Origin of the sequence: Bacillus cereus group sp. MYBK79-1 (assembly GCF_051915365.1) — a bacterium.
Lineage (GTDB): Bacteria > Bacillota > Bacilli > Bacillales > Bacillaceae_G > Bacillus_A.
Genome location: NZ_JBQAEO010000010.1, coordinates 115344 through 170699, shown reverse-complemented (window position 1 = coordinate 170699; position 55356 = coordinate 115344). Strand labels below are relative to the sequence as shown.

The following is a 55356-nucleotide window of genomic DNA, read 5'->3' as shown; positions in this document are numbered from 1 at the left end:
GTTACTTTTATTACCATTCCTTTTGTAGCCGGAAACTTTTGTGGTACTGTACTAACAACTTCAATATCAAACGATTCCACTTTATCTTTATCAATAACTGTTAATATTTTTGCCGGTCCCTCTTTCACTTGATGAGATAGTGCAATAGGCATTGCTTTATCCATTACGCCATTTGTCATATCCGCATTCAATTTCCCGAATATACCAAATGGACTATTTATTGTAATATTACCAATCACTTCACGATCTGGTGAGAACCTTGCTAATTTCTCTCCTGGATTCCCATGACTACCTCTTTCAATTGATGTAACTGTCGAACGCATAATTTGTCCATCTTCGACTTGAATCGGCTTTTTCGTATCGTTATCAGAAATGACATGACCAAGTGCCCCATATTTCATAGAATCAGGATGAACAAATGTCATTGTTCCAATTCCAGCTGCGGAATCACGAATATATAAACCAATGCGATAAGACGATTCTCCACTGTCTTTTTGTGGTGTTAACTTAGTACGGATATGTTTTCCATCTCTTAACAAAACAAGATTAAGCGGTTCACCTGTTTCACCACTATTATGAATAAATGGTGCTACATCACTCATTCTTTCAATTGTTTTCCCATTAATTTCAGTAATCATATCTCCAATTTGCACACCAGCTGTTTCACCAGGAGACACTTTCCCTTTTTCAGTTTGAATTAAATGATGGCCTACAACAAGTACCCCTTTTGTGTTTAACTTCACACCAATTGATTGTCCACCTGGAATAACTTTGAAATCTTTTAATACTTTCACATTTACTTTTTTCACTGGAAAACCAGCAAGTTGAAACACCATATCTGCTTCACCATTTTGATGAGAATTTACCATAAGTCCTTGTTTTTGTTCATTTGAACTTACTGTAAACACATCACGATCTGTAGATGAAGCTTGAAATACTGATAATGAAGCTATTTCTGATTGTTGTCCTTCAAAAACAACAAGTTGCTTCGGGGATGAAATAAACGTCCGAAGCGGTTTAAAACACCCTATAAAAACTAAAGAAACAAGGAGAAAAATACCTATTATTTTGCGAAATCTTTCTAATTTCAATTTGTTCACTCTCCTCGCTCCTACCCCACATTCAGCCTCTTGGCTTCACTTTTTAATCTCTCCTTGCAGTGCTTTATTTATAACCGGAAGAATTAAGAAATCATCTTTTGAGAAAAAAAGCTATCCATTACTGGATAGCCTCTGCTGTCTGTTTAAAATGATGTGCTTGCGTAAGTAATTCTTTCGCATGTTCTGTCGTTAAATCTGTAATTTCTACACCAGAAATCATTCGAGCTATTTCTGTTACTTTATCCTCCATAGTTAAAACGGTAACTGATGTAATTGTGCGATCATTCGCTACTTGTTTTCGAATAAATAAATGCGAATCCGCCATTGAAGCGACTTGAGGTAAGTGCGTAATACAAAGCACTTGTGAGTTTACTGATACTCGATAAATTTTTTCCGCAATAGCCTGTGCGACCCGGCCACTTACACCAGTATCCACCTCATCAAAAATAACTGATGCAACACCTTGATGCTTAGAAAAAATGCTTTTTAAAGCTAAAATAATACGAGATAACTCTCCGCCAGAAGCGACCTTTGAAAGTGGTTTTAGTGGCTCACCTGGATTTGTTGAAATATAAAATTCCACATGATCGTAGCCATCCGCCGTAAGTCTTACCGGCGCTCCTTCTACAAGAGGCTCTTCAGCATTTCCTACTCGCTTCATGATTCTCACTTCAAATTTTGTTTTTTCCATATATAATTCTTTTAATTCCTGATGAATGGCATTTGTAAGATGCTCTGCAAGTTCATGACGCATATTACTTAACAACGTTGCTTCTTTCAGAATAACACTTTCTAATTCCTTTAACTGCTTCTTCGTCGTTTCAATATGAACGTCTTTATTTTCAATCGTAAAAATTTCTTGTTCAATTTTATCAGCATACGCTAAAATCTCTTCTACAGTATTTCCATATTTTCTCTTTAGCATACGAATTTCATTTAAACGCGTTTCAATTTCGTCTAAACGATTCGGATCATATTCCATCATATCGAGCTTTTCTCTCAGTTGATACGCAACTTCTTCTAATAAGTAATAGCTATTTGCAATTGAGTCATGATTTTCTTGATACACTTCATCTAAATGTGTAATACTCTCCATTTGTCCCATTGCGCTTCTTACATTATCTAATCCTTGTCCGTCCGCGCTTAATGAGCGATATGCATCGCCTAATGCTTTGTAAATTTTTTCAAAATTAGAAATTTGCAATCGTTCTTCAGTTAATTCATTTTCTTCATCCATCTTTAAATCCGCCTTACGGATTTCTTCATGCTGGAATTGAATTAAATCTAAGCGATGCGCCATTTGTTGTTCATTTTCACTTAACGATTTTAACTGTTTTTTTAACTTCTCATAATCAGCGTATACGTTTTGATATATATCCAATTGTTTAACAATACGCTCTCCATCAAAATGATCGAGCATAAATAAATGTCGCTCTTCATTCATTAAGTCTTGCGTTTCGTGCTGCCCATGAATATCAACAAGTGTTTTCCCAATTTCTTTTAATATACTAAGGGTAACTAGTTTCCCATTTACACGACATACACTTTTTCCATTTGCAGCGATATCACGCTTCAAAATAATCATGCCGTCTTCGATTTCTATGTCCAACTCTTCTGCCTTTTCAATACATGGATGCTTATCATCTTCTACATAAAATAGCCCCTCTATCTCAGCTTTTTCTGTTCCGTATCGAACAAATTCCGCTGAACCACGGCCACCTACAAGTAAACTAATCGCATCAATAATAATCGATTTTCCGGCCCCTGTTTCACCACTTAAAACCGTTAATCCTTTTTGAAAAGAAATATTTAATGCCTCAATAATAGCAAAGTTTCTAATCGATAATTCCGATAACAATGCCCCATTCACCTCGTTATAAACTAATCCCCTATTAAGGGCTTTTCTCAGTTCTTTATTCAAATAGTCATACTATATATTTGTATGTATAAATTACTTTTCTAACCGCTCCATTGTACCAAACATTCGTTTTACGGGTCAATCCACCTATTTTCTAATTTTATTCAAAGAAAATATTATATTACAATTAAGAATTCACATTTTTAACCAATAAAAATATCCTGTTCACTTTCCACTTTACAGAGGAAAGCAAACAAGATTTTTTTATTACAACATATTTAAGAAACGATCAGAGACAACACCTGTATCTTCAGGTGTACGGCAAATAATTAAGCAAGTATCATCACCACAGATGGTTCCGATGATCTCATCCCACTCTAAATGATCAATAAGTGCTCCAAGTGAATGAGCGTTACCAGGCAATGTTTTTAGCACAAGCATATGTCCTGCCGTGTCTAATTTTACAAATGAATCCACTAGATTGCGTTTTAATTTTTGTAACGGGTTAAATCGTTGATCTGCTGGCAAGCTATATTTATAGCGACCATCATGTAATGGCACTTTCACTAAGTGCAGTTCTTTAATATCGCGCGATACTGTTGCTTGCGTTACATTAAATCCCTCATTACGTAAAATATCAACTAATTCATCTTGTGTTTCAATTTCTTTGTTTGCAATAATTTCCCTGATTTTAATATGGCGCTGACCTTTATTCATACATTTGCACCTCACACTATCTCTTACCATAGTTTAAACATTGGTATACTTCACTTATTTATGTTAACTTATAATTCGTTGCTTGTACACAATTGTTTTTACAATCATTATACAATTACAACAAAAAGAGGAACAACATATGTTATTCCCCTTTTCCTTTTTGTTTTAGGACATCATGCGCCTCTGTAACTACTTGCTCAACAGAAACTGGAGATTGATTTTCACCATTCTCACGTTCACCATGCCATTTCAAATGAATTAAAAATTCAATATTACCATCCCCGCCCGTAATTGGTGAGAATGTTAAACCTTCTACATCGTATCCTTCTTTTATAGCAAAGTCGACAATCATTTCCACGACAGCCTCGTGTACTTTTCGATCACGAACGATACCTTTTTTCCCAACTTGCTCTCTTCCAGCTTCAAACTGTGGTTTAATTAACGCTGCTACATCCCCATTAGGCATAAGCATTGTTTTTAAAACCGGCAGTATAAGCTTTAATGATATAAATGAAACATCGATACTAGCAAATTGCGGTAAACCACGTTCTAAGTCTGCTGGTGTCACGTAACGGAAGTTTGTCCGTTCCATTACGACAACACGCTCATCTTGACGCAATTTCCACGCAAGCTGATTGTATCCTACATCTAATGCATAAGATAATTTCGCTCCGTTTTGAAGCGCACAATCTGTAAAGCCACCAGTTGATGAACCAATATCTATCATAACTTTATCTTGTAAATTCAGATGAAATGTCTCTAATGCCTTTTCAAGTTTATAACCACCACGGCTTACATACGGCATAACTTGTCCCTTCACCGTAATCTCTGTATCTTGTGGGATTTTCTCTCCTGGCTTATCAAGTCTCATCTCATTCGCATATACGAGTCCCGCCATAACGGCGCGTTTTGCTTTCTCACGTGTTTCTATAAGCCCTCGTTCTACTAATAGTACATCTACTCTTTCTTTTTTTGTACTCATTTGTTACGCCCTTTTTTGTTTTGATGGAATCATTGTATGAATACGGTCTACAACAGCATCTGTCGTTAAACCAATTTCTTCTAATAATTTTGTTACACTACCGTGCTCTATGAAACGGTCTGGAATACCCATTCGTTCAATTAACGCACTATGGTACCCGTTCTCAGATGCAAATTCAACTACTCCCGTTCCAAAACCACCAATTAAGCAAGCTTCTTCAATCGTTAAAATCGGTATATTGTTCCCTAAGAGATCATGTAAATATGCTTCATCCATCGGTTTAATAAAGCGAGCGTTCACTACTTTCACTGAAACTCCAGCCTTTTCAAGACGCTCAGCTGCTTCCATTGCCATTGGTATTGTCGTACCAAATGTTAAAATAGCCGCTTGTGTACCTTCTTTTAACGTTTCCCAAGTACCGATTGGAATCGCCTTTAATTCTTCATCCATATGAACACCAAGTCCATTACCGCGCGCATAACGTAATGCGATTGGTCCATCTTCATATTGCATCGCCGTATATACTAAATGTTGCCCTTCATTTTCATCTTTCGGCATCATAAGTACCATATTCGGCAAATGACGTAAGAATGAGATGTCAAATACACCTTGATGCGTTTCACCATCTGCTCCTACTAAACCAGAGCGATCGATTCCGATGAAAACATTTAGATTTTGGCGGCATATATCATGAACAACTTGATCATATGCTCTTTGTAAAAATGTTGAATAAATCGCTAAGAATGGCTTCATTCCTTGTGTTGCCATACCCGCTGCCATTGTTGTAGCATGCTGTTCTGCAATACCTACATCAATCATACGATCCGGGAATTCTTTTTGGAATTTCTCAAGTTTCGATCCAACAGGCATTGCAGGTGTAATTGCAACGATACGCTCATCCGTTCTCGCTAGCTTAAGTACTGTATCACTAACAACAGCACTCCATGCTGGTGCAACTTCTTTCGGTTTAACGAAGTCACCTGATTCAATTTTATAAGGTCCTGTTCCATGCCAAGTTCCAATAACATCACTCTCAGCTGGTTTATAACCTTTTCCTTTTTTCGTAATCACATGAACAAGCACTGGGCCTTTTGTTTTCTTTGCATATTGCAACGTTTCGAATAACTTTTCATAATCGTGCCCATCAACTGGACCTAAATATGTAAAGCCTAATTCCTCGAAAAAGACACCAGATACTAGTAAATACTTAAGACTATCTTTTATTTTCTCTGCTGTCGCAGCAACTTTCCCACCGACTGCTGGGATTTTCTTTAAGATATACTCTAGTTCATCTTTTACCCAATGGTATTTCCCTGCGGTACGTAGACGTCCAAGCACATTATGAAGCGCACCAACGTTTGGTGCAATTGACATTTCATTATCATTCAAAATAACAGTCATGTCTGTTTTTTCATGTCCAATATGGTTCAATGCCTCTAAAGCCATTCCGCCTGTTAGAGCACCATCTCCAATGATTGGTATAACATATTCTTTCGTTTTCTTTAAATCACGTGCTAGAGCCATTCCCATTGCAGCAGATAATGATGTCGAGCTATGGCCAGTTTCCCATGCATCGTGCTCACTCTCACAACGTTTTGGGAAACCACATAGCCCTTGATATTGCCTTAATGTACCGAATTCCTTTGCACGTCCTGTTAAAATTTTATGTACATAGGATTGATGTCCTACGTCCCATAAAAATTTATCTTTCGGACTATCAAATAATTTATGCAGAGCAATTGTGAGTTCTACTACACCTAAATTAGGTGCAATATGTCCACCTGTTTGAGAGAGCTCTTCAATTAAAAACTTACGAATATCCTCACTCAATCCCTCTAGTTCACCGATAGACATATCTTTCAAAAAACTAGGGTTTTGAATTTGCGTTAGATCCACATGGATCACTCACTTTCATTTCATAATCTGTCAACATGTCAAATATTATAAAAAACATTTACACAAAACAAGAAATTATCTTTTTTTATTTTTCACCTTGTCCTGCAATTAACCAGTCTATTGTGCCCTAATCCTATTATAAACCATATTTCTTTAGGCGATGAAAAAAATAGCCGCTAACACGAAGTGATAACGGCAATGTAATCTACATATATTTTTGCCAATAACAAGAAAAGAAAAACCTTTTCCTACATTTATATCATAAAATGATGAATGACTCAACAAATGGAAACGCTGTTATATTAGTTATTACGTTTTGCAATCAAATCGCAAATAGATAGTAAATATTCATCTTGTAATTGCAAGGAACCAATAGCACCTTTTGCTTTTGCAATTGTATCTTCTAAAATATCTTTTGCTCTATCTACAGTAAATAACGTCGTATATGTGCTCTTTTCGTTGGAAACATCACTACCAATCGGTTTTCCAATCTCTTCTTCGGTTCCTTCCACATCTAAAATATCATCTCGAATTTGGAAAGCTAAGCCAATATATTTTGCAAACGCAAGTAACTTTTCTTCTTGTTCTTCTGTGGCATCAGAAAGTATCGATCCTGCAAGTACAGCGAATTCAAGTAGTTTCCCAGTCTTATGCTTATGAATATACTCCAACTCATCAATCGTAAGCTGTTTCCCTTCAGCTTCCATATCTGCCACTTGTCCGCCAACCATTCCTTCTGGTCCTGCCGCTTTTGCAAGCTCAAGTACAAGTCTTACTTTTTTTTCAGCAGAGATTTCCTTTTGTTCATATGCCATAATAACTTGAAAAGCATACGTCAACAAACCATCGCCTGCTAAAACTGCCATCGCTTCACCAAATACTTTATGATTTGTGGGCTTCCCTCTTCTTAAATCATCATCATCCATACAAGGTAAATCATCATGAACCAACGAGTATGTATGTATCATTTCAAGAGCACAAGCTGCACCTATTCCAAGATTTCTTTCTTTACCAAACGCTTGTAATGTCGCAAATAAAAGTAACGGGCGGAGACGCTTTCCACCCGCTTCCAAAGAATATGCCATCGCTTCACGAAGTACATTTGGACATTGTAATTCATTTGCATAGCTTACAAGCTTCTCTTCTACGAAATTTTTACTTTCTTTCAAAAAAGTATCAAAAGCAATAGTCACTATGCTTCATCTCCTAAAGCAGTAAACGGTTCAAGCTCTCCATCTTCTCCAAGAATAACTGCCATTTGTTCTTGTACGTTCTTCAACTTCTCATCACAAAGCTTAGATAATTCCATACCCTCTTTAAAATAAGAAATTGCTTCTTCTAAAGGTACGTCACCTTGCTCCAGCTTAGAAACGAGATGCTCAAGTTGCGAAATTGCCTCTTCAAAGCTTAATTTATTTTCCATTATTCAATTCACGCTCCTCTATGCCTGATACGCTACAATCTAGTATTCCATCTTGTAATTGAACTGAAACAGCATCTCCAAGGCTGACATCTTTCACACTTTTTAACACTTGCTTCTCTTCATCATATACAAGCCCGTACCCTCTCATCATTACTTTAAGCGGACTTAACGCTTCAAGTTTTTGAGCAGCTCTTACAAAGGAAAACTCTTTCGTTTGTAATAATGTTTGCATTTCACGTTGCAATTGCTTTTGCAATGTTTCAACCGCTACCTTCGTTTGCATAATTTTTTGAGATGGGTGGTGCTTCTCTAAATAGAATGAAAGCTGTTTTAACTGATTTACCTTTTTATCAATATAGCGCTCTTTCGCTAAAACAAGCTGTTCTAACGCTCTATCTAATTGCTCTTCTTTTTGCTCATATACTTGTCTTGGATAACGGAACGCATAAGATTTTTGCAATACTTGTAGTTTTTCTTCTTTTTTATGTACTAACTCTCTCATTGCTCTTTGCAATCTTAGAGTTCTTTGTAATACCTTTTCTTGTAACTCTATAATGTTAGGAGCTGCCAGCTCAGCTGCTGCAGTCGGTGTTGGCGCACGTAAATCGGCAACAAAATCCGCAATTGTAAAGTCCGTTTCATGGCCTACTGCCGAAATAATAGGGATCTGACTCTTAAAGATTTCCCTTGCTACCATTTCTTCATTGAAAGCCCATAATTCTTCAATAGAGCCTCCCCCGCGCCCAACGATTAGGACATCTATCTCTCCCATTTCATTCGCTGTACGAATCGCTTGTACAATCGAGGGAGCTGCTGACTCCCCCTGTACAAGTACCGGAAACACAATAACATTTCCAATTGGATAACGACGTTTAATCGTTGTTATAACATCACGAATCGCTGCCCCTGTTGGCGACGTAATCACACCTATTGTTTTAGCATACGGAGGAATTGTTTTTTTATAAACTCGAGAAAACAAACCTTCTTCCTCTAAACGAACCTTTAATTGTTCGTAAGCTAAATGCAGGTTTCCGACTCCGTCAGGCTGCATGTCCTGAATATAAATTTGATAAGAACCACTCGCCTCGTAAACGGAAATTTTCCCTTTCACAAGTACCTTCATCCCATTTTCAGGTCTGAATTTAATATTACGATTATGACCCGCAAACATAACCGCTGCGATTCTTGCATTTTCATCTTTCAATGTAAAGTACATGTGGCCACGACTATGATTTTTAAAGTTGGAAATTTCACCTTTTAACCAAACAGACTGCAAATGCGGATCATATTCTATTTTTGTTTTTATATAGCGTGTTAACGCTGTAACGGTTAAATATTGTTTCTCCATTTCTCTCTCCTCATAGCCGACTCAAATTATTTACAAATGACACCTGCACGTTTAGCAGATTCAACAGTATTATGAAGAAGCATTGTGATCGTCATTGGACCAACACCCTTTGGCACCGGTGTAATGTAACCTGCAACATCTAACACGTTGTCAAAATCAACATCACCACAAAGTTTGCCTGTTTCTAAACGGTTTACACCAACGTCGATTACAACCGCTCCTTCTTTCATATAATCAGCTGTTATCATCTTAGGTCGTCCAACTGCTACGATTAAAATATCAGCTAACTTCGATAACTCTTTCATATTTTGCGTCTTAGAATGACAGTATGTGACAGTTGCATTTTCATTTAAGAACAATTGTCCCACTGGCTTGCCGACAATATTACTTCTTCCAATTACTACAACATGTTTTCCCGAGATATCAAGATTTGTTTCTTTTACTAATTCTACAATACCGTGCGGTGTACATGGAAGGAATGTATCTTGTCCCGTCATCATACGCCCCACGCTGATTGGGTGAAATCCATCTACATCTTTTTCTGGTGAAATTCTTTCAATGATAGCTTTTTCTTCAATATGTTTTGGTAAAGGTAATTGCACTAATATGCCATTAATACGGTCATCGCCATTTAAGCGATCGATTTCAGCAAGCAAACGCTCCTCAGTAATTGTTTCAGGAAGTTCAATTAGCTCTGAATAGATTCCTACTTGTTCACAGCCCTTTTCTTTTCCTTTTACATAAGAACGAGATGCTGGATCTTCTCCAACTAGAATAACTGCTAACCCTGGTACAATCCCTTGCTCTTTCAACTTCACAACTTCTTCTGTTAATTGTGCTCGTTTTTTCTCCGCAACTTCATTTCCTTTGATGATTACTGCTACCATTTTAAGATTCCCCCTTAAAGAAATTACAGTGTATCTTTTATATTAGATAAAACGCCGTTAATAAAACGACGAGATTCCTCATCCCCAAATGTTTTAGCAATTTCAATTGCTTCGTTAATTGTTACGTTGTGTGGAATTTCTTCCATGTATTTCATTTCATACACAGCTACACGTAAAATACTGCGATCAACAATACTAATACGCTCAAGCTTCCATTTTTTTAAGTTTTGACGAATCGCTTCATCAATTACTTCTTTATTTTCTACAAAACCTACTACAAGTGATTCTAGAAATTCATTTGTTTCTTCACCTTCATCTAGCGTGTTTTCCACAGCTACTTTCGGTTCTAATTCACCTGTAATATCCATTTGATATAATGCTTGCATCGCTCTTTCTCTAGCCGTCCTACGTTTCATTGTAACTCTCCTTTATGCTTCAAGTCTTTCCTTATACTTTGTTATATTATTATAATTTATAAGCCGTCAATTCACTTACTCTTACAGTTTTCATTGATTTTCCAACCTTATAATACAATGATAATAACACAATTTATCGTTTCACACACGGGTTACAAGGCTGAAAAATAATAAAAAGATTAACTTCAAGTTCCATATCTTATCACAATGTACGTTTTTTGGAAAAACGAAACATTTCCTTTTTGATTTCTGTTTTTTTGAAATAGTATAATAATTAGAGGGTTTTAATTTGTGAAGAAATGAAACGATAAAAAAGGTGCCTATGTTACTAGGCACCTTTTTCATTCTTACACTGGTTCGATTTCTGTTTTTTGTGTTTCGAATGTTACGCCAACGATGTGAACATTCACTTCTTTTGGCTCAAGCCCTGTCATTGTAAAGAGTGCCTGGCGAATGTTGTCTTGAATCTTTTGTGCAACAACTGGAATTGCTACGCCAAAATACATCACAACATAAAGGTCAACGATAATATCTTCGTTTGCTAATTCAACCTTTACACCTTTACCATGATTTTTCTTACCTAACTTCTCAACAACATCTGTAGCAAAATTACCACGCATTGCCGCTACACCTTCTACCTCAGCAGCTGCAATACCTGCGATTACTTCAATTACTTCTGGTGCAATTTCTACTTTACCAAGAGTTGTATCTTGACCCATATCTAACATATGTTCAGCCATGAAAAAAACCTCCTTTAATGTATCACTGCGTCACAAGTTCATGCTCTTCCAAAAATTTCGTATTAAACTCACCTTTTACAAAATCAGGATGATCTAGCAATTGCAAATGGAACGGGATTGTTGTATGTACGCCTTCAATGACAAACTCACTGAGTGCACGCTTCATCTTTGCAATTGCCTCTTCACGTGTTTTTCCGTGAACAATTAATTTAGCAACCATCGAATCATAGAAAGGTGGGATTGAATATCCCGGATATACAGCTGAATCGACGCGAATACCAAATCCGCCTGGCGGCAAGTACATTTCTACTTTACCTGGAGATGGCATAAATTTTTTGGCAGGGTTTTCCGCATTAATTCGGCATTCAATTGCCCAACCATTAAATTGTACTTCTTCTTGCTGTAACGATAACTTTTCTCCAGAAGCAACACGAATTTGTTCTTTAATTAAATCCACCCCTGTTACCATTTCAGTAACTGGATGCTCAACTTGAATTCTCGTATTCATCTCCATGAAATAAAAGCTTTTCGTTCTATATTCATAAATAAACTCAACCGTACCAGCACCTGTATAATCAACCGCTACCGCCGCTTTAACTGCCGCATCACCCATCTGCTTGCGAACATTTTCATCAAGTGCAGGTGATGGACTTTCTTCTAGTAGTTTTTGCAAGCGGCGCTGAATTGTACAATCACGCTCTCCTAAATGAATGGCATTTCCATGTGTATCTGCCATTATTTGAATCTCAACATGGCGGAAATCTTCAACGTACTTTTCTAAGTATACACCAGGGTTCCCAAAAGCGGTACTAGCTTCTTGCTGTGTAATTTGAATTCCTTTTACAAGCTCTTCTTCATGGCGTGCAACACGAATACCTTTTCCGCCACCACCTGCAGTCGCTTTAATAATAACTGGATATCCAATTTGATTAGCAAGCTCGATCGCTTCTTCGGTATTTTTAATAATCCCTTGTGAACCTGGTACAATCGGAACCCCTGCTTCTTTCATTGTATCACGAGCAACGTCTTTTGTGCCCATCTTTGAAATAGCTTCTGGACTTGGTCCGATAAAAATCAAGTTACATTCACGGCATAGCTCTGCAAAATCTGCATTCTCTGCTAAAAATCCGTATCCCGGATGAATAGCATCACAGCCTGTTAACTTCGCAACACTAATAATGTTCGTCAAATTTAAATAGCTTTCTTTCGAAATCGTTGGCCCTACACAATACGCCTCATCAGCAATTTGTACGTGAAGTGACTCTTTATCTGCTTCTGAATAAATTGCGACTGTTTCAATATCCATTTCTTTACAAGCACGAATAATTCGTACAGCAATTTCCCCACGATTGGCTATTAATACTTTTTTTATCATCACAAAGACTCCCTTATTACGCTTTTACAAGAAATAGCGGTTGTCCATACTCAACAAGCTGTCCATTATTAACAAGAATCTCAACAATTTCGCCATCTACATCAGCATCGATTTCGTTAAATAACTTCATAGCCTCGACAATGCATACGATAGAATCTTTCGATACTCTGTCTCCTACACTTACATATGCAGGTGTATCAGGCGAAGATGAAGAATAGAATGTACCTACCATCGGTGATGTAATTTTATGTAGGTTTTCATTTTGAACCGCTTTTTTCTCTTCTTGTTTTGGTACTTCCACTTGTGCTGCCGCTACTGTTGTTTCAACTTCAACAGGTGCTACTGGTTGCACGACTTGTTTTGCTACAGGTGCTTGCACCGCAACAACTTCATTACCACGCTTTTTCATTTTGATTGTCGTACCATCTTTTTTGTATTCAAATTCATCAATATTAGAGCTATCAATTAATTTAATTAATTCACGAACTTCTTGAATTTTAAACATGTAAAATCCACTCCCATACTCTTGTTTGTCCCGTTTTTACAGATTCTCATCACTAAAACTAGATTGACTGTAAAAATACGATGTACTCTATTAGAAAATGTATTTCATTCACTAATAGAAATAATTACTATTTCCATCTTACGATAAATTTTTTAAACATTCCAATTTATATTTCTTTATAATAAATCGAAATTCCTGTAAAAATATTATTTCAATAAAAATTTATTACCTAGTAATAATACCAAGTTTCACACAAAATTGGCAAGACCACTTCCTAAAAAACATTCTTTACTTTTTCAAAGTGCTACACAGTAAACGTTTCATTACCGCTCCACTCTTCACCTCATCTATAGTCAATAACATATTTTTACCAAATATTTTTTTTTTGTTTACACGTCGTTCATCATTCCTTCATATAAGAATAGTATGTTCAAAGTGTAGAAAATATATTGTATCGAGGTGTGGACATATGATATGGCTCATTCTCTTCTTACCTGCCGTAATGGTCTGGGCATTCGTTCTCTTCATCCACGTCAAATCTGGAAAAAGTAATCATCGTTACCATGAACCACTAATCTTTTACTCACAACGTATTTCTCCATTCCGAGTTGAGCATAATAAAAGCAACTACAAAGATGAAACAGAAAAAGGCTATCGAAAATGATAGCCTTTTCCTATTATTATTTTTATCTAACTATTTCCAAACAATCCGATTCGCAAAAAGTTAATAATCCGCGGAGGATTTCCCCGCGGATTATTAACTTTTATTTTGTTGGTGGATCAAATTTCACACCTACATCTTTTGATCCGCCTTCATTTCTTACAAGCTGTATAATTTTATTCGCTTCTTTTTGTGAATGCTTTGCTGCTTTCACAGTTACTTTAATGTCAGTTCCATCAGCTCTTACAAGGGCATCTTTATATCCTCCTTGAGACTTAATCACTGTCTCAAGTAATTCTTGCTTCGTTTCCATTGTAGTAATTGCATCAAAATTATCTTTCGCTTTACTCTTTTCTGTTGCTGAAGATTTTGCTGAATTCATCACTTCTTGTAATCTTGATTTTTGTTCACTTCGCTGATCTTCCATTTGCATACGTAACGCTGTGAAATTTTCATCACTTGATTGAACTGTTACGTTAGCATCTTTTTTACTTGTTTCTTTGTTAGCACTCTCTTTTTTGTCTGTTTCTTTATTTGATGTTTCCTTGCTTGTATTTTCTTTGTTTGTAGATTCTTTTGTTGTTTCTTTATTTGGTATTTCATTTGTTACCGCTTTATCAGTACCTTGTTTTTCTTGTCCAATCTTTTCACCTGTTGTCGGCGATGCTGTATTCATTTTGTCAGGAGTTGTTACGTAATAAACAGATAGTACAACAACTAAACTTAACATCGTTAATAGCCAAACCGTTTGTTTTTTTAACACTTTATTTCCTCCCTATCAATTTTTCGGTGAAACTGAAACGCGATGAGCTGGTACATCTAGCAGCCGTATGACAGCTTCTTTTACCATCGCTTTAACTTGTATATTATCCACTCCTTTTGCTACGACAAGAACACCTCGTACTTTCGGTTTCTCTGTTCGTAAAACAACGGGAGTTTCTTTATCACCTTCACGTATAATGACTGTCTTTTCATCAAGGGACTCATCTTCTACTTCCCTCTTACCACCTGTCTTATCTGTTTCACCTGTTGTTTGTGAGCGTTTCACTGTATTTTTTTCTAATATTTTTTCTTCAGATGAATCTAAATTCATTTTAATCGTTACATCTTTTACTCCAGCTATTTCTTCTAAGGCTGCTTTTAATTCTTGTTCATACGCTTTTTCATACTTTTCTACATTTGACATACTATCGTTATTTTTTTGTCCAAAAGTTGGTACGTCCTTTTCTTGATTTTGCGTTTTTTGTTCTTTAAATACAGGTACTTCTTCTTTTTTTCCTGGAAAGAAATTACTAGAAAACATAAGCAAAATCCCAAGTATGAGTAGGACAAGTAAAAACTTAGGTGTTACTTTTTTTCCCTTCTCATTGCTTTCTTTTTCATCCCCATTCAATAAGTTTCGAAAAAATGAGAACTTCGAATTTTTATCTTTATTGTCCATTTACTCTACCTGTCCTCCCTTCCATTTGAACTTGGATTTGTTTATTCTCTAGTTGCCACCTGCTTGAAAAGAAATCTTTCATTTCTACATTCGTTTCTTCTACTTTTTTCGGAGGTTCCTTCGTGTTAATTTCAACTGGTTTTACTGTTTCGATTGCATCATTTTTACTACGTTCTTTTTCTTTCAGCGTCACAACAACAGTTTGAATATCTTTTGCTGACTTTACTTCCGCTGTACTTTCCGCTGCGACTATTTGTATTTCAGAGACTGTCATACCATACTTTTTCTCGAATTCTTTTCCTACTTCTTTTTTCATTTTGGTAGCCATCTCTTCTAAACTATATGCACGTGTTAGAGCTTGTATTTCTTTTTTCTTCGAATCTATTGAATTTTTTACAGATCCTTCTGCTACGTACTTCTCTTCATTAAAATTTGCGATTACTTCATTCACATCTGTTTGCAGTAGTTTAAAAAGGGGTGTTAAGATTAAAACAACTAATAATAGACTTACAACGAATTTAACGTACTTTTGCAAATTTGAATTTGGAAGAATAAGATGAAGCATTGTCGCTAAGAGTAAAAAAACGATAATATTTCTAATCCACTCTGTAACAAATTGCATACTCTTCACCTCCTACCGCATCATAAGTGTAATGTTCCCCGCAGCAATAATAATTGTGATACTTAAAAAGAACATAAATGATACGATAGCTAAGCAAGCAAATACATAAATGATGCTTCGCCCGATAATATCTAAACATTGAATAATTGCTCCGCTGCCAACTGGCTGTAATACTGCTGCTGCGAATTTATAAATAAACGCGATACAAAAAATTTGAATCGCTGGAAAAGCGACAATTAAGCATAGAATGACGAGCCCGATAATTCCGACTGTGTTTTTTAATAACCCCGATGCACTAATAACAGTATCCGCCGCCTCTGTAAACATTCTTCCTACTACGGGAATAAAGTTCCCCGTTACAAATTTAGCAGTTTTCACAGCGATTCCATCAGCAACAGCTGTCGCTGTTCCTTGTACAGATAATACCCCTAAAAAAATCGTTAAAAAAATACCGATAATCCCAACGCTAACGTTTTGCAGAAGCTTGGACAATTTCGTAACTTTATATTGATCACTCATCGTACTTACAATACTTAATATCGTTGCAAGTAATAAAAGTGGTAGAACGATATAATTCATCAAAAGCCCGCTCGTGTTCATTAAAAAGATGATAATCGGATGAAAAAACGATACAGATACAACACCACCGCCAGTTGCTATGAGTGCAAGCAAGATTGGCAATAGCGCTAATATGAAATCCACCATTGTTTGTATCGTTTCTCTTGCATATGTCATGACGACATAAAAACTATTTAAAGCGAAAATAATCAATACCATATATACAACAGCATCGGCAATTTTACTTACACTACTCTTTGAAAATGCAGATTGCAGTGATTGCAACAATGCACTAAAAATTGTAAGCATAATGAGCGTTCCAAGTAGCTTCCCATTTGCAACAAGCTCGTGAAATAAATACTTTAATAAACCTAGCATCCACTCTTTTATAGAAAGTTCTTTTTCTCCCTTTACAAACTCCATAAAGCTACCTTTTTGACTCTCTGGTAAATAACCTCCATATTTTGTAACAAGCCCGTCCCAAAATTGCTTCACATCTTCAATTCCGAGCTTATCCAATTGTTGATCAACGACGTTTGTTTCTACAGGAGAAGCTTGTACAACAACCGGTAAAGAAAAGAAAAGGAAGCAAGCAAATAGCAGCTTAGCTCCAAACCCCCTCAACATTCACTCCCCCTTATCCCGTCGGTAAAAATCCGAGAATAGTTTCAATTACAACCGTCAAAATAGGAATCGCCATTACTAGAATTAATATTTTTCCAGCTAATTCAATTTTCGAAGCGATTGCACCCTGCCCTGCATCTTTTGTAATTTGTGCTCCAAACTCAGCAATATAAGCAATCCCAATAATTTTTAGCAACGTTTCTACATACACGTTGCTAACTTTCGCTTCACTCGCTACTCTCTCAATCATTTGTAAAATAGAGTGAATTTGATCAATTAAAAGAAGAAACATCACGCTACCTACGAACACAATAAATAACGACGTAATGCTAGATTTATGCTGATTCAATACAGCTGCTAAAAACGTAGCAACGAGGCCTAATCCGACAATTTGTATAATTTCGATTCGAACCGCCTCCTTTACTGGAAGAGAAAGACACTCTTAATCTTGTCGAATAAAGTATTAATTAAAAATGCCACATGAAATAAAATAACGACAAAACCGACAAGGATAACCCAATTTGCAATATCCTCTCGCTTTAATTCTTTTAGTACGGTATGAATAAAAGCTAAAACAATGCCGATTCCGGCGATTTGAAATATTAATCCAACATCAATGGACATCGCCTTTCTCCCTCCTATAGCAGTAAAATTACGATAAGTAGCCCCGCTAGTACCCCTAAGCTCTTGATCATTTTTTCATATTGCAGTTGTAACGCTTTCGCTTCTTCTTCTTCTCTCTCTAAATGTGTAATACATAAGCGAATATGTTTTTGTTGTGATTCACGATCATGTTGTCCGAGCGTTTCGCCAAATTGCTGTAAAATCTCGTACTCAGTTTGTTGAAATGCTGTTAGCTTCCAATTTTCTTTCAAACTATCTATCCAGGCTTCTCTTACTGTTTGTTCTCCGCTTTCTAGCCTTCTAGCGAAACTTTGAAATATCCAATTTAACGGCTTCGGCATTTGTTTCACTAATCGCTCGGCAGCTTCAGACAAAGGTGTATGCCCATACATAATTTCCGCCTCTAATGATTGGAGTGCCGCTTTTAATAATCTAAGTTGCCGCGGCCTCTCGCTATATTTTTTTGCGTATGAAAATCCGAAAAAGGTGCTGACTGCAACGATTAACACTGCACCAAATATTTTCACCATACGCCCTCAGCCTTTCTATGAGGTAATACCGCTTTTCCATTCTTATCTTTCACTTGCATAACTGTTCCTGGTCCTCTTGCTTTTGATAGCTCCACAAACCTATCAAATATGCCGAGCTCCAGCACCGCCTTTAGTGATGGGCGTTTCACAACATCATCGTAAGAAAATCCATGTGCACTTATAAAAAGCTGAACCCCTGCATGCACCGCCTCCATAATTGCTTCACTATCTTCTTTACGTCCGATTTCATCTACAATCAAAATATCTGGACTCATAGAACGAATCATCATCATCATTCCTTCAGCTTTTGGACATGCGTCTAACACATCTACTCGCACTCCAAAGTCATATTGCGGAATGCCTTTCACGCAGCCTGCAATTTCTGACCGCTCATCAACAATCCCCACTTTACAAGAAGGTATTTTCGAAGCACTTACACCTTGACTCATGCAACGTGCTACATCTCTTAAAAGTGTTGTTTTCCCCGTTTGCGGCGGGCCAATTACCATCGTGTTTAACCATCGTGATTCATACAAGTACGGCAAAAGTGGTTCAGCAATTCCTATTTTTTGACGGGCGATACGAATATTAAACGAAGAGACATCTCGAATCATTTTCACTGCGCTTTTTTCTGTAATAACCTTTCCCGCCAAACCGATTCTATGTCCTCCTCGAAGTGTTACATACCCACGTTTTAATTCCTCTTCCATCGTATAAATTGAGAATTGACTTAACTTATTCAATAAGTAAATAGCATCCTCTGCTGTAACGATATAGTCATAAAAAAACACTTCGCCATGAGCAATACACTCTAGCGGTCTTCCAATTCGAACACGAATTTCCTCTAGAGCATCATATTGCTTACAACTTTCCACTAGCTGCTTCATCGTTTTCGGTAAAACTTCTAATACTTCTTTCATCAGCTTCTCCCCACTATACTCGACTTACTATTTCAACAACGCGATAAAAATACAGCCAATTCCAAGCGCTAGAAAAAAGAGTTTCAAGAAAGAAATCTCACTTGCCACACTCGCTATGCCTATTGTCATTGTTAAAATTAATACGGTCGGTCCAACAAACGCCAACATACCATTTATAAACAATGCTTTCTTCGCATCATTCACATAAAGCATCAGCAAAGCGGCGAATATTTCCGCGCTACCTGAAAACAACCGAAGTAACCCCATTACGAGCACGGATGTTTCCATTGCCGCTAGCCACTGTTTCATTCTCCCACCTTCTCCCATAACGGTTACTAATACTACATTCCAAAAAAGAATATATTTGTACAACCATATGCAGGGGTTGTCTATTTCAGAAGTAAAAACATCATTTTTCTCTATCGCCTTTTTATAGTCTGAATATTCTTATTGTTAAATGGAGTATTATGGTATATTTAATAAGGATGGGGAGTGCAGACCATGTAGCATGAGAGACAGAACTAAAGTCATCTCGTTTACTACATATCGTATCGCGCCATTTTTTTAAAATTGACTATATGTACAAAATGAGGGGGAAAATATGAAGGTATTGAAAATTAGTTTAACAATTGTAATAGAATTAGCTCTTATTTATCTTTTTTCAAAATTGGTCGGTTGGTCATTTATGGAGGCCTTTTTCCTTGGTAGTTTAGCGATATTTGCAATTACGTGGCTAATTATTATGAGTAATCATAGAAACAACATTACGGATCACGCAATCAGTAAAACACTGACTGGCGTTGAGACTGGCGAGATAAAACCATTTCAAATTGTTTTGACTCCGTACATTATGGGTACCCTTTCACTTGTCTTAGTTAGCTTTGTTATAACAGCGATTTATTATCTGCCCTATTTCCTATAAAGTGAAACTTTAATCAGTGGGGGTTTTCCTCATCCCTCACTGATTATTAGTTGAACCAATCGGACTTTTATGGGCAGTTGATCCCCTACCTAAATTTTTTGCTTTCGCTGAATTTTGAGGTGGGGGTCTTACTGCCCATTAAAGTGGGATAAAAAAAGCACTCGTGATAATCACGAGTGCTTTTCTACTATGCACGAGAAACGTATTTACCTTCACCAGTGTTGATGATAAGCATTTCGCCTTCGTTAATGAAGATTGGTACTTGTACAACAAGACCAGTTTCTAATGTAGCTGGTTTTGTTACGTTAGAAGCTGTATCACCTTTAATACCAGGCTCTGTTTCTGACACTTTTAATTCAACTGTGTTTGGAAGTTCAACACCAAGTACTTCGCCTTGGTAAGTCATAATAGATACTTCCATGTTTTCTTTTAGGAATTTAAGCTCGCGCTCGATTTGGTTTTCACCAAGTTCGATTTGCTCATAAGTTCCGTTATCCATAAATACGTGAGCCTCACCGCTTGCGTATAAGTATTGCATACGACGGTTTTCGATGTGTGCTTTTTCTACTTTCTCACCTGCACGGAATGTTTTCTCTTGAACAGAACCTGTGCGAAGGTTACGTAGTTTAGAACGAACGAATGCAGCACCTTTACCTGGCTTTACGTGTTGGAAATCAAGTACTTGCCAAAGGCTATTATCCACTGAAATTGTTAAACCTGTACGAAAATCGTTTACTGAAATCATGTAAAAAAATCCTCCTGTGTATTACAAAATAATAAGTTCTTTTGGTGATTTCGTAATTACTTCATTACCTTCACTTGTTACAATGATATCATCTTCAATACGTACGCCGCCAATACCTGGAATATAAATACCTGGTTCTACTGTTACAGCCATACCTGGTTCAAGAACTGTATCAGAACGGAACGCTAAACCTGGTGCTTCATGGATTTCAAGACCGATTCCATGACCAGTAGAGTGTCCGAAGTATTCACCGTATCCTTTTTCCGTTATGTAATCGCGCGTTAACGCATCCGCTTCACGGCCTGTTAAACCAGCTTTAATACCGTTCACACCACGTAGTTGTGCTTCTAAAACGATATTATAAATTTCTTTTAATTTATCAGATGGTTCACCAACTGCAATCGTACGAGTAATATCAGAGCAATATCCTTTGTAATAAGCGCCGAAGTCTAATGTAACGAAATCTCCTGTTTCTATCACTTTTTCAGATGCCACGCCGTGCGGTAATGCCGAACGAAGACCTGAAGCAACGATAATATCAAACGAAGAAGATGTTGCTCCTTGTTTTCTCATGAAAAATTCAAGTTCATTTGACACTTCAATTTCAGATACTCCCGGGCGAATGAATGATAGAATATGTTCAAAGGCAGCATCTGCAATCTGTGCAGCTTCCTTTAATATCTTAATCTCTGAATCAGTCTTTATCAAGCGTAACTTTTCTATAAGCCCAGAAGTTGGGATAAATTCAGCATCGATCGCTTCTTTATGTGCTGAATAAGAACTATATGTAAGAGTATCTTGCTCAAAGCCAAGCTTTTGAATTCCCAGTTCCTTCACTTGCTTTGCAACTTCATCAATGATTAATCCTGCATGCTGTACAATCTCGTATCCAACCGCTTGTTTACTAGCCTGCTCTACATAACGGAAATCTGTAATAAATTGAGCACGATTTTTCGAAATCAGTACAACACCAGCTGTTCCTGTGAAGTTAGCCATATATCTACGACTATGTTCATTTGTTAACAAAATACCGTCAATACCAGCCTCATCAAATGCACTTCTTACTCTTTCGATTTTCTCCATTCCTTTATGCCTCCCTCAATTTCTCCATTAATGCAAATAACGCTAACTTATAGCCATAAAAACCAAATCCAACAATTTGTCCCGCACAAACAGCTGCTGTCACAGATTCGTGACGGAACGACTCACGCTGGTGAATGTTAGAAATATGTACTTCAATAACAGGAATCGAAATGCTCGCAATTGCATCTCGAATCGCATAGCTATAATGCGTAAATGCTCCAGGATTTAAAATGATCCCTTCATATATATCTTCCGCCTCATGAATACGATCGATAATCGCACCTTCATGATTCGATTGGAAACATTCTAACTCCACTCCCATTGTTTCTGCTTCTTGCTTCATATCTGCTTCAAGTGTCGCTAGCGTGCCCTTTCCATATACATTTACCTCCCTGACACCGAGGCGATTTAGGTTAGGACCGTTTACGAGGAGTACCTTTTTCATATGTTTAAAACTCCTTAATATTAAATATCTATACAACATTTTAACATAGGAGTCACTTATTTGAATAGTTTGTCTTCTCTTCCCCTTCTCGCTCAGCTTTACTGGTATTTACTGCGTAGGAAACAGAGTATGCTATAAACACACCATACAATATAAAAATACATATCGTCGTCACAATTGTTTCTTTCGGTAAATGGAGTGCACTTTTAATGGCAGGCGCTATTAATCCCATTCCGAAAAATAGTAACGCCCACCAAAATAGCCCATAAATCATCCCTGGAATAATCCCTTCAAACTTTGCCAAAAACGCTTTATACAAAAAGGCAATTAAAATCGAAAGTAGTCCCATACAAACAATTCCTGACACATTGCCCCATACCCCTTCTTTCCAGCTTCCAAAGGCAAATGGTAAAAGTAAATAGTTCGGTCCTGCTTCCGTAAATGAAAATATATGAAGGAAATACCATATCCCTCCCCAAAAGATTCCACCAAATAAACCAATTTGTACAAAATTCCTTGTTCCTAATTGTTCTTGACTCACATCGACACCTCCGCTCAATAGTATGCCCGAAACTATTTTGAACCATGTTTAAATACTGCGAAATTTGTCTATAAAAAGAATAAGAAATGTCCGACTCTCGTAACATTTTTCCTTGTCATATACTTGTATTTGTCGATAAAATAAAGGAAACTCGGTGATTGTCTTATTTCAAAATGACAGAACCCAGTATGACAATTGCCTCTTTTTCTACATAAGAGAGAAACAAATACAGGTTGGTGTTAACATGGCAGAAGAGTCAAAACAAATATATGGCGGGCAAGCAGTCATAGAAGGAGTTATGTTTGGCGGTAGAGAATATACTGTTACAGCGGTTCGTCGTAAAGATAAATCGATTGAATTTTATCGATTACCACGCGTTCGTAATAAAGCATTATCTATCCTGAAAAAAATTCCATTTTTACGAGGGATTGCCGCTATTGTGGATGCAAGTGCGAATGGAGCAAAACATTTAAACTTTGCTTCAGAACGATTTGATGTCCACCCAGAAGAAGACGAACAAATTGCAAATAACAAAGAAGAACAATCGAAATTAACGATGGTATTAGGAGTTGCAGCAGTTGGCGTTTTATCTTTCATATTCGGTAAAGTCATTTTCACAGCAGTCCCTGCACTACTAGCTGAATTAACAAGACCGATTTTCCCTTCTCATACAGGGCAAATCATTGTCGAAAGTGTCATTAAGCTCATGCTATTATTGAGCTATATATACTTTATTTCTTTAACCCCACTTATTAAGCGGGTATTTCAGTACCATGGTGCGGAGCATAAAGTAATTAATGCCTATGAGAATAATCTTCCAATGACTGTAGAAAATGTTCAAAAACAAACTCGCCTTCATTATCGCTGTGGCAGTAGCTTTATTATATTTACAGTCATTATTGGAATGTTTGTTTATTTCCTTGTCCCTACAGATCCACTTTGGGCCAGAGTCGTAAACCGAATTTTATTAATTCCAGTCGTTCTCGGCATTTCTTTTGAAGTGTTACAATTTACGAATCGATTACGCGATATTCCAGTATTACGCATACTTGGATATCCCGGATTATGGCTACAACTATTAACAACGAAAGAACCAACAGATGATCAAGTGGAAGTAGCCATTGCATCGTTTGAAGAATTATTACGTTTAGAAAACAAACAATAATTATTTAAAATTGGTGTTCAACTCCTTTCCTCATCGTTAATATACTAATTTTAATATATGTTTTTAGGAGGTGTCCCTTATGAACGGTCGTTCGTTTACATTCGCTATAGTTATGCTTATTATCGGATTAGCAATATTCGGCCTTGTTTCATCTGTCATTACAAATCCAATGGGTGTATTAAGAAATATCGGGTACATGTTACTTGTTGTCGGTATCTTTTATTTGCTATACAAGATGTTTACAAATTCTAGTGGTTCTGCAAATTCGCAAAGCTCTTATAAGCGTGCTGCAAAACAATCGAACCGCAAACATGGGAAACAAAATGTAGCACCCCTAAGCAATTCTTTCTTGAAATCAAACGCTTCTAATGACAAAGGTAAAAAAGGTGCTCCTTCCACTTTGAAGCGAAAAAGAAAACAATCTCATTTAACTGTCATTGAAGGCAAAAAAAACAAAAAGAAAGACCGTGCTTCCTTTTAGGAAATACGGTCTTTTTTTATACTTTGAAGCACTTCTTTCAGACTTTTATCTTCCATACTTTCAATTCGAAGATGATGATTTTCAAATGGTAAATTCCGTGTCACATCATTAGGTACAACAACGCACTTTAATCCTGCTGCAATCGCTGCTTTTAATCCGTTTAACGAGTCCTCAAATACAACAGCTTCAGTCGGATCAATCCCTAAATCTTCTATCGCAATTCGATAAAGTGCTGGATCTGGTTTTACCTTTTCAACATCTTCTCTCGTTTTAATGACTTCAAAATAATCTCGAATTTGTAGCTCTTCCAAAAAAGAAACAACCCATTCTCTAGATGAACTGGAAGCTAATGCGATTTTCAATCCCATTTCTTTCGCTTCTTCTAAATATTCTTTTACCCCATCACGAGTTTCTGGTATTTTCATTTTCTCTTTATGTAAAGTTTTCACTTTTTCTTTTAATGCTTGCTGGTTAAAATTCTCTTTTAATTGCTCATTTAAATATGCGTAAAGCACATCGTCTGTCGTTCCAATACATTTCGCAAATTCCTCTAAAGGTAACTCCCCACCGTACTCACGAACAGCGTCTCTGAAAGAGTGAAACCATATTGTTTCTGTGTCCACAATTAATCCATCAAAATCAAAAATAATTGCTTTCATAATTCTCCCATCCTTTTCAGTTGAAATAAAAAAGGAAACGACATACGTTCCCCTTAATTACTTTTCTCTTCATTTGCTTTTTGAACACCACGAAGGGTTTCCACTCGAACCTCATCTTGTTCAAAGTATTGCACTAAATCACCAATGCGGTCAATTGCTTCCCAGCTTAAATGATGTTCAATTCCTTCTACATCATTGTAAATTTTACTTTCATCCAAACCGATAATACGCATAAATTGCTCTAGCAAGTCATGACGGTATACGAGACGTTCTCCGATTTTTTTACCTTTTGATGTTAATACAAGCCCTCTATATTTTTCATAAATTAGATATTCATCTTTGTCTAATTTTTGCACCATTTTTGTTACAGAGGATGGATGTACACTAAGCGCTTCAGCAATATCAGATACGCGGGCATAACCCTTTTCATCAATCAACAAATAAATTTGTTCAATATAATCTTCCATACTAGGGGTAGGCATCGGTTTCCTCCATCCAATTTCATTTTGCTCATTCCGTACGAAGCAATCAATAAAATGATACACCAGAAAGAATAACGTGACAAGGTGAAAACAAGCCTAAATCTGCAAAAGAGAAAAGAACCTGCTTTCAAATACAAGTTCCTTTTACGTAAAATATTGAATTTCTGCGTTCGGAAAAAAGTGATGAATATATCCTCTAATCGTTTCTTCCAATACTTCCGCATCATCTTTTTTATATACGTATTTCCCGATGCCGTATCGTCCCCATTTATATTTACGCTTCTCTTCATCCATCTCAAGCTTCGTATTCGGATAACGCTCTTGAATGACCTTTTTTGCTGGTTTTGTAAAGCGATGTTGAATTAATTCAAACGTTAAATTCGGTATCGACAAATCTTTTAACGCATTGTACAGTCGCTCAAATAGTTCACGGTATCCTTCTTCCCACCCTTCATGCATATAAAGTGGCGCAACAATAAACCCAAGTGGATAACCCCCGCCTGCTACTTTACGAGCCGCTTCAATTCGTTCTTCAAAGGGTGATGTCCCTGGCTCAAAATTTTTAATCACATACCGTGAATTAATACTAAACCTGAAACGAGTTTTCCCGTTATGTTTTGCATCTAACAAATGATCAACGTGCGAATATTTCGTAACGAAACGTAAACGCCCGTATTCACTTTCTCCAATAAACTCTATCGCCCGCTTTAATGCATGTGTTAAATGATCAATCCCAACGATATCTGATGTACAAGCCGCTTCAAATCTTGTTATTTCAGGTGCCCTTTCATCCATGTATTGCTTTGCCTTCTCAAATATTTCATCAAGATTAACATACACGCGAACGTAAGGCTTACTCCCAAGTGTCGTTTGCAAATAGCAATAATGGCAATGCCCCATACACCCTGTTGCGAGCGGAATTGCATATTCAGCTGACGGTTTTGACGTATCAAACTTTAATGTCTTCCTCACCCCAACGACAAGCGTTGCCTTTGCATTACGATATTTTTGCAAATCATTTTCACCTGGCAAATTTCTAATTTGATTATGAGATGTCGTTCCACGAATTTCTAATCCCATCTTCGTAAACTTCTCATACAACTCTTTTCCAAGCGGATATTCAAGTGCCTTCGGTTCAAAGTACACGATTTTTGGCATAAATGGTTTCATACGCTTCCCTCCTCTCGTTAGTATGGGAAACACTCAAAGATTAACACGCATTAAAGTTTTCCACTTCAGTAACTTGCGTTGCAAGTTACTGAATGTTATAATTTGGATAACAGGTAGCTTGCAACGCAAGTTACCTGGGTAAAAGGTGGTGAAATCATGCACAGCCAAATGTTAAAAGGCGTGCTCGAAGGTTGCATCCTATACATCATTTCACAAGAAGAAGTGTACGGATATGAACTGAGTACAAAATTAAATAAACACGGATTTACATTTGTAAGCGAAGGAAGCATATATCCGTTATTGTTACGTATGCAAAAAGAAAAATTGATTGAAGGAACATTAAAAGCCTCCTCACTCGGTCCAAAGCGAAAATATTATCACGTAACCGATAAAGGATTAGAACAACTTGAAGAATTTAAACAAAGCTGGGGAATGGTTTCAACAACCGTAAACAACTTATTACAAGGGGAGTGATAGGGATGAAGGCACAACACATGATTGAATTGAATAATAAAAAACGTGAGCTTCTAACTTCCGAAAACGAAACTGCTTATGGCGATATGTTAGTATATCTTCGGTTATCTAATGTACCCGAACATCAAGTAGAAGAACTTTTGTTAGAGATATTAGACCACCTTATCGAAGCACAAACAGAAAATAAAAATGCTTATGACATTTTCGGAAATGATTTGCGATCTTACTGCGATGAACTTATATCAGCTTTACCCACACAAACAAAATTAGAAAAAACTTCTTTAATCGGTTTTGTTATTAGCTTACTTCTTGCTATACAGTTCGGAATGCATGCTATGGCTTCTCTTTTCATTTTTCTTTTCGAAAAGAATACTAACAAATTAGGTCCACCTTTTAGCATTCTGGGGACTACTTTGTCTATTTCAATTATCATATTAGGTATACTTTTCATTTTATATTTATTAAAACGCTTTTCTTTTGACCAAACGATGAATTGGAAAAAAAAGATTCTCTTTGGATTTGCATTCGCTACTCCATTTTGTTCCGCTGTATTCTTAAATATTTATTTCCAAAAGCAACCTTATCTCATTTACCATCTAACCTTTTGGCAAAATGCTTTAATCGCTATCCTATTTTATGCTTTATATAAATTACTATATAAAAAATCAAATTTTTAACAGCCTTCCAAAAGGCTGTTTTTCTTCTGTCTAATTTTACAAATTGAAAAATTTCATAAAGAAAATAAGAAAAATGCAAAATAATTAAAGTTAATTGTTGACGTGATGCTTTTATTATCGGTATCATAAATCTTCGTGAGCAATTATTTTTCGTTATACGATTTTTTTATTATTACTGAATTTTTGAGAGGAGAAATTAGATGTCAGTTAAGAAGAAAACGCAAGTACGCACCGGCAAAATGGTACGTGAACTAATGTTAGCAGACGAAGATGTAAATGCTTCGCTAATTATGGTATATAGTGAAAACGGTGTAAACGCAGAAATTAAAATCGAGGGCTTAACGCCGAAATGTAACGAAGAATTATTTTTGAGCGGAAACGTGGATTGGAACAAGAGTGTTATTTATAAAATTGTTGATTTCACTGGGAACGCTGAAGTTGGTAAAGTTACATTAACAGCGATGAACAAAAACAATGTTTCTCTAGAAGTTGAACGCGTTATGTGGAGCAAAGAGAATAAAGAAGCTGCTGAACAAGAAGAAACAGTTGTAGAAGCTACTCCGAAAAAAGAAGTAGTTGTAGAATCTCCAAAAGCAGTTACACCTGCTCCAAAACCTGTTACGCGAGTAGAAACACCTGTAGCACCTAAACCTACTCCGGTACCAACGCCGAAGCCAGTAAGTGTAGAAGCAGCTGCGGAATTATCTACTCCAGCACCTGTGAAAAAAGCAGTACCAACTCCAGTTACAAAGCAAGAGACAGCACCGGTCGCTCCTGCAAAACCGAAGCAACCTGCTTTGACTGAAACAAATACAAAACTACAAGAAAATTATGTGAAACTCGTGAAAAAGACAATTGAAGTTTGTCAAGATTACGAGCTTGGCATCGACATAGATGATTCTATTGAAAGCTTAAAAGAAGAACTACAAAGCCAAGGTATTAGCGTTACATTTGACAAAGAAATTATGGACGTTGTAAATCGCCTTCGTTCTTTACAAGATAAAGGAATCAAAGTAGAAAAAGTACTTAATTTACTATAAAAAATAAGAGGTGGCAATTGCCACCTCTTATTTTTTATAATTCCATTCCTTACTTTCATACTTCTCTTTTGCTAATGTTTGCACTTCATGTAATTGTTCTTCTGTTAATTCATACGGAACAAGCTCTACATCTAATCCTTTTTCAAACCCAACCTCAAACGCTTTAATTAGCTGTTCAATTGTAAACGTACGATCTGTTAATTCATTAATTGCTACCGCTTTAGAAGAGAACATACTCTTCATACGCTCTTTCACACGTTCATTCGGGAATAAAAACAGATCGTATAACTCATCTAAATCTATTTCTAACGGAATCGATCCGTGCTGCAAAATCACACCTTTTTGACGTGTTTGAGCACTACCTGCGATTTTTCTTCCTTCTACTACAATTTCATACCAAGACGGTGCATCAAAGCATACGCCTGAACGTGGATTTTTTAAATTTTCACGGTCTGCTTCTGTTTTTGGAACTGCATAATACGCTTCTAATCCTAATGCCTTAAAACCATCTAATAAACCTTGGGAAATAATACGATACGCTTCTGTAACTGTTTTTGGCATATTTGGATGATCTTCAGACACAATAACACTGTACGTTAATTCTTTATCATGTAGTACACCCCTGCCGCCTGTTTGACGACGAACGAATCCATATTTCTTTTCGTTAACTACATCCATATTAATATCTTTTTCAACACGCTGGAAATACCCAACTGTTAATGTTGGTACTTCCCATTCATAAAAACGAATGGTTGGTGGCATTTTCTTTTCACTTTGCCAATTTAATAAACATTCATCTAACGCCATATTAAATGCCGGCGAACATTGACCAGAGTTAATATAACACCATTTTTCTTTTCCCATCCTGCACCTCATATAACCAATTATTTTTCACATTCTCTAGTCTACCAAATTCGACAAAATTTGTGAAAGAATACGAAATTTCTTCTTATTATGCAAATGAATCTGTTGCATAAATACATACGGGCATTATAATATTGAAAGTAGGATAAGAAAAAAGGGAGCGATAGAACCGTGTCAACAACTTGGATTATTTTATTAGCCGTAATCGTAGCGTTCATCGGCTACACTGTATGGATGTATTTCTATCAGAGAAAATTAATTAAAACACTTTCAGAAGAAGAGTTTCGCGCTGGCTACCGTAAAGCACAGCTTATCGATATTCGCGAAGCAGACGAATATACTGCAGGGCATATTTTAGGCGCACGTAACATTCCATTATCACAAATTCGCCTTCGTCATAAAGAACTTCGTAAAGATCAGCCAGTTTACTTATACTGCCAAAGCGGATTCCGTACTGGTCGTGCAGCTCAATACTTAAAGAAACAAGGCTACAAAGATTTCTACCAATTACAAGGTGGATTCAAAACGTGGACTGGAAAAATTAAAAAGAAATAATAACATACAAAAACTAGCTGAATGATTCAGCTAGTTTTTTCATTCCATATTATTTGCAATGTATAATAAATTTTTCTTAATCACATCTTGATCATTCTCTTGTGCATTACGATACAGCAGCTGATATTCAAGCCCTTTCTCTTTCCATATAAGCGTAGCAAATTCGTCTCCTTGCCCAGAGTCATCCTTATTTTTAAAATAAGCGAATGCTCCACTATTCAATTTCATTTGTTCTTGAAATCGCTTCTCCTCCACGAGATCTGGAAAACTATAAGGAAAGTTCGCAACATTTAACTCAATATACTCATTTCTCCCCGGCTCCCGCTGTTTATATTTAATCATTAAGACAGCGTTCTTTTTTCCAATCGTTCTGACTTCTCCCTTCACATCACTCATAATGTCATACGGTAAAAACGCCGGAACTTTAAATTTCACTGGAAAATATTTTGGAAGATCCTTCAGCGGAATAGGATCCGTAACACGATCCATAGCTCCCCCTGTGGTTCCCACAAAGTTTTTTTCTTCTTGCATCGTTTGCTGAAACGAACACGAACTAAGCATGAAACTAGAAAACACGAAACAAATGATTCTTTTTTTCAATTTGTTTCCGCCCTTTCATACCGCCCTCTTAACGAACGAAGCGTTTATATGCTCTTCATATTCGCTTCGCTACCAAACTCCACCTTTGAAAACTTTCCACGTTATTCTCACACATTTTGACAAAACTATTTTGCAAACAAAAAGACCCCTATCATTCTTACGCCCAAGTGAAAAGGTTACGCGAATAAAAAGAAGCCTTATTAATACCATAGTTTGTGAAAAGCTTTTCAGGTCAAGATTTTTTCATTCTTATTATTTTCCCTTTATAATAAGAGGAAGAGGTGATACATATGGCCAATATAAAACAAATTGCAAAAACTGCTGGTGTATCCATAGCAACTGTTTCCCGCGTCCTTAATAATCACCCTTACGTAAAAGAAGAAAAACGTAAGCGTGTTCTAGATGCTGTTGAAGAATTGAACTATGCAAAAAATATAAATGCTATTCATTTAATAAAGGGAAAAACATATACGATCGGTGTTATGCTCCCTTTCATTAACCTTCCATACTTCAGTACCATTATTGAAGGAATCGGAAACGAAGCGTTAGCAGCTGGATATCACATTAATTTATGCCAAACAAATTACGATAGCCTCGAAGAGATTCGTGTTCTTGAAATGATGAAAATGAAACAATTCGACGGGATGATTATTTGCTCTCGAACGAGTTCTTGGGAACAAATTGAACCTTTCGCAAAATTTGCTCCTATTATTTCATGTGAAAAAATGAACCACCCCCTCATTTCATCTGTCTACGTAGATCATTATGAAGGCTTCCGTCTCGGCACCGCCTATTTAATTAGTAAAGGCCATGAAAAAATCGGGATTTGTTTAGCAAGAAAAACAAGTGTAAATTCCATGGAACGTGAAAAAGCGTTTGCTGATACACTTCGTAACGAAGGTAAAACGTTACATCCCGAATGGATTTTTCATCAATGCTATACAATGCAAGACGGTGCACAAATACTCCATCGTATTTTAAACATGAAAAATCGTCCAACCGCTATTTTTACAGCGAATGATCAAGTTGCAGCTGGTTTATTAACAGAAGCGCGAAAACAAGGTCTTCGAGTCCCTGAAGACCTTGCTATCCTTGGATTTGATAATCATGAAATTTCAAAGGCGTTAGAAATTTCAACAATTGAACATCCCGGTCTCGCAATGGGCTCACATGCTTTTGCTTTATTCCATAAACAGATTCAAAGCGAGCAAATTGCCGGTAACGCAGAAGAGCTTTCATTCCATTTAATTGAGCGAGATACTGTCTAAAAAAAGAGCGTTACCTATAGCGCTCTTTTTCAGCTCTTCACCTATTGACTTTATATTTTTACTCGCATATAATGAACCTAACGAACGGTAGGTAGGGGATGAAAATGACAGCAAACCGCATTAAAGCTGTAGCACTTTCTCATTTCGCACGCTACGGCTATGAAGGAACTTCATTAGCAAATATTGCTCAAGAAGTTGGGATTAAAAAGCCATCGATTTACGCACACTTTAAAGGAAAGGAAGAGCTATATTTTATATGCTTAGAATCCGCTCTTCAAAAAGATTTACAGAGCTTCACTGATGATATCGAAAATTTTTCAAATTCGTCTACTGAAGAATCGCTCTTACAGTTACTAAAGGGCTACGCAAAACGATTTGGTGAAAGTGAAGAATCAATGTTTTGGTTACGAACTTCCTATTTTCCGCCCGATGCATTTCGTGAACAAATTATTGAAAAAGCGAATGCGCACATTGAAAACGTTGGAAAACTTTTATTCCCTATTTTTAAACAGGCAAACGAGCAAAGTGAACTGCATAACATTGAAGTAGAAGACGCTCTAGAAGCTTTTCTATGCTTACTGGACGGACTTATGGTTGAACTACTATTTGCAGGTTTAAATCGCTTTGAGACTCGTTTAAACGCCTCTTGGCAAGTATTTTGGCGAGGCCTTTCAAACTGACGGATTGCTCCTTTGCAATGCGTCGTTTTTAAGCCCTTTACCTAACGACTGGTAGGAAGGAGAAATGACATATGGCATGGATTTATGTAATCATAGCTGGTATTATTGAAATCTTTTGGGTGATTGGACTTAAAAAAGCGGAGGCACCACTTGAATGGATTGGTGTTGCGTTATTAATTACAATTAGTTTCGTTTTATTATTTAGAGCTTATAAAGATTTACCTGTCGGCACTGTATACGCCGTCTTTACAGGAATTGGAGCTGGTGGAATCGTTCTTACAGAGATTTTCATCTTCGGAGAACCTTTCTCTATTGTAAAAGTGTTATTAATCGGCTTAATCTTCTTCGGCGTAATTGGTTTAAAACGAGTAACAGAAGAAAAAGAAGCGAAGGAGGCCGCATAAAATGGCTTGGGTATTTTTAATTCTAGCTGGTATTTGTGAAATTATTGGTGTACTCTTTATGAAAGTAGCCACTGAAAAGAAAGGCTGGGCACCAAAAGTTATTTTAATCGCTAACTTCAGCGTAAGCTTCTTCTTCTTATCTCTTGCGATGGACACATTACCGATGGGAACTGCTTACGCAATTTGGACTGGAATCGGAACTGCCGGAAGTGCACTTCTAGGCATTCTTATTTTCCGCGAATCAGCGGATTGGCGTCGTCTTGCCTTCCTAAGCTGCATTCTATGCGGCGCTGTTGGCTTAAAACTATTAAGCTAACGTGAGGTGAGTGTCATGTGGAAAGAAAAAGGAAAACAAATATTAACATGGATTACACTCGGAATCGTCATTCTACTGCAAATCAGTTTTCATATAATAGAATGGTTGTTTCATAGAGTCGTATCCATTCTTACATTTCTTCCTAGCATGGCACTTGAAATTGCATCTATTGTTTGGTCAGTTATTGGCTCCATTGCAATCGTCATTATATGGAGTATCGCCAAACTATGGAATAAATTATTTAAAAAGGACAGTACTTCTGAAAAAGAGTAACTGTCCTTTTTTATATTCATTCAGACTTTCTGTAGAGGTTTGATGTGATAAGACAAAGAAGACCAACTATGACAGTACTTATACCAATCCCTTTATGCAAATTAGGAAATGGTGATGGGATATCAGAATAAAAATTTGCTAATACGAGACCAATTGAAAATAAAAATATCCCTATTCTATATAACCATTTTCTTTTATTCATCATTCTCCCCCTAACATTTTTCATACACTCCTTTCTTTTGGACATACTACCTAAAAAAGGAGTGAATAATATGCAAAATTCTATACATAAGCAGATCCTATTTTTATTTTTCCTCTTTCTCATTCTCGTTATCATTTTCAGCTTTATATTACATACTCCAAAAGATGTTGTACCGAATAGCCTCTCTGTTTATAAACTCTTACTTTCATATTGTCGTTATTGAATAAGGTGCCTTACATAAGGCACCTTTTAAAATTCTCTCTTCTCATATAATTTCACTGAAACGAAGATAGATATTATGAACATGCATATCGAACTAATGAATAACATGCTGTTATATAGTTGAATTTGTTCCAAGTTGATTTGAAACAAAGTTTCTAAAATAACAATCGGCGCCATGAATATTACTATTGTAATAAGAATAGTTTTTTTATATCCCAACCAAAACGCTATTGGTAAAACAAAGCTTAAATATACTAAAATGAAGCTAATACTAGTAACCATTGTCGTTTCAATAAATTCAAATACATTAGTTCCATTACTCATTCCCATCGTGAAACAACCAATTGATACACTTATGAAAAGAATAATAATCGATACGACATATTTTGCAAATACAATTTCTTTTTTCAATATCGGTAAACTATTTACTATTATTTCACTCTCATTTTTACCATCGGCTTCAAACGTTTTTACCGTCGCCATAACTGTAAAAATAACCGACATAATTACGAATACATTTCCCGTATCTTTTAAGGCCATATAAAAGAGAATAGGATATAGTATGTACCACATTAAAAATTTCCACTGAATAATAAAATCTTTTAAAATTAGTTGTTTCAAAACTATTCCCCTCTCCCTTACAAATCACGCTCACTATACAAATTAATTGAGAGTAACATAGACATGATATATAAAAGAAGTAGCCCAGCTATAAAACAAACATTTACGACTAGACTCGTGCTCCAAACATTCTCTACATCTAACCATACACTGCTTACAATTACTCCACTTAATCCCCCAACTATAACTCCCATAAAATAAGCAGCCTGTTTCGAACTGCTATATTCTACTGAAAATTCAATTGGAAGTACGATCATGCTATAAACCAATCCTCCCGTTACTCCGCCAAGAATCGCTCCCCACAACATAAATCCTGTTATATGCTCATTTTGCAACTGAATTAGACCAACTAAAAGCGAGAAAACTACACCTAAAAGAACTAAAATACTTACAAATATGTATTTTGCTATGACAATTTCCTGACGCTGAAGTGGTAAACTATTTAATATCTTTTCACTCTTATTTCTAGCCTCATAACTCGTCGACCATATTGTTCCAAGGAGAGGTATAGTTATACTAAGCTTCAACAGAAAAGTGTCGCTACCGAAATCAACAATTGCTAGGAAAAGCAAGCATATAAAACCAACAACCCCTACCTTTCTTTGCAACATCATATCTTTTAAGACTAGTTGCTTGATCATGTATTACACCTCCTAATATGAAAATGTCCCTTCTATAACTCTGCCTCCTGAAACATTTTCATTGAGAGCAACATTGATATGACTATACTTACTAACACTCCGATACCAACAACACTCATTGCTAGTGTAGCCTCTTGAGAGTGGAGTACTTTTAACATGATTATTTCATCACCAAAAATATTGCACATAAGGCCAATCATACCTATTAAAGGAAAAATCATAATCACATTCAAGACAGTAATAGCTTTATATCCCCCCATGTAATTAGTAGGTATCGTTACTACACAATAAATCAAGGTTGCTACTATTGCTGAAAACATTGCATATCCAGGAATAACTATAGCTCTGTTCAATAAAATATTTCCTAATATTACGACTATAGAGGTTATACTCAAACCGACTATAATAAATAATGTGGTTGAAATATATTTAGCTATAACTATCTCTGTTCTCGTTATAGGCAAACTCACTAATACTTTTTCTGTTTTACTTTTCTCTTCATGATAAAAAGAAATATATATAATCGTACTACATGTCATAAATAATCCTATTGCAATCCCCATTGGTTCTACAGAATTTCTAAAAACAGATAAAATAGGTATTAAAAAATAAAAAGGAAACATCTTCTTCTGTAAGAAAAACTCCTTCAAAATCAATTGCTGCATCTAAATTCCCCTCTCTATAAATCACGTGCTCCGTAAATTTTAATTGCAAGAAACATAGAGGCGATATACACACTAACTAATATAACCGCCCAAACTATAAGCAAGAAAATGTTCGAAGGATTCATAATCCAATTACTGAGTGATGACGTTGTTTCATTCAGTCCATCCCCTATAAATATCCAAGCAATCCCACCAACTGCCATTGATACTCCTGATACTATACTTCGTGCTATCTTTGACTTTGTAACATAATAACTTGGAAAAAATGTCACAACAAAAAATACAGCGTAAACAGCTCCATTTATGACTTCATACCATGGAATTTCAATGTATAGATTAGGATGATATGCACCGATATCACCAATAACTACAATGCCTCTTATAAGAAAAACAACTAACATCGTAGAGAATATGCTGCCTACAATGAATATTGCACAGGAAATATATCTAGCAATAATGATATCCTTTCGACTTACAGGTAAACTATTTATCACAATGTCACTTTTATTTCTTTCATCCATAAAGATTAGTGTCATAACAGAAGAAAGAGTTATAAATAGACAACTCATCGAAAATAACAATTCACCACCTGGATCTAACATAAATAATACAAGGGGGACAACAAGATTTACTAACCAAGTTACCCGAAAAAAGAACAAATCTTTATATACGAGCTGACGCATAGGCACCTCTTCCTTTCGCGGTGTAAACGATGATATCATCTAATGTAGGCTTTTCTAGTACAACCTCATTTCCAAACCAATCGACAATTGCTTGTTTATCCTTCGCTAAACCTTCAAAACCAAATTTATTTTTTCGTAATCCAACAAATAGCTCTTTTCCTTCTCGGTCTAATAAATCATTACTTCCTTTTACGATTACGTAGTTCTTCATTAATTCATCTTTCTCACCAGTAAATATAATTTCTCCATCGTTGATAAACGTAATATAATCAGCGATGCGCTCTAAGTCTGTTGTAATGTGCGTTGAGAATAATACAGATACTTCATCTTCCATTACAGTTTCTTGCAGCATATCAAGTAATTCACTTCGAACAACTGGATCTAATCCTGCTGTCGGTTCATCCATAATGATAAACTCTGCGTGATGTGAAAGTGCGATAGCAATCGCAAATTTCATTTTCATCCCTTTTGATAGTTCTTTAATTTTTTTATACTTCGGAACTTGCAATCTATGCATATACGATTGATACTGCTCTTCGTCCCACTTTTTATATAACGGTGCAATAATACGTTTCATTTGTTCACACGTTAAATCTTCGTAGTAATGATTTTCATCATATACAAAACCGATATTTTGTTTTATTTCCTTTTCGGCTTTCTTATTGTCCTTGCCAAAAATTTTTATATCGCCGCTATCTTTCCTAATTAGATTCATAATCATTTTGATCGTCGTACTTTTCCCTGCTCCATTCGGTCCAACAAATCCCATAATATATCCGCGTGGTAACGTAAAACTTATATTTTTCACTGAAAAGTCTTGATAACTTTTACAAACATTTTTTAGTTCTAACATCCCTTATTCCCCCTCATATAAACACGCAATCATCTGCTGTAAATCTTCCAGTGAAAGCTGCAACGCTTTACTTTCATTCACAATCTCTTCCGCTTTACTTTCCAATAGACGAAGCCTTTGTTCTTTTAGTAGTTCATTATTTTTACGTGAAACATAAGTCCCCTTCCCAGCAACAGTTTCTATATATCCTTCTTTTTCAAGCTCCTCGTACGCACGCTTCGTTGTAATTACACTAATTTGTAGCTCCTTCGCTAAGCTACGAATAGACGGTAATTGATCTCCACCCTTTAAATCACCATTTAAAATAAGCTGGCTTAATTGTTTTCTTATTTGTACATAAATAGGGTCTTGGGAAGAATTCGAAATAATAATATTCATGTTTTCCTCCAGTGTGTATATACTGTGTATACCTTATATATACAGTATATACACAGCGCCCTATTTTTGGCAAGAAAAAAAGACCAACATTTTCCTGTTGGTCTTTCGTATATGTATCACTTTTCAAAGCGATCTAACATCTCATCTCTCATTCCGAAACTCACTACCGCAATTCCTACATACATAAACAGAAGGAACGCCGGATGAACTGTGTTGTACCAAGTGCTATCAACAATTAAATAAATCGTTAATGCCACAACAAGAACAAACGCTAAGATAAACATATAAAAGTGTCTTGTGCTACCCATAATAAACTCCTCTCTTCTCACTTCACCATTCAACAGTATATTTTATCGAATAATTCGATATGACTCAAGGTTAACTTTCTGTTATGTAATCAAGTTCCACCTTTACAATGTCCTCACATGCTATTGAAATAATCGTTCCTTGCTTATCAATTGCCGTCACTTCTCTATTATCCATTACACGATGCGCTACTCTTTCTAGTACTTTTCCTTGGTCTCGATAACAAAATTCTTTTACATCTTTAATCGTTTTTCCGTTTTCTAAATGGTATATCATTCTATAACACCGATATCCCACATTTTCACCCCCAGCTTGCTCGTTTTTTCACATATACATAAAAATGAGTCATTCCAATCTCATTACATCTTCTTAATTTCAATAAAATTCTAACAAAAATAAATACTTTTATCAAACTGACTTTTTCAACAAAATCACCTATAAAACTGCTTCTTTACACCATTATGAAACAAAAAATATAAATTTTTAACATTTTCTTCACCACTTCTGCATAAAGTGAAACTTTAATCAGTGGGGGATTTTTGTTCATCCCCACTGATTATTAGTTGAACCAATCGGACATTTACGGGCAGTTTATCTCCCACCTAACTCCTTTGCAACAGCCGATTTTTGAGGTGGGAGTTTTACTGCCCGTTAATGTGGGACAGATTCTCCATACAAAAAAAGAACCCGCATATAGCGAGTTCTTCCTTTGTTATTCTAATCAAACTTGTACAGGAGCTAGCTTTTCATAACGTAAAACTGGTTTACGTGCAGCCATCGTTTCGTCTAAACGTTTAATGACTGTTGTATGAGGTGCTTCTTGTACAACTTCTGGATTTTCTTCTACTTCTTTAGCAATTTGAATCATCTTATCAATGAAACCGTCTAATGTTTCTTTTGATTCTGTTTCTGTCGGCTCAATCATAATACATTCTTCCACATTTAATGGGAAGTAAATCGTTGGTGGATGGTAACCGAAATCAAGCAGGCGTTTTGCGATATCTAATGTACGTACACCAAGTTTCTTTTGACGACGACCTGATAATACAAACTCATGCTTACAATGTCTATCGAACGGAAGATCATAGAATGGTGCTAATCTTCTCATCATATAGTTCGCATTTAATACCGCATACTCCGTTACTGCACGTAGTCCATCTGGACCCATAGAACGAATATATGTGTATGCACGAACGTTAATTCCGAAGTTACCATAGAATGGTTTTACGCGCCCAATTGCTTCTGGACGATCATAGTTAAAGTGGTAGCCATTTTCCGTTTTCTCTAAAATTGGTTTTGGTAAGTACGGAATTAAATCAGCTTTCACACCTACTGGACCAGAACCTGGGCCACCGCCGCCGTGAGGACCTGTAAATGTTTTATGAAGGTTTAAATGCACAACGTCAAATCCCATATCTCCTGGGCGAGCTTGGCTTAATACCGCATTTAAGTTTGCACCATCATAGTATAATTTACCGCCTGCGTTATGGACGATTTCTGCCATTTCTAAAATGTTTTCTTCGAATAAACCTAATGTATTAGGATTTGTTAACATAAGTGCTGCTGTTTCTTCGTTTACAACACGTTTTAAATCTTCTAAGTCAACAAGACCATTTTCATTTGATTTTACTGTAATTGTTTCAAAACCAGCTACAGTTGCAGATGCTGGATTCGTTCCGTGAGCAGAGTCAGGAACAATTACTTTCGTACGGTTAAAGTCACCATTTGCTTCATGGTATGCACGAATTAACATTAAACCTGTCCATTCTCCGTGTGCACCAGCTGCTGGTTGCAATGTAACAGTATCCATACCTGTAATCTCAATTAAGTGCTCTTGTAAGTCGTACATTAATTCCATTGCACCTTGTACTGTCTTTTCGTCTTGCAACGGATGAATATTTGCAAATCCTGCGAAACGAGCTACATTCTCATTAATTTTCGGATTATATTTCATCGTACAAGATCCAAGTGGATAGAATCCAGAATCAACACCGTGGTTACGGTTTGAAAGTGCTGTATAGTGGCGCATAATATCAAGTTCAGATACTTCTGGTAGCTCTGCATCTTCTACTCGAATATAATCGCTCTCAAACACATCTTCTAGTTTCACTTCTTCTACATCTAATTTTGGTAGGCTATATCCTATGCGTCCTTCTTTACTCACTTCAAAGATAAGTGCTTGGTCTTGATTCTTCATTGGATAGCCCCCATTTCGTTTACAAGTGTGTCAATTTCCTCTTTTGTACGAAGCTCAGTTACTGCTACAAGCATATGGTTCTCATGCTCTTTATAATCACGGCCTAGGTCGTAACCGCCGATAATATTCTTTTGTAATAATGCATCGTTTACTTCTTTCACTGAACGCTTGCAATCTACAACGAACTCATTGAAGAATGGTCCAGCAAATGTTACTGTGAAGCCTTTCGCTTCAAATTGACGTTTTGCATATTGTGCTTTAGAAATGTTTTGACGTGCCATTTCTTTCACACCTTGTTTACCAAGTGCCGTCATTGCAACAGAAGCTGCTAATGCATTTAACGCTTGGTTTGAACAAATGTTAGACGTCGCTTTATCACGACGAATATGCTGTTCACGTGCTTGTAACGTTAATACGAATCCACGTTTACCATCTGAATCTACAGTTTGTCCGACAAGACGTCCTGGAATTTTACGCATAAATGCTTTCGTTGTTGCAAAGTAACCACAGTGTGGTCCACCAAATTGCGTTGGGATACCAAATGGTTGTGCATCACCGATTACAACATCAGCACCAAATTTTCCTGGTGGTGTTAATGCGCCTAATGATAATGGATTTGAAGAAACGATAAATAATGATTTTTGTTGATGAACGATTTTTTCAATATCAGCTAATTTTTCAACTTGTCCGAAGAAGTTTGGATATTGAACGATTACACAAGCAACTGTATCATCTACTTCACTTTGTAATACGTCTAAATCGGTTACACCATCTTTATGATTAATTTCAACAACTTCAAGATGTTGACCTTTTGCATACGTTTCAAGTACTGCTCTTGATTCTGGATGGACTGCACTAGATACAAGAATTTTCTTTTTACGAGTATGGCCAGCTGCTAGCATTGCCGCTTCAGCTAAAGCTGTACCCCCATCGTACATAGAAGAGTTCGCTACATCCATTCCTGTTAATTCACAAATCATTGTTTGGAATTCAAAGATTGCTTGTAATTCCCCTTGTGAAATTTCTGGTTGGTATGGCGTGTAAGCTGTATAAAATTCTGAGCGAGAGATAACGTGATCTACAATTACTGGAGCGTAATGATCATATACGCCTGCTCCTAAGAAAGAAGCGTACTCTTTTAAGTTAGCATTTTTACTAGCCATTTGAGTTAACTCTTTTAAAAGCTCTGGCTCTGATTTTGCTTCTTTAATTTTTAAATCCCCTTTAAAACGAACACTCTCTGGAATATCAGAGAATAACTCATCGATCGTTTGAACGCCGATCGTTTGTAACATTTCTTTTTTGTCTTCTTCTGTCATTGGAAGATAACGATGCAACATGAAATCTACCCCTCTCCCCGTTACTTTGAACGTTTATAAAATGGTGTTGGAACAACTACTGCTTTGACGCGTTTATTACGAATTTCAATTTCTACTTCTGTATCAACTGCTGCGTATTTTACATCAATTAGTGCTAAACCAATGCTTTTCTTTAACGTTGGAGATTGTGTACCACTCGTTACTTCCCCAATTTTTGCTTCTCCAATAAATACAGGATAATGCGTACGAGGAATTCCACGTTCGATTACTTCGATGCCGACTAACTTACGAGGCGCACCGTTTTCTTTTTGCTCTTTTAACGTTTCTTTTCCAAAGAAGTCTACTTCTTTATTTGGTTTTACCGCAAAGCCAATTCCAGCTTCAATCGGTGTAATATCTTTTGATAATTCTTGACCATAAAGTGGTAATGTTGCTTCGAAGCGAAGTGTATCACGAGCACCTAAACCACATGCTTTTAAACCTTCTTCTGCCCCAACTTCAAGAAGTTTCTCCCAAAGTTTTGCAGCATCTTCACTCTTACAGTAAATTTCAAATCCATCTTCACCTGTGTAACCTGTACGAGATACAAGTGCTGGAATTCCATCTACAAGAATATTGTTTTTAAATTTAAAGAACTTAATTTCTTTCAAATCTTCTGACACAACTTTTTGTAAAATGCCTTCTGCTTTTGGTCCTTGAATTGCAAGCTGTGCAACTTCACTAGAAACATTGACTACTGTCGCATCGCCAATTACATGGCTAGCTAACCATTCGTAATCTTTCTCGATATTTGATGCGTTGATTACTAATAAATAGTCTTCTTCACCACGTTTGTAGATTAATAAATCATCTACTGTACCACCATTTTCGTAGCACATAGCTGTATATTGTGCGCCTCCTACCTTTAAGGTAGAAACGTCATTTGTAACAACTCGTTGTAAAAATGCTAAACTATCTACACCTTTTACCTCAACTTCTCCCATATGAGACACATCGAACAAACCTGCCGCTGTACGTACAGCTTCATGTTCTTCTTTAATGCTTGAAAATTGAACTGGTAATTCCCAACCACCGAAGTCGATTGTTTTCCCACCATACTTCGCGTATACATCAAATAACGGTGTACGTTGTAATGTAATCATGCTCTCTCCCCCTTATGCTTTGACAAATCAATAAAAGTTGCTCGCCATATCTAAACATTTTCACTCTGAAAAGATAGGATATACGGAATCTCATTATTTTTTTTTATGAAAGCGTAAATAAAAAATCACTTTCTTGGATAAAATACGAAAGATTCCACACATTTCACACCATTATCCTAACATCATTCGCTATATTTCATCAATATTCTAGCATAAAAAATAATTTAGAATTTTTTATTCTTAATCTTATTAAATACAACTTTCAAAATTTAATTCTTTATCTTTGCCTATTCTTTAACTTTCAGTATGTGTAATAGCGCCTTATTACAAGGTTTATATAATAAAGATTTTTTTAATAATTACTTTAGTTTATAAAAGGTGGGAGAGTCGTAATGAATGTCGATATTTCCGTAGATCGAGCGTGGCAAAATAATTTTTTAAATAGAATTAACGAGGATGGTCCTTGGACAAACTGGGATTTATATCATTTAGCTTATAAAACAGAAAAATCGTTACTTGTTCCTACTTTCGATGGATTACAAGCACCGAAACATTTATCTCATTTCACACCACTTCCGCATCAATTAGAAGTCGCTCAAAATGTCATTGAACAAATGAATGGTAAAGCGATACTAGCAGATGAAGTGGGACTTGGGAAAACGATTGAAGCTGGGCTTATTTTAAAAGAATATATGGTCCGCGGCCTTGTGAAAAAAGTACTTATACTTGTCCCTGCCTCTCTCGTATCGCAATGGGCATACGAATTAAACACAAAATTTTTCATTCCAGCTGTAGCCCAAAAGAAAAGCTACTCGTGGGAACAAGCCGATGTGATTGTATCATCAATTGATACTGCAAAACGTTCACCGCATCGCGATATCGTTTTGAACTTAGAATATGACCTTATTATTATCGATGAAGCACATAAACTTAAAAATAATAAAACAAAAAACTATGAATTTGCACAACGATTAAAAAAGAAATTTTGTTTATTATTAACCGCTACCCCTGTTCAAAATAAGATCGATGAAATTTTCAACCTTGTATCTTTATTAAAGCCAGGACATTTAGGCAATCAATCCAACTTTGAAGAATATTACACTTCAAAAAATCGTTCTGCCGAATCTGATGAAGATTTAAAAGCTCTTATTAATAAAGTGATGGTCCGAAATCGACGGCATAATACCGGAATTGATTGGCCAAAGAGACATGTACGTACAATTTTTGTTGAGTTTAATGAAGAAGAACAAGCTTTGTATAATGGTATTGAAAATTGGCGAGGTCAAGACGCCTTCACATCCGCTTTCTCGTCGTTAACTTTAAAACGAGAAGCGTGTAGTAGTCGCGAGGCTGTGTACTATTCATTAAAAAAACATGTGGAAAAAAGGCAAAAAGAAAATGCGCATTACATAAAAGACCCACATATTGATGTGCTAATGGACAAGATTAATCATATTCCATTCAACTCAAAAGCCAATAAAGCTCTTGAGCTTATAAAAGAAATTGACGATAAAGTCATTATTTTCACTGAATATAGAGCTTCACAAATGTACTTACAATGGTTTTTACAACAACACGGTATTTCTTCCGTTCCATTCCGCGGCGGGTTTAAACGCGGGAAGAAAGATTGGATGAAGGAGCTTTTCCAAAACCACGCACAAGTATTAATTGCAACCGAAGCTGGTGGTGAAGGGATTAACTTACAGTTTTGTAGCCATATGATCAATTATGACTTACCCTGGAATCCAATGCGTCTTGAACAAAGAATAGGGCGTATTCACCGTCTTGGTCAAAAGAATGATGTTCATATTTATAACTTAGCTACAAAACATACGGTTGAAGAGCATATTTTGAAACTGCTATATGAAAAAATCAATTTATTTGAGCGTGTTATCGGTGAGCTTGATGAAATTTTAACGAGAATTAATATGAAAAACATCGACGCGCATATTCAAGAAATATTTGCGCAATCAAAAAGCGAAGGAGAAATCCGAATTAAGATGGAAAACTTAACATCTATTATCGACTTCGCAAAACGAAATGAAGCTGAGGTGCAAGGCTATGCAGCAACATGAAATTCATAATTACTTATACAATTTTTTTGAGGCGAATAACTGTGAAATTTTAGAACGTTCTCCTCATTTATTAAATGTGCAGTTAACAATTGAGATAGATAAATTATTAATGAATCGCCCTTTTTATTGGCACTATCTTGAGAAAACAGGAGGCGTGCCGAATCCGATGCGCCTTACTCTTGTTACAAATCCAGAAAATGAAGAAAACGATGGTGAGCTGATTCACTACGGTTCCCCACGCCTTCATCAAATTTTCCAAACAACAAAAGAATTAGGCTCTTACATACGTTTATATGAGGAAGTACGGCATAGCGGGGCAACGCATACACCGCTCCATCCGTGGCTCGGTGTAAATATTAAAGTTTCCTATCAATGCGATCGAAAAAAAGACATTCTTCACTCCATTGGGATTCATCTCATTTCTGGCACAATGATTGCAAACTTTCATGAGACATTAGCTAAAATTAAACTGACACCGAAAATACCTGACTTTTGTTTTACGCTCTCGCCTATTATTAAACCGCAAAGTGGTTTACAACGTATAGAGGACGCTTTAAAGAATATAATTGCAGAAGATGACCATACGTGGGCGAAAGAAGCAAGAGTGCGCTGGAATCACGATTTAGACCTTTTAAATCGTTTTTATGAAGAAAGTGATGAACTTCCCGAAAGCTATGAAATTGAAAAGCAAGCACTGCAAGAACAATATGAACCACGCATTACAGTGCAAATTATTAACGGTGGACTCTTTTACGTTACCGCGAATCACTTTCTATCTTAAAAAGCTCCTTCTATTTTAGAAGGAGTTTTTTAAGAGTTATCCTCTATCGCCATTACGCCCTTGTTGTTTTTGCTTTGCCATACGTTTTTGATGCGCACGATCTTTTGCACTCACATGATTTGCATCAGTTGGAAGGTTTTCTTTTGAACGGCCAATTCCATTACTCATCTTTTCCACTCCTTCTTATGTCTTTCAAAATACACCCTTATTTTCAGCTAGAGATACAATCTTTATACAAAAAATAAGAGCAGCCATTGGCTACTCTTACTCGCTCACATATTTTTGAAACATATCATGGATGCCTTTATTTACTAGGTTCGAGATCTGCTCGTCAGATTTATTCGGATAACGATCACGCAATCTGATAGATGCCTTCACCATTAAATTTTCTAATACAGAACGGCCACCTTCTCCATAAATAGTTTCAGCATACTTAACAAGTCTTCCATCCTCTACTGTTGCTGGATTATGATTGAAGAAAAATTTACTCATTGTCTCCACCTCTCCCTTTTGATAACGTTTACATTTATATAGATTATTTATGTTATTTATTTCACAATATTGTATGCATGTATATTTAATTAGTTTCATTATAAAACAACATATCGATAGTGATTATGTAATTTTCCGTCCATTTTGTGAACGAAATAAAAAATGAAAGCGTTTCCTTTATTATATACTAAAAAAACTTACTACGCTAGGGGCAATTTTTTCAATCTACGAATCCCTCAAAAATTGATATATTTTTTCATTTCCCATTAAACCTTATACAATTTTCAGAAATTATATTATAAAATATATGTATGACTTAAGGAGGATTTGTATGAATCAAAATAAAAAAGCTATATTAGATCTTGTCTTTTATCTCGTAATCCCGTTCCTCATTTGGAAATTTGCAAAACCTTATATCGATCCTTATTACGCGATGTTACTCTCCTCTGTTCCGGGGATTATTTATACACTGTATACCTTTAAAAAAGAAAAACAGTTTAACGTGACAGGGTTCTTTATTTTAATTACACTCATTTCTAATACAACGGTAGATTTATTATCTGGATCAGCTGAACGAATGTTATGGAACGATGCGTATTATCACATCGTACTCGGCATTATCGTCATATGTACAATTTTTATAAAGAAACCACTTATGTTATATTTCGCAGCAGATATTGCTGCACTGCAAGGCCATGACCGTGATAAAAGTCGTGAACTGTATCGTGATAGTCGTATCTATCCAGCACTACAATATTTAACGCTATTTTTCGGGCTGCAATTCATATTAAAAAGCTTCTTAAAAATTTATTTCATCTCTGTTTTCGGTGTAGATGGCTATGGTGAAATGAGAGCGATTATGACCGCTGTTGGATGGGGCATTTCCATTTGTATCGGAATTGGATTTGTTTGGGTAAATAATAAAATACATGCCGTTACAGAAGAAAAAGAATCCGTGCAGTAAATAAAAATCCCCTAGTAGCATCATACTACTAGGGGATTTTTATTTTGCTGCACATATTACGAAATCGTTAACTTGATTTTTTTCTTTTATTTTTTACGTTTCGATAAAACAAAGCAGCACTTAGCGGCATAACACCAAACCACTTATTCATAAATGGCTCTTTTTCAGCACGGCGTTGTTCTTTCTTTTGTTTACGATCTTCTTTTGGAGCATCCATATACGACACAAATTGCTGTGTCACAAAGCGAACATAATCATTAGTAGACATATTATCATCACCTCTACTTGATTAGTATGTCCACTTTTTTATTCATTAATCTTTTCTTTTAATTCATTCATAATTTGCTTTACAGACTTATTCGTCGTATCGATATGAATATGAGCCTCTTCATAATAAGCTCGGCGCGATTCAAATTTTGCCACAAATGCCTCTATATCTTTCTTCTGAAATAGTGGCCGTGTCGTATCTTCACGAAGCCTTTCTGCTATTACATGTGGATCACAATATAAATACACGATGGTTCCATTTTCCTTCATCCACTTTCGGTTTTCCTCTCGTTCAATGATGCCGCCACCAGTTGTAATAATTACATTACAACTCGGTAGTGAACGTAACATTTCACTTTCATATTCCCGAAAAGCCATTTCGCCTTCTTCAGCAAAAATATCACGAATTGCCTTCTCCTGCTTCTCTTCAATTTTTTTGTCTGTATCGACAACATCCATATGAAGTTCTTTACTTAATGCTTTTCCAATTGTTGTTTTCCCAGCTCCCATATAACCGGTTATGTATATAGATTTCATGTTCGTTCCTCTCAATCATCCGTTATTATTTGTTATTATAACGAATGATTACATTATTTAATAAAAAAACGTTTTGTTCTTCTTATAAAATGAAGAACAAAACGTTTCATACACGCTTTTACTTATAAGCGCCTCTTCTTACCCACTGCGTTGCAATCCATTTCTCACCTTTCGTTACAGGTGCCCCTCCATGTAACGTAAGCTCATTTAATGATTGGTCTTGATAAAAATACTCAAAGTATACTGCCATTCCCTTTCTAGGGTGCACAGAAAGATTTAATTTCGGGAAGAACGTTTCTCCGCCCTCTTCTACATCATTTAAGTACATGACAAGCGTACTAATACGATTATTAGCAGCTGATCTACTATGTTCCGCAAAATAATCATAGTGCGCTTTATATTGTTGATCCACTTCATAATTTAAAATGTGTAATCCTTCTCCATGCGACGCAGGAACATTCATGATAGATGAAATTCGTTTTTCAATCTTCGCAGTAAGTTCATTATCGTCCAAAAATGCACCCTTACTCGTTCGAATATCATTTACATCACGTGATGAACCAACTTTAGAACGTGCTAACTTACTTTTAGACAATTCAATCAATTCATCGCATTCTTCATTGCTTAATACATTTCCTAGCACGACAATAAGAGGTTCTTCGAATTTTGAAATAATGTGTATTTCCCTATCTTCTGTCATAATTGCATTTCCTTTATGATCAAAAATAGTTTGTTCCTTATTTTCACCTATTTGATTGTTGTTTGTCATTTCCCTATTCTCCCTAAAAATAATGATTGGATAGCATGAATATATCATATTCTTTCTACCTTTCTCTTTTTTGAGAAAATTTAAACTTTTGATTGTTTTATTTATCCATTTCCTTTTAAAAAACAACCTATTACAAAATGAGAAATTATGGTTTTCATCCGTATATTTTACATACTATCCTTCTATCCAATCGAATATTTTTCCATCCTTTTTTCTATACCGAAAGCTTACTTTATAGAAAACTTCTTGTTTGATTTTGCACTGCAACGAAACGAGTATAACATCGTTTTCAAAGACGTAATTTCCACTTGCTGCGCCCTTTTCATATTGAAAGAAAAATGTATCTTCCTTTTCTTTTTGCTGTAAGTCTTTTTTTATATTTGTAATCGATTGACTTAGTAGTTCCTCTAGTACAAACTTTTGCTCTATTTCAATATAAAATTTTTTATCTATAAGTAACATATTCGTTTCGTATACAAAGAACGAAGTTAATAATACAAGAAAAATGATTGTTCCTGGCATCGTAAATCCATCTTGTTTTCTCATGTATTTATTTCCATCTCGCTATACCTTACAGCTACACCTTCATATACTTTCCCACTCATATCTTTCACATTTATAAAGAGCAAGTGAGGGGTTACTTCATATGAAACCCTTTCAATATTTTGTAATATAACTTCTCTTCCGCGCATATTCACTTTTCTTATAAGATGATTATTCAATTTTTCGTACGTCACTTCATCTCCAGTACGAAGGCGGAAGCGCAAAAGATTATCTTTATTTTCAGGGACTATTTTTTCTACAAATGATACTTCACGAAATTCTAATTGTACTTGTCCTATAAACACATCCCATTCCCAATTATTTAATCCTTTCGATTGTTTGTTTTCTATTCCGATAAAGTTTAAACGTGGCAAGAGTAAAAAGAACAGTGATAACAGAAAAAAACATACGATCATTTCTATTAAAGTAAATCCAACTTCTAATTTGTTTTTTCTCCTGCATAAAAGCATTGTTCCATCATTCTTCCTTTCACATCTTTCCACATAGCACAAACTTCATTTCCTCCCCAATATGTGTAATATACATTTCCATTTACGACTTTTTCTTTCTGTTGTTTTTCCTCATTCTCATACATATATAAAGCTGCTGCTCTTTTTAATAATACAAATGCATTATAACGAATTTGTATGTTCTTTCGTTCTTGCATAATTAATACTGTTTGCGGAAGTAGTAAAGATACCGCCATCATTACTATACTTAATGCCACAAGCATTTCAGCCATCACTGACCCTTTTTGACATTTCACGATATGTAAATCTCCCTCTTCCAAGCTGAAATACAACCTCATATTTATAACTTCGATACGCAAGTAAAATTGTACCACCTCTATTAATATTTCCACTCGGATTATATGTCATCGGATTGGGAAAAGTATTCAAATCAATTTGTATATCGCTATCATATTCTCTTTTAATGATAGCAAGATTCGTACTCGATTCCCCTATATAGTACATATGTCTATCTTTATACCATCGTAATGTATAATGTTTTTGACGGCTTATCGCTAATTGTTGCATATACAAAATATCATTTGAAAACTGTCTCAAAAATTGTTCGATTTTTTGTTTTTCATATAATGAATGTACATTGTAATACATGACCATACTTAGTACAGAAATTGCAAAGAGAACGAGTAGCATTTCTAAAAGAGTAAAACCTTTTTCTTTCACAGTTTCCCACTTGATACTGTTCCATCATTTGAAATATGAATGGATTCACCATTCGGACACTTATCAGATGTAATATATTTTTCATCACTTAGCTCTTTTAGCGAGGGAATTTTATTATGTTGTAATTGGTATACTTGTATTTGTGCTTCTATAGATTTCACATAAGCTTTACATCCTTTTCCTTCGACCGATGAACGCTGTGTAACTACATTAGGAATAATTAATAGTAATAATACAGTTATTACGACCATAACTAATAACATTTCTAAAAGGGTAAATCCCTCCTCATTCTGCATGTAAATACCTCCTAAATAGAATTCATCATTTGAAACATTGGCATAATCATCGCTAAATACATAAGAACGACTATTCCTCCAATACACGTAAATAAAATCGGTTGAATGATCACTAACATACGTTTAACTTTTTGCTCCATCTTCTCCATGATAAGATCGCTATAGTCACCTAATTCAATCGCCAAATTACCGTTTGCTTGTCCATGCGTAATAATATAAGATAGCTCTTCCTCGTAATATCCGCTTTTTGCAATAATAAATTGCAACGGTTCTCCCGCAATTAATTGGTGTTTAATTCGGCCCGCTTCATACTGAAAGAACGGATGATATTTTTGCTCCATCATTATTGTTAGAGCCTCAAGTACTGATAGTCCTCCGTGTAATAAGCCGCTCAATTGAGTAGCGAAATAATGCGAATGCTTTAAAATAAGAAATGTTTTTATGAGGGGAATACGAAGTATAATTTTTATCTGCTTCATATGCGGGAGTTTCCGAAAGTAAAATATATATACACTACAGCCAATTAAGACGATAAAAATAGTGCTAATAATAAGATATGGTAGCAGCTTAATTGCACTTAATATTTGTTCTGTAAGTAAAGGTGCTGTAGAACCAAACGAACTATATACCATGTCAACCTGCGGTAATAAAATGCGGTTAAAAACAAAAATCATGATCATTAAAAAGAACGCCAAAAACATGGGGTACTGCATTATTTTCATCATATCTTTCCTATACTTATCCTTTTTATAAAGAAGTGAGCTCCCTTGTTGCAACGCAAAAGAAATATCACCATGTTGCTCGGCATAAAATAAATAGCTTAACATCTCCTGATGAAACTTTAATTGATGAAAAGAATCGTGTAGACTTTTTCCATCTTTTAACCCATCAATCATGCGCTGCAATTGTACTTTCTTTTCTAAAGGTAATTGAAACCGTAAAAATTCTAATGCCTGCAAAAGGGAGTATCCTTTTTCTAATAGTTCTCCTAATCGTTTCAATAATACTACTTGATCACTTAAACTCCATATCTCCTTAAACATACACATCCTCTTCTAAAAATCCTAAAGCGTATCCTTTTCTTATCGAAGATTCTAATGTTTCGTGCTTGTATGTGACACATTCCCCGTTTGCTTCTTTAATCGCTTGTTTTAACTCATATCCATATAACAACTCATAAATACTCGCTTGTCTTACTTGCCTCATTGATTTACATAAAGTTGAGCACTTTCTTTTGCAAAACGGACACTTCAATTCGACAAGTCGCTGTGCAGCTATAGCCAATAAAGATTGTTCAATCTCTTGCCTTGTTATGCCAAAGTCCATAAACCGAAGTATCGCTCCTTTCGCATCATTCGTATGCAATGTCGTCATTACTAAATGTCCAGTCAAACTTGCTCTTATAGCAATTTTCGCTGTTTCTTCATCACGAATTTCACCGACTAAAATAATATCTGGATCATGACGTAAAATAGCCTTCAGTCCCGCCTCATATGTGATACCTGCTTTTTCATTTATTTGAATTTGTAATACATCGTCATTTCTTTTTTCAACTGGATCTTCCAGTGTAACGATGCGACGTGTTTTCTTTGTTCTAATTACCTCTAATAATGCATACATTGTTGTTGTCTTTCCTGAACCAGTTTGTCATGTTTTTGGGTACAACTTTAAAAAATAAAAAAAAAGACTCTAAGCAGAAGTGCCTAAAGTCTTTAAAATCTTTGCTGTATTCATAATAGCTTCATTTGATGGTTTATTGATTACTATTACGTTTATTGTAATTGGTTTCTTTTCCTTAGTTGTTGTTTTCCACATCATTAGCACCCTCCCGAATTTGTCTTGTCAGTTGGGTACTTGCAATTGACGTTCGTTTTGGGACATCAAATTACTAATATAAAAAGGTGGTTATTACTAATGGAATAATATACTTAAGAACGGGATACAAACATGATAAGGACACCTATTGCTGGTACTACTAGCAATAAGAGGATTTATCTCTATCAGAAACCCATATTAAAAAACGGTAAAGTTACTTTTACAGATGGTTCAACTTATTGGAGAAAAGTGATCACCAATGACAAGTTTCGAACTATGAAAAGTGAACCTAACAAACTTTATTTAGATAAACAATGTACTGTATTAGCTAATGTGATACGAAAACAGAAAATACAAAAATGTAAGAGAAAGGGGTTAATTTAATACCCTGTCCTCGTTTTGCCATTAAAAAAGGATACCGTTTTAAACGATACCCTTTGTCATTACTTAACTTTTCAATAATTGCGTCATAACTTCATTTGCTATTTCATTATCATCTAATAACATGTCCATTCGTAAAATTGCACGTCTTGAAAAAAAACATTTGTATAGCCATCACAATTTAATTCGTCAAGATGTCTATGAACAACTTTATAAACAAATTTTTATCACCCCTATAGAACCATGCCACCTGTTGTGTATTTGCCACTTCTTCACTAGGAAACAGTAATATAGCCTTTACTCGTTCTAATACTTACACACGATTCATACAGTATTCATAAAGTTCTTTACTTAACTTTTTGTCCTTTACAATAGTTTCTGGGCTTAGATTAGCAAACTTTGAATAATTCATTTTTCATCCGTCCTTTTCGTTAATTATTTTAGCAAGGTAACACCTTACATTTAGGTACTTGCAATCAGGACGGATTTTAGGACATCACTTAAAGATAAATTTGCAATTCTATTTTAATAGTCCTCGAAGTCCTCAATCCACATCATTTTTTAAAACTTGTTTCATTCCACGTTTTTCCCCAGCAAAGTGACCCCAATCATAAGCTAACTTCATGATTACAATTTCTTCATCTGTAAGTTTACGTTGTAGATACCCCTCAATGTAAGCCATTGTGGCTGTACTTACATTCCCTATTGTTCTTGAGTCGATGTGGTTATCTTCTTCCTCTTCCCCAGACATCTCGATGTAGTTTCGATGTCGAATTTCTTCAACTGATTTTCTACCGTCAAAATGCTTTTCTGATAATACCTTTAACAATTCAAGCTTCTCAGTATCGTCCATTTTATACATAGATACCAAAATCTCATCTGCTACCATTTTCTTAATCATTGTAGCTGTACCTCCCTAAATAAGTTTCGAAAAATTCCGCAAGATTATATTTTTAAAAACGGTCTATCCACAATAGCAAAAAACTGTAAGGACGGTCATCTATATGAATGCTGTACAAGACGATTAGCAAGGGGATTGTCCATAAAGTAAACTCTAAATCACCTTAAAATCACTTATAGGGAACTAGTTATAACGATTGTGCATGGAATAGTTTGAAAAATATGGTGTATATAGTGCAGGATGGAGAAGCACATATATAAGCACCTTCCCCACCCATGCTACCCACTACCCCCTAGCAACTTAGCATCGTATAACGTCCTCGCCACGCCTTTTCAACCCTCATTCTTCTCGTTTGTGTTTTTGGATTCATTCACTTTGTTCTTTCTCATTTCTATTTCATTTTCATCATTCGCTTGCTATTGGTTCACTCAGTCCATGCCCTTGCGTCCTAACTACTATCAGTGCGGTTATCCTCATTGTCTTGCACCTCAACCTCTCGCTATGCCTTGCTGTATGTAGTATACCTATTACGTTGGCTAAGTCTACATAGTCTCCACTTAGCGATTCACATCGCCCAGCAATGTGTTTACTATTGACAGTGGTACTATATGGTATAGTTGGGTATGGTGTCGTGTATTCTTACTATTGAAGACTTTGCAGGGCTTTTTCAATCTTGTTATTCTTTTCATTTAGTTCTTTTTGTTGTTTGATTATTATTTCATTTAATCTAGTAATTTCTGATTTTAATTGCTTTATTTTATCGAAATTTTCCCAAGTGAATCTAATGCATAACCTGACAAGATCAGCCTTTCTAAATTTACCAATTGATTTTCTAATAAATTTCTTCATTAGTTCATCAAATTTCTGTTGATCCTCTTTGTCTAAATTACAATTAACCATAAATCCACACCCTTTCCCTTTAGTTCACTAGTAAATTTAACAGACTCCCAAGACAAAGTAAATATTTTGTTGACATATATTATTTAAAATGATAAATTATTAAGTTACACTTACTTTCACTCACCTACACTTACTTTCAATTACT

73 protein-coding genes and 2 pseudogenes (1 of these 75 cut by a window edge) are annotated in these 55356 nt (G+C 35.8%); 17 read left to right on the top strand and 58 right to left on the bottom strand.

Going from position 1 to position 55356, the window contains the following annotated elements; translation table 11 throughout:
- The 13 genes from spoIVB to accB form a co-directional block, all read right to left on the bottom strand.
- A protein-coding gene (gene spoIVB / locus ACTFOB_RS17455) for a SpoIVB peptidase (protein WP_440027791.1) crosses the window boundary here: on the bottom strand, window positions 1–1100 show its 5' portion. 199 nt of this gene lie to the left of the window's left edge; the window shows 1100 of its 1299 coding nt (coding positions 1–1100); it begins with the start codon at window positions 1098–1100; its stop codon lies beyond the left edge, outside the window.
- A gap of 118 nt (window positions 1101–1218) precedes the next feature.
- On the bottom strand, window positions 1219–2958 hold the full coding sequence (recN, locus tag ACTFOB_RS17450; RefSeq protein ID WP_440027789.1) for a DNA repair protein RecN: 1740 nt from the start codon (window positions 2956–2958) through the stop codon (window positions 1219–1221).
- Window positions 2959–3225: 267 nt separating this feature from the next.
- Window positions 3226–3675 carry an arginine repressor ArgR gene (gene argR / locus ACTFOB_RS17445; RefSeq protein ID WP_001032581.1) on the bottom strand — a complete coding sequence of 150 codons (450 nt, stop codon included), beginning with the start codon at window positions 3673–3675 and terminating at the stop codon, window positions 3226–3228.
- 142 nt (window positions 3676–3817) lie between these two features.
- Entirely contained in the window at window positions 3818–4657 is an 840-nt protein-coding gene (locus tag ACTFOB_RS17440; protein WP_440027787.1) for a TlyA family RNA methyltransferase, read from the bottom strand.
- A gap of 3 nt (window positions 4658–4660) precedes the next feature.
- Window positions 4661–6553 carry a 1-deoxy-D-xylulose-5-phosphate synthase gene (gene dxs, locus ACTFOB_RS17435; protein ID WP_440027785.1) on the bottom strand — a complete coding sequence of 631 codons (1893 nt, stop codon included), beginning with the start codon at window positions 6551–6553 and terminating at the stop codon, window positions 4661–4663.
- A gap of 302 nt (window positions 6554–6855) precedes the next feature.
- On the bottom strand, window positions 6856–7746 hold the full coding sequence (ispA, locus tag ACTFOB_RS17430) for a (2E,6E)-farnesyl diphosphate synthase (protein ID WP_151633096.1): 891 nt from the start codon (window positions 7744–7746) through the stop codon (window positions 6856–6858).
- The gene (xseB, locus tag ACTFOB_RS17425) at window positions 7746–7976 is read right to left on the bottom strand and encodes an exodeoxyribonuclease VII small subunit (RefSeq protein WP_000428423.1); all 231 of its coding nucleotides are present in this window, start codon (window positions 7974–7976) and stop codon (window positions 7746–7748) included. The genes ispA and xseB overlap by 1 nt, the downstream gene beginning before the upstream one ends.
- A complete protein-coding gene (gene xseA, locus ACTFOB_RS17420) occupies window positions 7966–9324 on the bottom strand; it encodes an exodeoxyribonuclease VII large subunit (protein ID WP_440027783.1) in 1359 nt (452 codons plus the stop codon). Before xseA ends, xseB begins: the two co-directional genes overlap by 11 nt.
- 26 nt (window positions 9325–9350) lie before the next feature.
- Window positions 9351–10211, bottom strand: a complete 861-nt coding sequence (folD, locus tag ACTFOB_RS17415; RefSeq protein WP_440027781.1) for a bifunctional methylenetetrahydrofolate dehydrogenase/methenyltetrahydrofolate cyclohydrolase FolD — start codon at window positions 10209–10211, stop codon at window positions 9351–9353.
- A 23-nt stretch (window positions 10212–10234) separates the two neighbouring features.
- Window positions 10235–10627: a N utilization substance protein NusB gene (gene nusB, locus ACTFOB_RS17410; RefSeq protein ID WP_000830249.1), complete on the bottom strand. Its 393-nt coding sequence runs from the start codon at window positions 10625–10627 to the stop codon at window positions 10235–10237.
- Between the two features lie 347 nt (window positions 10628–10974).
- Window positions 10975–11367 (bottom strand): Asp23/Gls24 family envelope stress response protein, encoded by a 393-nt coding sequence (locus ACTFOB_RS17405; RefSeq protein ID WP_000807630.1) that lies wholly within the window; start codon window positions 11365–11367, stop codon window positions 10975–10977.
- A 22-nt stretch (window positions 11368–11389) separates the two neighbouring features.
- Window positions 11390–12742, bottom strand: a complete 1353-nt coding sequence (gene accC, locus ACTFOB_RS17400; RefSeq protein WP_283791482.1) for an acetyl-CoA carboxylase biotin carboxylase subunit — start codon at window positions 12740–12742, stop codon at window positions 11390–11392.
- A 16-nt stretch (window positions 12743–12758) separates the two neighbouring features.
- Window positions 12759–13247, bottom strand: coding sequence for an acetyl-CoA carboxylase biotin carboxyl carrier protein (gene accB, locus ACTFOB_RS17395; protein WP_000472874.1), 489 nt, complete (start codon window positions 13245–13247; stop codon window positions 12759–12761).
- Between the two features lie 469 nt (window positions 13248–13716).
- Between accB and ACTFOB_RS17390 the strand changes: the two genes are divergently transcribed.
- On the top strand, window positions 13717–13911 hold the full coding sequence (locus ACTFOB_RS17390) for a DNA recombination protein RecO (protein ID WP_440027778.1): 195 nt from the start codon (window positions 13717–13719) through the stop codon (window positions 13909–13911).
- Between the two features lie 100 nt (window positions 13912–14011).
- Here ACTFOB_RS17390 and ACTFOB_RS17385 read toward each other — a convergent pair whose 3' ends face one another.
- From ACTFOB_RS17385 to ACTFOB_RS17345, 9 genes are read right to left on the bottom strand one after another with little or no spacing between them, the layout of a single operon-like run.
- Window positions 14012–14671: a SpoIIIAH-like family protein gene (locus ACTFOB_RS17385; RefSeq protein WP_440027776.1), complete on the bottom strand. Its 660-nt coding sequence runs from the start codon at window positions 14669–14671 to the stop codon at window positions 14012–14014.
- A 15-nt stretch (window positions 14672–14686) separates the two neighbouring features.
- On the bottom strand, window positions 14687–15349 hold the full coding sequence (gene spoIIIAG / locus ACTFOB_RS17380; protein ID WP_440027774.1) for a stage III sporulation protein AG: 663 nt from the start codon (window positions 15347–15349) through the stop codon (window positions 14687–14689).
- Window positions 15339–15971, bottom strand: coding sequence for a stage III sporulation protein AF (gene spoIIIAF, locus ACTFOB_RS17375; RefSeq protein WP_001161039.1), 633 nt, complete (start codon window positions 15969–15971; stop codon window positions 15339–15341). The genes spoIIIAG and spoIIIAF overlap by 11 nt, the downstream gene beginning before the upstream one ends.
- Before the next feature lie 12 nt (window positions 15972–15983).
- A complete protein-coding gene (spoIIIAE, locus tag ACTFOB_RS17370) occupies window positions 15984–17156 on the bottom strand; it encodes a stage III sporulation protein AE (protein ID WP_151633110.1) in 1173 nt (390 codons plus the stop codon).
- Window positions 17157–17166: 10 nt separating this feature from the next.
- Complete coding sequence (gene spoIIIAD, locus ACTFOB_RS17365) at window positions 17167–17550, bottom strand: stage III sporulation protein AD (RefSeq protein WP_079998460.1); 384 nt, start codon at window positions 17548–17550, stop codon at window positions 17167–17169.
- Window positions 17551–17573: 23 nt separating this feature from the next.
- Window positions 17574–17777 (bottom strand): stage III sporulation protein AC, encoded by a 204-nt coding sequence (gene spoIIIAC / locus ACTFOB_RS17360; RefSeq protein WP_000020914.1) that lies wholly within the window; start codon window positions 17775–17777, stop codon window positions 17574–17576.
- 14 nt (window positions 17778–17791) lie between these two features.
- Window positions 17792–18307 carry a stage III sporulation protein SpoIIIAB gene (gene spoIIIAB / locus ACTFOB_RS17355; RefSeq protein ID WP_000238690.1) on the bottom strand — a complete coding sequence of 172 codons (516 nt, stop codon included), beginning with the start codon at window positions 18305–18307 and terminating at the stop codon, window positions 17792–17794.
- Entirely contained in the window at window positions 18301–19227 is a 927-nt protein-coding gene (spoIIIAA, locus tag ACTFOB_RS17350) for a stage III sporulation protein AA (RefSeq protein WP_440027772.1), read from the bottom strand. Before spoIIIAA ends, spoIIIAB begins: the two co-directional genes overlap by 7 nt.
- Before the next feature lie 27 nt (window positions 19228–19254).
- The gene (locus ACTFOB_RS17345; RefSeq protein ID WP_000816054.1) at window positions 19255–19536 is read right to left on the bottom strand and encodes a YqhV family protein; all 282 of its coding nucleotides are present in this window, start codon (window positions 19534–19536) and stop codon (window positions 19255–19257) included.
- Between the two features lie 292 nt (window positions 19537–19828).
- Between ACTFOB_RS17345 and ACTFOB_RS17340 the strand changes: the two genes are divergently transcribed.
- A complete protein-coding gene (locus ACTFOB_RS17340; RefSeq protein WP_440027770.1) occupies window positions 19829–20149 on the top strand; it encodes a hypothetical protein in 321 nt (106 codons plus the stop codon).
- A gap of 187 nt (window positions 20150–20336) precedes the next feature.
- On the opposite strand, the gene efp is transcribed toward ACTFOB_RS17340, so the two are convergent.
- Genes efp through ACTFOB_RS17320 form a run of 4 tightly spaced genes read right to left on the bottom strand, consistent with a single transcriptional unit; the run spans window position 20337 to window position 22963 of the window.
- A complete protein-coding gene (efp, locus tag ACTFOB_RS17335) occupies window positions 20337–20894 on the bottom strand; it encodes an elongation factor P (RefSeq protein ID WP_440027768.1) in 558 nt (185 codons plus the stop codon).
- A gap of 21 nt (window positions 20895–20915) precedes the next feature.
- Entirely contained in the window at window positions 20916–21977 is a 1062-nt protein-coding gene (gene pepQ / locus ACTFOB_RS17330) for a Xaa-Pro dipeptidase (RefSeq protein ID WP_440027766.1), read from the bottom strand.
- A 4-nt stretch (window positions 21978–21981) separates the two neighbouring features.
- The gene (aroQ, locus tag ACTFOB_RS17325) at window positions 21982–22422 is read right to left on the bottom strand and encodes a type II 3-dehydroquinate dehydratase (protein WP_000757087.1); all 441 of its coding nucleotides are present in this window, start codon (window positions 22420–22422) and stop codon (window positions 21982–21984) included.
- A 52-nt stretch (window positions 22423–22474) separates the two neighbouring features.
- Entirely contained in the window at window positions 22475–22963 is a 489-nt protein-coding gene (locus ACTFOB_RS17320) for a YqhR family membrane protein (RefSeq protein ID WP_440027765.1), read from the bottom strand.
- Window positions 22964–23207: 244 nt separating this feature from the next.
- On the opposite strand from ACTFOB_RS17320, the gene ACTFOB_RS17315 reads away from it, so the two are divergent.
- Both ACTFOB_RS17315 and ACTFOB_RS17310 read left to right on the top strand, forming a co-directional pair.
- Window positions 23208–24128, top strand: coding sequence for a DUF1385 domain-containing protein (locus ACTFOB_RS17315; protein WP_000807116.1), 921 nt, complete (start codon window positions 23208–23210; stop codon window positions 24126–24128).
- 79 nt (window positions 24129–24207) lie between these two features.
- Window positions 24208–24609: an SA1362 family protein gene (locus ACTFOB_RS17310; RefSeq protein WP_001014467.1), complete on the top strand. Its 402-nt coding sequence runs from the start codon at window positions 24208–24210 to the stop codon at window positions 24607–24609.
- Here ACTFOB_RS17310 and ACTFOB_RS17305 read toward each other — a convergent pair.
- From ACTFOB_RS17305 to splB, 3 genes are all read right to left on the bottom strand, one after another.
- Window positions 24606–25268 (bottom strand): HAD family hydrolase, encoded by a 663-nt coding sequence (locus ACTFOB_RS17305; protein WP_440027762.1) that lies wholly within the window; start codon window positions 25266–25268, stop codon window positions 24606–24608. The genes ACTFOB_RS17310 and ACTFOB_RS17305 overlap by 4 nt on opposite strands.
- A 53-nt stretch (window positions 25269–25321) precedes the next feature.
- Window positions 25322–25750, bottom strand: coding sequence for a transcriptional regulator MntR (gene mntR, locus ACTFOB_RS17300; RefSeq protein ID WP_001143071.1), 429 nt, complete (start codon window positions 25748–25750; stop codon window positions 25322–25324).
- Window positions 25751–25894: 144 nt separating this feature from the next.
- On the bottom strand, window positions 25895–26920 hold the full coding sequence (gene splB / locus ACTFOB_RS17295) for a spore photoproduct lyase (protein WP_440027759.1): 1026 nt from the start codon (window positions 26918–26920) through the stop codon (window positions 25895–25897).
- Window positions 26921–27076: 156 nt separating this feature from the next.
- Between splB and ACTFOB_RS17290 the strand changes: the two genes are divergently transcribed.
- The 3 genes from ACTFOB_RS17290 to ACTFOB_RS17280 all read left to right on the top strand — a co-directional run bounded on the left by ACTFOB_RS17290 (window position 27077) and on the right by ACTFOB_RS17280 (window position 29111).
- Entirely contained in the window at window positions 27077–27394 is a 318-nt protein-coding gene (locus ACTFOB_RS17290; protein WP_000556083.1) for a PadR family transcriptional regulator, read from the top strand.
- A gap of 5 nt (window positions 27395–27399) precedes the next feature.
- Window positions 27400–28071: a hypothetical protein gene (locus ACTFOB_RS17285; protein WP_440027757.1), complete on the top strand. Its 672-nt coding sequence runs from the start codon at window positions 27400–27402 to the stop codon at window positions 28069–28071.
- 200 nt (window positions 28072–28271) lie between these two features.
- Window positions 28272–29111: a hypothetical protein gene (locus ACTFOB_RS17280; RefSeq protein ID WP_440027755.1), complete on the top strand. Its 840-nt coding sequence runs from the start codon at window positions 28272–28274 to the stop codon at window positions 29109–29111.
- 27 nt (window positions 29112–29138) lie between these two features.
- Here ACTFOB_RS17280 and ACTFOB_RS17275 read toward each other — a convergent pair whose 3' ends face one another.
- A complete protein-coding gene (locus ACTFOB_RS17275; protein WP_000514071.1) occupies window positions 29139–29975 on the bottom strand; it encodes a lipoate--protein ligase family protein in 837 nt (278 codons plus the stop codon).
- Window positions 29976–30146: 171 nt separating this feature from the next.
- On the opposite strand from ACTFOB_RS17275, the gene ACTFOB_RS17270 reads away from it, so the two are divergent.
- Window positions 30147–30530: a rhodanese-like domain-containing protein gene (locus tag ACTFOB_RS17270; RefSeq protein WP_000108656.1), complete on the top strand. Its 384-nt coding sequence runs from the start codon at window positions 30147–30149 to the stop codon at window positions 30528–30530.
- 39 nt (window positions 30531–30569) lie between these two features.
- Here ACTFOB_RS17270 and ACTFOB_RS17265 read toward each other — a convergent pair whose 3' ends face one another.
- Complete coding sequence (locus ACTFOB_RS17265; protein ID WP_440027828.1) at window positions 30570–31106, bottom strand: DNA polymerase III subunit delta; 537 nt, start codon at window positions 31104–31106, stop codon at window positions 30570–30572.
- 314 nt (window positions 31107–31420) lie between these two features.
- On the opposite strand from ACTFOB_RS17265, the gene ACTFOB_RS17260 reads away from it, so the two are divergent.
- The 5 genes from ACTFOB_RS17260 (at window position 31421) to ACTFOB_RS17240 (ending at window position 34071) form a co-directional block, all read left to right on the top strand.
- Window positions 31421–32398 (top strand): LacI family DNA-binding transcriptional regulator, encoded by a 978-nt coding sequence (locus ACTFOB_RS17260; protein ID WP_440027752.1) that lies wholly within the window; start codon window positions 31421–31423, stop codon window positions 32396–32398.
- A gap of 98 nt (window positions 32399–32496) precedes the next feature.
- On the top strand, window positions 32497–33078 hold the full coding sequence (locus ACTFOB_RS17255; protein ID WP_151633136.1) for a TetR/AcrR family transcriptional regulator: 582 nt from the start codon (window positions 32497–32499) through the stop codon (window positions 33076–33078).
- Between the two features lie 71 nt (window positions 33079–33149).
- Window positions 33150–33482: a DMT family transporter gene (locus tag ACTFOB_RS17250; protein WP_151633138.1), complete on the top strand. Its 333-nt coding sequence runs from the start codon at window positions 33150–33152 to the stop codon at window positions 33480–33482.
- A 1-nt stretch (window position 33483) separates the two neighbouring features.
- Window positions 33484–33798: a DMT family transporter gene (locus tag ACTFOB_RS17245; protein ID WP_098663329.1), complete on the top strand. Its 315-nt coding sequence runs from the start codon at window positions 33484–33486 to the stop codon at window positions 33796–33798.
- 15 nt (window positions 33799–33813) lie between these two features.
- Complete coding sequence (locus ACTFOB_RS17240) at window positions 33814–34071, top strand: DUF3975 family protein (RefSeq protein ID WP_440027749.1); 258 nt, start codon at window positions 33814–33816, stop codon at window positions 34069–34071.
- A gap of 16 nt (window positions 34072–34087) precedes the next feature.
- On the opposite strand, the gene ACTFOB_RS17235 is transcribed toward ACTFOB_RS17240, so the two are convergent.
- The 12 genes from ACTFOB_RS17235 to gcvT all read right to left on the bottom strand — a co-directional run bounded on the left by ACTFOB_RS17235 (window position 34088) and on the right by gcvT (window position 43300).
- On the bottom strand, window positions 34088–34276 hold the full coding sequence (locus tag ACTFOB_RS17235) for a hypothetical protein (protein WP_440027825.1): 189 nt from the start codon (window positions 34274–34276) through the stop codon (window positions 34088–34090).
- A gap of 246 nt (window positions 34277–34522) precedes the next feature.
- Window positions 34523–35116: an ABC-2 transporter permease gene (locus ACTFOB_RS17230; RefSeq protein ID WP_440027747.1), complete on the bottom strand. Its 594-nt coding sequence runs from the start codon at window positions 35114–35116 to the stop codon at window positions 34523–34525.
- Window positions 35117–35133: 17 nt separating this feature from the next.
- Window positions 35134–35757 (bottom strand): ABC-2 transporter permease, encoded by a 624-nt coding sequence (locus tag ACTFOB_RS17225; RefSeq protein WP_440027745.1) that lies wholly within the window; start codon window positions 35755–35757, stop codon window positions 35134–35136.
- 32 nt (window positions 35758–35789) lie between these two features.
- Window positions 35790–36422, bottom strand: a complete 633-nt coding sequence (locus ACTFOB_RS17220) for an ABC-2 transporter permease (protein ID WP_440027743.1) — start codon at window positions 36420–36422, stop codon at window positions 35790–35792.
- A 14-nt stretch (window positions 36423–36436) separates the two neighbouring features.
- Window positions 36437–37105 carry an ABC-2 transporter permease gene (locus tag ACTFOB_RS17215; RefSeq protein ID WP_440027742.1) on the bottom strand — a complete coding sequence of 223 codons (669 nt, stop codon included), beginning with the start codon at window positions 37103–37105 and terminating at the stop codon, window positions 36437–36439.
- Window positions 37086–37958, bottom strand: coding sequence for an ABC transporter ATP-binding protein (locus tag ACTFOB_RS17210; RefSeq protein WP_440027740.1), 873 nt, complete (start codon window positions 37956–37958; stop codon window positions 37086–37088). The genes ACTFOB_RS17215 and ACTFOB_RS17210 overlap by 20 nt, the downstream gene beginning before the upstream one ends.
- Window positions 37959–37961: 3 nt before the next feature.
- Entirely contained in the window at window positions 37962–38336 is a 375-nt protein-coding gene (locus ACTFOB_RS17205; RefSeq protein WP_151633157.1) for a GntR family transcriptional regulator, read from the bottom strand.
- A 116-nt stretch (window positions 38337–38452) separates the two neighbouring features.
- On the bottom strand, window positions 38453–38644 hold the full coding sequence (locus ACTFOB_RS17200; protein ID WP_000535935.1) for a hypothetical protein: 192 nt from the start codon (window positions 38642–38644) through the stop codon (window positions 38453–38455).
- A 70-nt stretch (window positions 38645–38714) separates the two neighbouring features.
- Window positions 38715–38918: a DUF3929 family protein gene (locus tag ACTFOB_RS17195; protein ID WP_000639160.1), complete on the bottom strand. Its 204-nt coding sequence runs from the start codon at window positions 38916–38918 to the stop codon at window positions 38715–38717.
- Window positions 38919–39363: 445 nt separating this feature from the next.
- On the bottom strand, window positions 39364–40839 hold the full coding sequence (gene gcvPB, locus ACTFOB_RS17190; RefSeq protein WP_440027737.1) for an aminomethyl-transferring glycine dehydrogenase subunit 2: 1476 nt from the start codon (window positions 40837–40839) through the stop codon (window positions 39364–39366).
- Window positions 40836–42179, bottom strand: a complete 1344-nt coding sequence (gene gcvPA / locus ACTFOB_RS17185) for an aminomethyl-transferring glycine dehydrogenase subunit 1 (protein ID WP_440027735.1) — start codon at window positions 42177–42179, stop codon at window positions 40836–40838. Before gcvPA ends, gcvPB begins: the two co-directional genes overlap by 4 nt.
- A 20-nt stretch (window positions 42180–42199) precedes the next feature.
- The gene (gene gcvT / locus ACTFOB_RS17180; protein WP_440027733.1) at window positions 42200–43300 is read right to left on the bottom strand and encodes a glycine cleavage system aminomethyltransferase GcvT; all 1101 of its coding nucleotides are present in this window, start codon (window positions 43298–43300) and stop codon (window positions 42200–42202) included.
- Between the two features lie 392 nt (window positions 43301–43692).
- On the opposite strand from gcvT, the gene ACTFOB_RS17175 reads away from it, so the two are divergent.
- Together ACTFOB_RS17175 and ACTFOB_RS17170 are read left to right on the top strand one after the other, a co-directional pair.
- On the top strand, window positions 43693–45375 hold the full coding sequence (locus ACTFOB_RS17175) for a DEAD/DEAH box helicase (RefSeq protein WP_440027731.1): 1683 nt from the start codon (window positions 43693–43695) through the stop codon (window positions 45373–45375).
- Entirely contained in the window at window positions 45362–46156 is a 795-nt protein-coding gene (locus ACTFOB_RS17170; RefSeq protein ID WP_440027729.1) for a YqhG family protein, read from the top strand. Before ACTFOB_RS17175 ends, ACTFOB_RS17170 begins: the two co-directional genes overlap by 14 nt.
- Window positions 46157–46192: 36 nt before the next feature.
- Here the strand turns inward: ACTFOB_RS17170 and ACTFOB_RS17165 are convergent, their stop codons facing one another.
- Entirely contained in the window at window positions 46193–46324 is a 132-nt protein-coding gene (locus tag ACTFOB_RS17165) for a hypothetical protein (RefSeq protein ID WP_000064662.1), read from the bottom strand.
- Window positions 46325–46420: 96 nt separating this feature from the next.
- The gene (locus tag ACTFOB_RS17160; protein ID WP_151633167.1) at window positions 46421–46648 is read right to left on the bottom strand and encodes a hypothetical protein; all 228 of its coding nucleotides are present in this window, start codon (window positions 46646–46648) and stop codon (window positions 46421–46423) included.
- A gap of 73 nt (window positions 46649–46721) precedes the next feature.
- Here ACTFOB_RS17160 and ACTFOB_RS17155 point away from each other — a divergent pair.
- Window positions 46722–46839 (top strand): annotated as a pseudogene (locus tag ACTFOB_RS17155) (GTP pyrophosphokinase).
- 140 nt (window positions 46840–46979) lie between these two features.
- Window positions 46980–47612, top strand: a complete 633-nt coding sequence (locus ACTFOB_RS17150; protein WP_001073110.1) for a VC0807 family protein — start codon at window positions 46980–46982, stop codon at window positions 47610–47612.
- Window positions 47613–47679: 67 nt separating this feature from the next.
- On the opposite strand, the gene ACTFOB_RS17145 is transcribed toward ACTFOB_RS17150, so the two are convergent.
- The 13 genes and pseudogenes from ACTFOB_RS17145 to ACTFOB_RS17085 form a co-directional block, all read right to left on the bottom strand.
- Window positions 47680–47880 carry a YqzE family protein gene (locus ACTFOB_RS17145; RefSeq protein WP_000106081.1) on the bottom strand — a complete coding sequence of 67 codons (201 nt, stop codon included), beginning with the start codon at window positions 47878–47880 and terminating at the stop codon, window positions 47680–47682.
- A gap of 38 nt (window positions 47881–47918) precedes the next feature.
- Window positions 47919–48416, bottom strand: a complete 498-nt coding sequence (locus ACTFOB_RS17140) for a shikimate kinase (RefSeq protein ID WP_440027727.1) — start codon at window positions 48414–48416, stop codon at window positions 47919–47921.
- A 118-nt stretch (window positions 48417–48534) separates the two neighbouring features.
- On the bottom strand, window positions 48535–49185 hold the full coding sequence (locus ACTFOB_RS17135; protein WP_440027725.1) for a 2OG-Fe(II) oxygenase: 651 nt from the start codon (window positions 49183–49185) through the stop codon (window positions 48535–48537).
- A gap of 174 nt (window positions 49186–49359) precedes the next feature.
- Entirely contained in the window at window positions 49360–49731 is a 372-nt protein-coding gene (comGG, locus tag ACTFOB_RS17130; RefSeq protein WP_440027723.1) for a competence type IV pilus minor pilin ComGG, read from the bottom strand.
- Window positions 49728–50198: a competence type IV pilus minor pilin ComGF gene (comGF, locus tag ACTFOB_RS17125; RefSeq protein WP_440027822.1), complete on the bottom strand. Its 471-nt coding sequence runs from the start codon at window positions 50196–50198 to the stop codon at window positions 49728–49730. Before comGF ends, comGG begins: the two co-directional genes overlap by 4 nt.
- On the bottom strand, window positions 50168–50470 hold the full coding sequence (comGE, locus tag ACTFOB_RS17120; RefSeq protein WP_440027721.1) for a competence type IV pilus minor pilin ComGE: 303 nt from the start codon (window positions 50468–50470) through the stop codon (window positions 50168–50170). The genes comGF and comGE overlap by 31 nt, the downstream gene beginning before the upstream one ends.
- Complete coding sequence (comGD, locus tag ACTFOB_RS17115; protein WP_440027719.1) at window positions 50463–50918, bottom strand: competence type IV pilus minor pilin ComGD; 456 nt, start codon at window positions 50916–50918, stop codon at window positions 50463–50465. The genes comGE and comGD overlap by 8 nt, the downstream gene beginning before the upstream one ends.
- On the bottom strand, window positions 50915–51214 hold the full coding sequence (comGC, locus tag ACTFOB_RS17110; RefSeq protein ID WP_016086289.1) for a comG operon protein ComGC: 300 nt from the start codon (window positions 51212–51214) through the stop codon (window positions 50915–50917). Before comGC ends, comGD begins: the two co-directional genes overlap by 4 nt.
- A gap of 11 nt (window positions 51215–51225) precedes the next feature.
- A complete protein-coding gene (gene comGB, locus ACTFOB_RS17105; protein ID WP_440027716.1) occupies window positions 51226–52257 on the bottom strand; it encodes a competence type IV pilus assembly protein ComGB in 1032 nt (343 codons plus the stop codon).
- Window positions 52250–52858 (bottom strand): annotated as a pseudogene (comGA, locus tag ACTFOB_RS17100) (competence protein ComGA); the annotation flags it as partial. The gene comGB and the pseudogene comGA, both read right to left, overlap by 8 nt.
- Before the next feature lie 45 nt (window positions 52859–52903).
- Complete coding sequence (locus tag ACTFOB_RS17095; RefSeq protein ID WP_267911579.1) at window positions 52904–53032, bottom strand: hypothetical protein; 129 nt, start codon at window positions 53030–53032, stop codon at window positions 52904–52906.
- A gap of 922 nt (window positions 53033–53954) precedes the next feature.
- Window positions 53955–54311 carry a hypothetical protein gene (locus tag ACTFOB_RS17090; RefSeq protein ID WP_440027714.1) on the bottom strand — a complete coding sequence of 119 codons (357 nt, stop codon included), beginning with the start codon at window positions 54309–54311 and terminating at the stop codon, window positions 53955–53957.
- 642 nt (window positions 54312–54953) lie between these two features.
- On the bottom strand, window positions 54954–55211 hold the full coding sequence (locus tag ACTFOB_RS17085; protein ID WP_120459842.1) for a hypothetical protein: 258 nt from the start codon (window positions 55209–55211) through the stop codon (window positions 54954–54956).
- Between the last annotated feature and the right edge of the window lie 145 nt (window positions 55212–55356).

Excerpts from the sequence above, each read along its gene's own strand:
- argR (WP_001032581.1), bottom strand. The coding sequence starts at position 3,675 with ATGAATAAAGGTCAGCGCCATATTAAAATCAGGGAAATTATTGCAAAC.
- ACTFOB_RS17440 (WP_440027787.1), bottom strand. The coding sequence starts at position 4,657 with ATGAGTACAAAAAAAGAAAGAGTAGATGTACTATTAGTAGAACGAGGG.
- xseB (WP_000428423.1), bottom strand. The coding sequence starts at position 7,976 with ATGGAAAATAAATTAAGCTTTGAAGAGGCAATTTCGCAACTTGAGCAT.
- xseA (WP_440027783.1), bottom strand. The coding sequence starts at position 9,324 with ATGGAGAAACAATATTTAACCGTTACAGCGTTAACACGCTATATAAAA.
- folD (WP_440027781.1), bottom strand. The coding sequence starts at position 10,211 with ATGGTAGCAGTAATCATCAAAGGAAATGAAGTTGCGGAGAAAAAACGA.
- nusB (WP_000830249.1), bottom strand. The coding sequence starts at position 10,627 with ATGAAACGTAGGACGGCTAGAGAAAGAGCGATGCAAGCATTATATCAA.
- ACTFOB_RS17405 (WP_000807630.1), bottom strand. The coding sequence starts at position 11,367 with ATGGCTGAACATATGTTAGATATGGGTCAAGATACAACTCTTGGTAAA.
- accC (WP_283791482.1), bottom strand. The coding sequence starts at position 12,742 with ATGATAAAAAAAGTATTAATAGCCAATCGTGGGGAAATTGCTGTACGA.
- accB (WP_000472874.1), bottom strand. The coding sequence starts at position 13,247 with ATGTTTAAAATTCAAGAAGTTCGTGAATTAATTAAATTAATTGATAGC.
- ACTFOB_RS17390 (WP_440027778.1), top strand. The coding sequence starts at position 13,717 with ATGATATGGCTCATTCTCTTCTTACCTGCCGTAATGGTCTGGGCATTC.
- spoIIIAG (WP_440027774.1), bottom strand. The coding sequence starts at position 15,349 with ATGGACAATAAAGATAAAAATTCGAAGTTCTCATTTTTTCGAAACTTA.
- spoIIIAF (WP_001161039.1), bottom strand. The coding sequence starts at position 15,971 with ATGCAATTTGTTACAGAGTGGATTAGAAATATTATCGTTTTTTTACTC.
- spoIIIAE (WP_151633110.1), bottom strand. The coding sequence starts at position 17,156 with ATGTTGAGGGGGTTTGGAGCTAAGCTGCTATTTGCTTGCTTCCTTTTC.
- spoIIIAC (WP_000020914.1), bottom strand. The coding sequence starts at position 17,777 with ATGTCCATTGATGTTGGATTAATATTTCAAATCGCCGGAATCGGCATT.
- spoIIIAB (WP_000238690.1), bottom strand. The coding sequence starts at position 18,307 with ATGGTGAAAATATTTGGTGCAGTGTTAATCGTTGCAGTCAGCACCTTT.
- spoIIIAA (WP_440027772.1), bottom strand. The coding sequence starts at position 19,227 with ATGAAAGAAGTATTAGAAGTTTTACCGAAAACGATGAAGCAGCTAGTG.
- ACTFOB_RS17345 (WP_000816054.1), bottom strand. The coding sequence starts at position 19,536 with ATGAAACAGTGGCTAGCGGCAATGGAAACATCCGTGCTCGTAATGGGG.
- ACTFOB_RS17340 (WP_440027770.1), top strand. The coding sequence starts at position 19,829 with ATGAAGGTATTGAAAATTAGTTTAACAATTGTAATAGAATTAGCTCTT.
- efp (WP_440027768.1), bottom strand. The coding sequence starts at position 20,894 with ATGATTTCAGTAAACGATTTTCGTACAGGTTTAACAATTTCAGTGGAT.
- pepQ (WP_440027766.1), bottom strand. The coding sequence starts at position 21,977 with ATGGAGAAAATCGAAAGAGTAAGAAGTGCATTTGATGAGGCTGGTATT.
- aroQ (WP_000757087.1), bottom strand. The coding sequence starts at position 22,422 with ATGAAAAAGGTACTCCTCGTAAACGGTCCTAACCTAAATCGCCTCGGT.
- ACTFOB_RS17315 (WP_000807116.1), top strand. The coding sequence starts at position 23,208 with ATGGCAGAAGAGTCAAAACAAATATATGGCGGGCAAGCAGTCATAGAA.
- ACTFOB_RS17310 (WP_001014467.1), top strand. The coding sequence starts at position 24,208 with ATGAACGGTCGTTCGTTTACATTCGCTATAGTTATGCTTATTATCGGA.
- ACTFOB_RS17305 (WP_440027762.1), bottom strand. The coding sequence starts at position 25,268 with ATGAAAGCAATTATTTTTGATTTTGATGGATTAATTGTGGACACAGAA.
- mntR (WP_001143071.1), bottom strand. The coding sequence starts at position 25,750 with ATGCCTACCCCTAGTATGGAAGATTATATTGAACAAATTTATTTGTTG.
- splB (WP_440027759.1), bottom strand. The coding sequence starts at position 26,920 with ATGAAACCATTTATGCCAAAAATCGTGTACTTTGAACCGAAGGCACTT.
- ACTFOB_RS17290 (WP_000556083.1), top strand. The coding sequence starts at position 27,077 with ATGCACAGCCAAATGTTAAAAGGCGTGCTCGAAGGTTGCATCCTATAC.
- ACTFOB_RS17285 (WP_440027757.1), top strand. The coding sequence starts at position 27,400 with ATGAAGGCACAACACATGATTGAATTGAATAATAAAAAACGTGAGCTT.
- ACTFOB_RS17280 (WP_440027755.1), top strand. The coding sequence starts at position 28,272 with ATGTCAGTTAAGAAGAAAACGCAAGTACGCACCGGCAAAATGGTACGT.
- ACTFOB_RS17275 (WP_000514071.1), bottom strand. The coding sequence starts at position 29,975 with ATGGGAAAAGAAAAATGGTGTTATATTAACTCTGGTCAATGTTCGCCG.
- ACTFOB_RS17260 (WP_440027752.1), top strand. The coding sequence starts at position 31,421 with ATGGCCAATATAAAACAAATTGCAAAAACTGCTGGTGTATCCATAGCA.
- ACTFOB_RS17255 (WP_151633136.1), top strand. The coding sequence starts at position 32,497 with ATGAAAATGACAGCAAACCGCATTAAAGCTGTAGCACTTTCTCATTTC.
- ACTFOB_RS17250 (WP_151633138.1), top strand. The coding sequence starts at position 33,150 with ATGGCATGGATTTATGTAATCATAGCTGGTATTATTGAAATCTTTTGG.
- ACTFOB_RS17245 (WP_098663329.1), top strand. The coding sequence starts at position 33,484 with ATGGCTTGGGTATTTTTAATTCTAGCTGGTATTTGTGAAATTATTGGT.
- ACTFOB_RS17240 (WP_440027749.1), top strand. The coding sequence starts at position 33,814 with ATGTGGAAAGAAAAAGGAAAACAAATATTAACATGGATTACACTCGGA.
- ACTFOB_RS17235 (WP_440027825.1), bottom strand. The coding sequence starts at position 34,276 with ATGATGAATAAAAGAAAATGGTTATATAGAATAGGGATATTTTTATTT.
- ACTFOB_RS17225 (WP_440027745.1), bottom strand. The coding sequence starts at position 35,757 with ATGATCAAGCAACTAGTCTTAAAAGATATGATGTTGCAAAGAAAGGTA.
- ACTFOB_RS17220 (WP_440027743.1), bottom strand. The coding sequence starts at position 36,422 with ATGCAGCAATTGATTTTGAAGGAGTTTTTCTTACAGAAGAAGATGTTT.
- ACTFOB_RS17215 (WP_440027742.1), bottom strand. The coding sequence starts at position 37,105 with ATGCGTCAGCTCGTATATAAAGATTTGTTCTTTTTTCGGGTAACTTGG.
- ACTFOB_RS17210 (WP_440027740.1), bottom strand. The coding sequence starts at position 37,958 with ATGTTAGAACTAAAAAATGTTTGTAAAAGTTATCAAGACTTTTCAGTG.
- ACTFOB_RS17205 (WP_151633157.1), bottom strand. The coding sequence starts at position 38,336 with ATGAATATTATTATTTCGAATTCTTCCCAAGACCCTATTTATGTACAA.
- ACTFOB_RS17200 (WP_000535935.1), bottom strand. The coding sequence starts at position 38,644 with ATGGGTAGCACAAGACACTTTTATATGTTTATCTTAGCGTTTGTTCTT.
- ACTFOB_RS17195 (WP_000639160.1), bottom strand. The coding sequence starts at position 38,918 with ATGATATACCATTTAGAAAACGGAAAAACGATTAAAGATGTAAAAGAA.
- gcvPB (WP_440027737.1), bottom strand. The coding sequence starts at position 40,839 with ATGAAGAATCAAGACCAAGCACTTATCTTTGAAGTGAGTAAAGAAGGA.
- gcvPA (WP_440027735.1), bottom strand. The coding sequence starts at position 42,179 with ATGTTGCATCGTTATCTTCCAATGACAGAAGAAGACAAAAAAGAAATG.
- gcvT (WP_440027733.1), bottom strand. The coding sequence starts at position 43,300 with ATGATTACATTACAACGTACACCGTTATTTGATGTATACGCGAAGTAT.
- ACTFOB_RS17175 (WP_440027731.1), top strand. The coding sequence starts at position 43,693 with ATGAATGTCGATATTTCCGTAGATCGAGCGTGGCAAAATAATTTTTTA.
- ACTFOB_RS17170 (WP_440027729.1), top strand. The coding sequence starts at position 45,362 with ATGCAGCAACATGAAATTCATAATTACTTATACAATTTTTTTGAGGCG.
- ACTFOB_RS17165 (WP_000064662.1), bottom strand. The coding sequence starts at position 46,324 with ATGAGTAATGGAATTGGCCGTTCAAAAGAAAACCTTCCAACTGATGCA.
- ACTFOB_RS17160 (WP_151633167.1), bottom strand. The coding sequence starts at position 46,648 with ATGAGTAAATTTTTCTTCAATCATAATCCAGCAACAGTAGAGGATGGA.
- ACTFOB_RS17150 (WP_001073110.1), top strand. The coding sequence starts at position 46,980 with ATGAATCAAAATAAAAAAGCTATATTAGATCTTGTCTTTTATCTCGTA.
- ACTFOB_RS17145 (WP_000106081.1), bottom strand. The coding sequence starts at position 47,880 with ATGTCTACTAATGATTATGTTCGCTTTGTGACACAGCAATTTGTGTCG.
- ACTFOB_RS17140 (WP_440027727.1), bottom strand. The coding sequence starts at position 48,416 with ATGAAATCTATATACATAACCGGTTATATGGGAGCTGGGAAAACAACA.
- ACTFOB_RS17135 (WP_440027725.1), bottom strand. The coding sequence starts at position 49,185 with ATGACAAACAACAATCAAATAGGTGAAAATAAGGAACAAACTATTTTT.
- comGG (WP_440027723.1), bottom strand. The coding sequence starts at position 49,731 with ATGAGAAAACAAGATGGATTTACGATGCCAGGAACAATCATTTTTCTT.
- comGF (WP_440027822.1), bottom strand. The coding sequence starts at position 50,198 with ATGCTTTTATGCAGGAGAAAAAACAAATTAGAAGTTGGATTTACTTTA.
- comGE (WP_440027721.1), bottom strand. The coding sequence starts at position 50,470 with ATGGCTGAAATGCTTGTGGCATTAAGTATAGTAATGATGGCGGTATCT.
- comGC (WP_016086289.1), bottom strand. The coding sequence starts at position 51,214 with ATGCAGAATGAGGAGGGATTTACCCTTTTAGAAATGTTATTAGTTATG.
- comGB (WP_440027716.1), bottom strand. The coding sequence starts at position 52,257 with ATGTTTAAGGAGATATGGAGTTTAAGTGATCAAGTAGTATTATTGAAA.
- ACTFOB_RS17095 (WP_267911579.1), bottom strand. The coding sequence starts at position 53,032 with ATGATGTGGAAAACAACAACTAAGGAAAAGAAACCAATTACAATAAAC.
- ACTFOB_RS17090 (WP_440027714.1), bottom strand. The coding sequence starts at position 54,311 with ATGATTAAGAAAATGGTAGCAGATGAGATTTTGGTATCTATGTATAAA.
- ACTFOB_RS17085 (WP_120459842.1), bottom strand. The coding sequence starts at position 55,211 with ATGGTTAATTGTAATTTAGACAAAGAGGATCAACAGAAATTTGATGAA.